This window comes from Microlunatus kandeliicorticis, from assembly GCF_014137855.1.
GTDB classification, from domain to species: Bacteria; Actinomycetota; Actinomycetes; order Propionibacteriales; family Propionibacteriaceae; genus Microlunatus; species Microlunatus kandeliicorticis.
In genome coordinates this window covers 230,687-288,357 of the sequence record NZ_JACGWT010000004.1, presented here as the reverse complement: position 1 = coordinate 288,357, position 57,671 = coordinate 230,687, and the positions used below count along the sequence as shown (strand labels likewise).

Sequence of the window (57,671 nt, the reverse complement as noted above, 5' to 3'; positions counted from 1 at the left end):
CTTCGTCCGCCAGGGTCACGTCGAGGTGCCCAGCGCCTCGCTGGTCTCCCACGACCCCAACCTGCTCTTCGTGGTCGCCGGCATGGTGCCGATGGTGCCCTACTTCACCGGCGTCGAGCCGGTGCCGTGGAAGCGCGCGGTCAGCTGCCAGAAGGTCATCCGCACCCTCGACATCGAGGAGGTCGGCAAGACCACCCGGCACGGCACCTTCTTCCAGATGCTCGGCAACTTCTCCTTCGGCGACTACTTCAAGGCCGAGGTCATCCCGTGGACGTGGGAGTTCCTCACCGGGCCGGTCGAGCAGGGCAACCTCGGCTTCGACCCCGAGCGGATCTCGGTGTCGGTGCTCGGCGCCGGCTTCCACCCGGCCTACCCCGACGGTGACCTCGAGGCGCGGGAGATCTGGCGTTCGATCGGGCTGCCCGAGGACCGGATCCACGGCCGCGACCTCACCGAGAACTACTGGCACATGGGCGTGCCCGGTCCCGGCGGCCCGGACTCCGAGGTGTTCTACGACCGCGGCCCGGAGTTCGGCCCGGCCGGCGGACCGGACGTCAACGAGGAGCGCTACCTCGAGATCTGGAACAACGTGTTCCAGCAGGAGGAGCTCTCCGCGGTCCGCAGCAAGTCCGACTTCGACGTGGCCAGGCCGCTGCCGACGAAGAACATCGACACCGGTGCCGGTCTCGAGCGGATCGCCACCCTGCTGCAGGGCGTCGACAACCTCTACGAGATCGACGAGGTCCGTCCCGTCCTCGACCGGGCGGCGGCGGTGGCCGGCAAGACCTACGGCCGCGGCGCGACCGACCCGTCGGCGCGCGACGACGACGTCCGGCTGCGGGTGGTGGCCGACCACGTCCGCTCCGGTCTGATGCTGATCAGCGACGGCGTCACCCCCGGCAACGAGGGCGGCGGCTACGTGCTCCGCCGGCTGCTCCGTCGGGTGGTCCGCTCGATGCGCCTGCTGGGGGTCGACGAGCCGACCTTCGGCGAGCTGTTCCCGGTCAGCCGGGACGCGATGAAGCAGTCCTACCCCGAGCTCGAGACCGACTGGGACCGGATCAGCGAGGTCGCCTACGGCGAGGAGGAGGCGTTCCTGCGCACCCTCACCGCCGGCACCCAGATCTTCGACCTGGCGGTCCGGGACGCGAAGCGCGCGCAGCAGGCCAGCCTGTCCGGCGACCGCGCCTTCCAGCTGCACGACACCTACGGCTTCCCGATCGACCTCACCCTCGAGATGGCGGGCGAGCAGGGGCTGGCCGTCGACGAGGCCGGCTTCCGGTCGCTGATGGCCGAGCAGCGCGCCCGGGCCAAGGCCGACGCCAAGGCGAAGAAGAGCACCGCGGGCGCGAGCGAGGTCTACCGCCAGCTCCGCGAGGTGGGGGAGACCCCGTTCACCGGCTTCCGCACCCTCAGCGGGCAGAGCGCGGTCCGCGGGATCATCTCCGGCGGGCAGCTGGTCGAGTCGGCCCAGCCCGGCGAGAGCATCGAGCTGGTGCTCGAGGAGACCCCGTTCTATCCCGAGTCCGGTGGTCAGTCCGGCGACCACGGACGGATCACCGCGGACGGGCTGGTGCTCGACGTCACCGACGTCCAGCGTCCGGTCAAGGGCCTGGTGGTGCACCACGCGACCGTGGTCGACGGCGAGATCCGGCCCCGGCAGGTGGTCGACACCCACGTCGACACCGACTGGCGGCTCGGCGCCTGCCAGGCGCACTCGGCGACCCACGTCATCCACGAGGCGCTGCACGAGATCCTCGGCCCGACCGCGCTCCAGCGGGGCTCGTTCAACCGGCCCGGCTACCTGCGGCTCGACTTCGCCTGGGGCCACCAGGTGAACGAGAAGCAGAAGGAGCAGATCGAGCAGCTCTGCAACACCGCGATCCGCGACGACCTCGGCGTCACCGCGACCGAGATGCCGCTGGCCGAGGCCAAGGCGCTCGGCGCGACCGCGTTATTCGGCGAGGTCTACGGCGACGTCGTCCGGGTGGTCGACATGGGCGAGGGCTGGTCGCGCGAGCTGTGCGCCGGCACCCACGTCCAGCAGTCCGCCCAGGTGGGTCTGCTGGCCCTCAACGCGGAGAGCTCGGTCGGCTCCGGGATCCGTCGGGTCGAGGCGTTCGTCGGGCTCGAGGCGTTCGCCCAGCTGGCCCGCGAGCGCGCCCTGGTGCACGGCCTGACCGAGACGCTGCGGGTCCAGCCGGACCAGCTGACCGAGCGGATCGCCCGGATGGTCCAGCAGCTCAAGGACGCCGAGCGCGAGATCGCCACCCTGCGCTCGCAGAACCTGCTCACCACCGTCGAGCCGATCCTGGCCAAGCGGCACGAGATGTGGGGCGTGGACCTGTACGCCCACGCGCTCGACCTCCGCGCCGGCGGCGTCAACGGCAACGACCTGCGGACGCTCGCCCAGGAGCTCCGCGGCCGGGTGCAGCAGTCGGCCGCGGTGATCGCGCTGGTCGGCGGGACGACCGAGAAGCCGACGGTGATCGTCGCCACCACCGAGGGCGCGCGGCACCGCGGGCTCAAGGCCGGTGACCTGGTGACGGTGGCCAGCCAGGCGCTGGGCGGTCGCGGCGGTGGCCGGGACGATCTCGCGCAGGGTGGCGGCAGCGACGGCAGCCAGGCTCAGGCGGCGCTGACCGCGGTCGAGCACCGGATGGGGCACGTGCTCCAGTCGTCCGGTTGGTGACCCGCGGGTGCTGAACCGCGGGCGGCGCAGGAGCTGACGTGCGGCAGGGACGACGGCTGGCCGTCGACCTCGGCGACGCCCGGATCGGGGTGGCGGCCTCGGACCCGGGCGGCGCGCTGGCCGTCCCGGTGACCACGGTCACGGCCGGCCCGGGCGAGCTCGATGCGCTGGTCGCGCTGGTGGCCGAGTACGAGCCGATCGAGGTGGTGGTCGGTCTGCCCCGGACGCTGGCCGGCGACGAGGGCATCGCCGCGACCAAGATCCGGCGCCGGGCGGAGGCGCTGGCGTCCCGCCTGGCGACGGACCCGCAGCTTTCCAGCGCGGGAATCCCGGTCCCGTCGGTGCGCCTCGTCGACGAACGGCTCTCGACCGCCCAAGCTGTCAAGCAGTTCCACCAGCAGGGCATCCGGTCCCGCGACTTCCGGCGGGTGATCGACCAGGCCGCTGCGCAGGCGATCCTCGAGCAGGCGCTCGACGCCGAACGTGCGCAGGGCGTCCCGCCCGGGGAAGTAGTATCCCCGGGTTGACCGGCGGGCCGGGGCCGTGCAACGCGACGGCACGTCGGGTCTCGACGTGCTGCCGAACAGCGTCCGTGCTGGTCGGACGGGGTTTCGTGCCTTCCCGGCACCCTCGGCCGGTCGCGGGCGGCCGACCTGCGAGGGAGACTGACCGAGCGTGACGCAGCAGCTGCTCGATCCGGAGCGCAAGCCCCACCCGGGCAAGGAGATCGCCGCCCGCGGCAAGGGCTGCCTGGCCGTGCTGGTCGCCCTGCTCGTACTGGGTGGCGGGGCCTTCCTGGTCTACGACAAGGCCAGCGGCTACCTGTCGTCGTTCGGCGAGGTGCCCGACTACACCGACGTCAAGGGCACCGCGAACATCACCGTGACCATCCCTGACGGGTCGACGCTGACCGAGATCGGCACCATCCTCAAGGACAAGGACGTCGTCCGCTCGACCAAGGCATTCGACCGCGCCGTCAAGGCCAGCACCGAGGCCAGCTCGGTGCAGGCCGGCAGCTACCTGATGCGGACCCAGATCCCGGCGGCCCGGGCGCTGGCCATCCTGCTCGACCCGGCCGAGTACCGGGTGCGCAACGAGGTCACCGTCCCCGAGGGGCTGCGGCTGTCGTCCCAGGTCGCGGTGCTGGCCAAGGAGACCAAGATCAGCGCGGCCCAGTACCAGGCTGCACTGAAGAAGCCGCAACAGCTCGGGCTGCCGAGCTACGCCCGCAACAACCCCGAGGGCTTCCTGTTCCCCGACACCTACGAGCTGCCGCAGGACGTCACCGCCGGCTCGGTGCTCCGGTTGATGACCGCCCGCTACGACCAGGTGGCCGACGAGGTCGGGCTCGACGCCGGCGCGAAGCGGCTGGGCCGCAGCCCCTACCAGGTGCTCATCGTGGCCAGCATCATCGAGAAGGAGGTCCGCCGGCCCGAGGACCGGCCCAAGGTGGCCCGGGTGCTCTACAACCGGCTGGACAAGGGCATCGACCTGCAGCTCGACTCGACGCTGATCTACGGCCTCAAGCTGAACGCCAACACCACCACGCCGCAGAACCGCGAGAGCAACAGCCCCTACAACACCTACAAGCGCAAGGGCCTGCCGCCGACGCCGATCTCGGCCCCGGGCCAAGCGGCGATCGAGGCCGCGCTCGACCCGACCCCGGGCAACTGGCTGTTCTTCACCACCGTCAACTTCGACACCGGCGAGACCCGGTTCGCCGACGACGAGGCCGGCCACCAGGCCAACGTGAAGCTGTTCCAGCAGTGGTGCCAGAGCCACCAGGGCCGCTGCACCACCGCGGGCTGACCGACCGAGCCGACCCCGGAGCAGGAAGCCACCTGTGACCACCCGATGCGCGGTGCTCGGTTCCCCGATCGCCCACTCGCTCTCCCCGGCGCTGCACCGGGCCGCCTACGCCCACCTCGGGCTGACCGACTGGGTCTACGAGCGCCACCGGGTCGACGAGGCGGGGCTGGCCGGCTTCGTCGACTCGCTGGGCCCGGACTGGCGCGGACTGAGCATGACCAAACCGCTCAAGGCGGTCGCGCTGGGCCTCGGCGAGCCGGACGAGCAGGTCCGGCTGACCGGCGCGGCCAACACCCTGCTGTTCGAGCAGGGGCGCCGGCGGCTGTTCAACACCGACATCGGCGGGCTGACCGCGGCCCTCCGGGCGGCCGGCACCGACCGCCTCGGCGCGGTGACTGTGCTCGGCGCGGGCGGCACCACCCGGGCTGCGCTGGTCTCGGTGGCCGCACTGGGCGCCGACCGGGTCGCCGTGGTGGCCCGGCGGCCCGAGCAGGCCGCCGCGCTCGGCGGGCTGGCCGAGCAGCTTGGGCTGCGGTTGGGCGTGGTCCCGTGGGGCGACCGACCGTCCGGGTCCGATCTGCTGGTCAGCACCGTCGTCCCGGACGCCGCCGGTGACTGGGTCGGCCGGGCGCGGACGGCCGGGGCGACGTTCGCCACGGTGTTCGACGCGGTCTACGACCCGTGGCCGACCCCGCTGGCCTCGGCGGCGTCGGACGCCGGCTGGACGGTGGTCAACGGGCTCGACCTGCTGGTGCACCAGGCGGTCGAGCAGGTGGCGCTGATGACCGGCCGGTCGGTGCCGGCCGCGATGCTGATGTCTGCGGGTCGAAAGGCGCTCAGCGCGCGCGAACCCGCGTGACAGACTGGCCGGCGTGTTGCGCTGGATGACGGCAGGGGAGTCGCACGGCCGAGGGCTGGTGGCCGTGGTCGAAGGCATCCCGGCCGGGGTGGCGATCAGCACCGACGACGTCCAGGACGCCCTGGCCCGGCGCCGTCTCGGCTTCGGCCGCGGCGCGCGGATGAAGTTCGAAGGCGACCAGGTGACCCTGATCGGCGGCGTCCGGCACGGCCGCACCCTCGGGTCGCCGCTGGCCATCGAGGTCGCCAACACCGAGTGGCCCAAGTGGGAGACCGTGATGTCGCCGGACCCGGTGGACGCCGAGGTGCTCGCCGGTCAGGCCCGCAACGCCCCGCTGACCCGGCCGCGGCCCGGGCACGCCGACCTCGCCGGGATGCAGAAGTACGGCTTCGACGAGGCCCGCCCGGTGCTCGAGCGGGCCAGCGCCCGCGAGACCGCGGCGCGGGTGGCGATCGGCCGGGTGGCCAGCGCCTTCCTGGCCCAGACCTTCGGCATCACCGTGCTGTCGCACGTGGTCGAGCTCGGCACGGTGCGGGCGCCCTACGGCGTGGTGCCCGGCATCGACGACCTCCATGCGATCGACGACAACCCGGTCCGCTGCTTCGACCCGGCGGCGGCCGAGGCGATGATCGAGGAGGTCAAGGCGGCGCAGAAGGACGGCGACACGCTGGGCGGCGTGGTCGAGGTGGTGGCCGACGGGCTGCCGCCGGGGCTCGGCAGCCACGTCAGCGGCGACCGCCGGCTCGACGCCCGGCTGGCCGGGGCGCTGATGGGCATCCAGGCGATCAAGGGCGTCGAGGTCGGCGACGGCTTCGAGCTGGCCCGGATGCGCGGCAGCGCGGCGCACGACGAGATCGTCCTCGGACCCGACGGGATCGGCCGCGCCTCGCACCGCTCCGGCGGCACCGAGGGCGGGATGAGCGTCGGCGGTCGGCTCCGGGTGCGCGCCGCGATGAAGCCGATCTCCACCGTGCCGCGGGCGCTGCGGACCGTCGACGTGGCCACCGGTGAGGAGGCGGTCGCGCACAACCAGCGTTCGGACGTCTGTGCGGTGCCGGCCGCCGGGGTGGTCGCCGAGGCGATGGTCGCGCTGGTGCTGGCCGAGGCCGCACTGGAGAAGTTCGGCGGCGACTCGGTCGACGAGACCCGCCGCAACTGCGCGGGCTATCTGGAGGACGTGCGCCGGCGCGGGCTCCAGGTCCAGTCGTGAGCGGCCACCGTCCCCTGAGCCGGTCGACGGGCGCCCTGAGCCGGTCGACGGGTGCCCTGAGCCGGACGACGCGTGCCCTGAGCCTGCCGACGGGCCTCGGGTGAGCGCCTCGGTGGTGCTGGTCGGGGCACCGGGCTCGGGCAAGTCGACGGTGGGCGCGCTGCTCGCGGAGCGGCTGGACGAGCCGTTCGTCGACGTCGACGCGGTGATCGCCGAGCGGGCCGGCAAGAGCATCGCCGACCTGTTCACCACCGACGGCGAGGCGGTGTTCCGGGCCCTCGAACGCGCGGTCACCGTCGAGCTGCTGGAGCAGCCGGGCGTGCTCTCGCTGGGCGGCGGGGCGGTGACCTCGGAGGAGATCCGGACTGCGCTCCGCGGGCACCGGGTGGTCTGGCTGCAGGTCAGCGCGGCGAGCGCCACCCAGCGGATCGGGCTCAACGAGGCCCGGCCGCTGCTGCTGGGCAACGTCCGGGGTCAGCTGATCCGGCTGCTGGCCGAGCGGGCCGCGCTCTACGCCGCCGTGGCCACCCTCACCGTCGACACCGACGGGCAGCAGCCGGAGGCCGTCGTCGCGACGATCGTCGACGCGCTGTCGGCCGCTCCGGCGCCGGTGGAGCCGACGTGACCGCGACCGTCGAGGTGTCCGCCGAGCGCCCCTACCCGGTGCGGATCGGGCACGGCCTGACCGACGAGGTCGTCGCCGCGGTGGCCGGGGCCGAGCGGGCCGCGATCATCCACCCCGAGGTCTGCGCCGGGGCCGCGGCCGAGCTCGGCGAGCGGCTCCGCGCCACCGGCGTCGAGCCGCTGCTGATCATGGTCCCGGACGCCGAGCGGGCCAAGACCGCCGCGGTGCTCGCCGACTGCTGGACCGCCCTGGGCCGGGCCGGGTTCACCCGCTCCGACCTCGTGGTCGGGCTCGGCGGCGGTGCCACCACCGACCTCGCCGGGTTCGTCGCGGCGAGCTGGCTGCGCGGGGTCGGACTGGTCACCGTCTCCACCACCCTGCTCGGGATGGTCGACGCCGCGGTCGGCGGCAAGACCGGGATCAACACCGCCGAGGGCAAGAACCTGGTGGGGGCGTTCTGGGAGCCGCGGGCGGTGTTCTGCGACCTCGACCGGCTCACCACCCTGCCCGTCGCCGACCTGCGGTCGGGGCTGGCCGAGGTGGTGAAGTGCGGCTTCATCGCCGACCCGGAGATCCTCGACCTGATCGAGGCCGACCCGGACGCCGCGCTCGACCCGACCGCACCGGTGGTCGCCGAGCTCGTCCGGCGCAGCGTGGCGGTCAAGGCGGCCGTGGTCTCGGCCGACCTCCGTGAAGCCACCTCGACCGGGTCGGCGGTCGGCCGCGAGCTGCTCAACTACGGCCACACGCTGGGGCACGCGATCGAGCGGCGTGAGGGCTACCGGTGGCGGCACGGTGAGGCGGTCAGTGTCGGGATGGTGTTCGTGGCCGAGCTGGCCCGGCGGGCCGGACGACTCGACGACGCGACGGCCGACCGGCACCGCGCGGTGCTCGACCGGGTCGGTCTGCCCACCGGGTACGCGGCGGACGCCTTCGACGACCTGCTCGCGACGATGGCGCTGGACAAGAAGACCCGCGGTTCGACGCTGCGGTTCGTGGTGCTCGAGGGCCTGGCCCGCGGTGCGATCCTCTCGGGACCGTCGGAGGACCTGCTCCGCAGCAGTTACGCCGCCGTCGCGCGCTGAGACCGCCGTCCGGCTTGGCGGGGTGTCATCCTGAGGCGATGGCGCGCTACGAGGTGAACCCGGAGGCGGTCGAGCGGATCGGGGCCCTGATCGAGGCCCGGCAGTACGTGCTGACCAGCGACTGGGGACGCACCCAGCCCGACGCCGAGGCGCAGAACCGCTACCTCGACCGGCACGGCTGGGACGCCTACGCTGGCTGGCACCTCGGGCTGACCGTGGGCGCGGCCGAGCAGACCAAGGCCCGCTACGCGTTCGTGGTCGGCGACTTCCGCCGCGTCCACCGCAGCGGGCTGATCGCCTGCGTCTACCGGGCCGCCGAGTGGCGGCACAAGGCGGTCGAGCGGGCCGCCTACGACCTGCTTCAGCAGCTCGACGCCGCCTCCGGGCTGACCACCTGACCACCTGACCACCTGACCGCCGGCGTCCGACCCGCACCGACGTCGCACCCCCTGCGGCGACGTCGCACCGCCTATATCCGGTGCGACGTGGGCGCGGGCGGTGCGACGTGGGCCCGGGCGGCGCGAGGTACGGCCCGGGCGGTGCGAGGTACGGCCGAGGCGCTGCTCGTCCGGCGGGGCGATTGCGGTCAGCGGTCGGTCGTCAGCGGCTGGTCCCGACGACCACGCCGGCCTTGACGACCACCCGGGGGTCGCGGAGCGCGCCGGGGTCGGCCAGGTCGTGGTCGAGCACCAGCAGGTCGGCGGGCGCACCCGGGCGCAGCCGGCCGGACTCGAGGCCGAGCAGGTCAGCCGCGTCGGCGGTGGCCGCCCGCAGCGCCGCCTCGGGACCGAACCCGAGCAGGCTCTGCAGCAGGTCGAGCTCGTGGTCGAACCGGTGGTGCGGGTTGTACGGCGTCCCGGCGTCGGACCCGGCGACCACCCGGACGCCGGCGTCGACGGCGGCCTGCAGGTTGTCCCGGGCCGTCTCGGCGATGGCCCGGGCCTTGCCGAGCACCGAGGCGGGCATCCCGCCCTCCTCGCCGGCCTCGACGATGTTCCACAGCGCGGCCAGCGTCGGGACCAGCGCGGTGCCGTGCTCGAGCATCAGCCCGATCCCGGTGGCGTCGATCAGGTGGCCGTGTTCGATCGAGTCGATCCCTGCCCGGACGGCGTTGTGGATCCCGGTGGTGCCGATGGCGTGCGCCGCGGCCCGGAGCCCGTGCCGGTGCGCCTCGTCGACCCCCGCGGTCAGCTCCTCGGCGGTCAGCTGGTCCCGGCCGGGGATCGCCCCGGGGGTCAGCACCCCGCCGGTGGCGATGAACTTGATGCACCCGGCGCCGTCGGCCAGCTGCTCGCGGACCGCAGTCCGGACGTCCCACGGTCCGTTCGCCTGCCGCCCGATGAACCAGCCGTGACCGCCGGTCATGCAGATCGCCCGGCCCGCCGCGACCACCGTGGGGCCGCTGACCACCCCGTCGGCGATCGCCCGGCCGACCTCGACGGCGATCCGCTCGCTCGAGCCGAGGTCGCGGACCGCGGTGACGCCGGCCCGCAGCGAGGCCTCGGCGCGGGCGGCGGCCGCTACCGCGCGTCGCGGCACGCTGGTCCCGGCCACCGCGGCGACCGCGTCCGGTCCGGCATCGCTCTCCAGGTGGACGTGGGCGTTGATCAGCCCCGGCACGACGGTCCGGCCCGCGACCACCCGGACGCCGTCGGGGACGGTGGCGTCCCGGCCGACGACGTCGACGACCCGTCCGCCACCGACCAGCAACCGCCCGGCCTCGCGGGCCGGGCCGTCGCCGGGGTGCAGCCGGTCGAAGTCGATCACCAGGTCGAGCGGTTCGGTCACGAGCGGGTTCCTCCGGGGACGGGTTCGGTGGTCGCGGCGGCGGTGTCGATGTCAGGGGCGGGGGTGGCGGTGCCGCCGACCGCCGAGTCGACCGCGGAGTCGGCCGGGGAGTCGACCAGGTCGGAGGCGAGCACCGCCATCAGGTGGGCGTCGTAGCGGCGGCCCTCCCAGCAGAGCGCCTCGCGGAGCACGCCCTCGGGCCGGAAGCCGAGCTTGCGATAGCTGGCCATCGCCCGCTCGTTGAACGAGAACACCTCGAGCGAGATCCGGTGCAGCCCGAGCACCGCGAGCCCGAAGTTGACGACCGCCCGGCCGGCCTCGGTGCCGTAGCCCTGGCCGCAGATCTTCGTCTCGCGCAGCGAGATCCGGTAGTTCATCGACCCGTTGGGCTCGTCCAGCTCGTCGAGCACCACCTCGCCGAGGAAGCTGTTGTCCTCCTTGCGGACGATCGCCCAGTCGGCGCGGGTCCGGTCGGTACCGACCCGGGCCAGGTGGTCGCGGACCTGCTGCTCGGTGAACCGGTGGTGGGTCCCGGTCAGCCGGGCCAGCTCGGGGTCGGCCAGCACCCGCCAGACCTGCGGGAAGTACTGCGGTCCCATCGGGCGCAGCAGCAGCCGGGGGCTCCGCAGGGTGGGGACCGCCGCCAGCAGTTCGGTGCGGATCACCCGGCAAGGCTAGACTCGGGGGTCGCCCGGACGTGGCCGCGGTCCCGCGTGCCGTCCCGGGCATCTTCCGACCGATGATTGGGTGAGGTAGTAGGCGTGGTCTCGACGAACGACCTGAAGAACGGCATGGTGCTCGACCTGGACGGCCAGCTCTGGTCGGTGGTGTGGTTCCAGCACCACAAGCCGGGCAAGGGCAACACGGTGGTGCGCACCAAGCTCAAGCACGTGCTCAGCGGCAAGGTCGTGGACAAGACCTTCAACTCCGACACCAAGGTCGACACCGCCAGCGTCGACCGGCGCGAGATGCAGTACCTGTACCACGACGGCTCGGGCTTCGTGTTCATGGACACCGGCAACTACGAGCAGATGACCATCCCCGACGCGGTGGTAGGCGACGCGAAGAACTACCTGCTCGAGGAGCAGACCGCCACCGTGGCCATCCACGAGGACAACCCGCTCTACATCGACCTGCCGGCCTCGGTCGAGCTGGTCATCACCTACACCGAGCCGGGGCTGCAGGGCGACCGCAGCACCGGCGGCACCAAGCCGGCCACCGTGGAGACCGGGCTGCAGATCCAGGTCCCGCTGTTCCTGACCACCGGCGAGAAGGTCAAGGTCGACACCCGCACCGGCGAGTACCTCGGCCGGATCGGCAGTTGAGCGCCCCCGATCCCGGGCGCGGCACCTTCGAGCGGACCATCCAGCCCGAGCCCGTGCACCGCTCGACCCAGGGCAAGGCACGCAAGCGGGCCCTGGACATCCTGTTCGAGTCCGAGCTCCGCGGCGTCGACCCGCTCACCACGCTGTCGGACCGGACCGCCGACGCCGACCCGCCGGTGCGGGACTACACCGTCCGGCTGGTCGAGGCGGTCGGGGCGAACCGGAACGCGATCGACGCCCGGATCTCCGCGGCGCTGGCCCGCGGCTGGACGCTGGCGCGGCTGCCGCGGGTGGACCGTGCTGCCCTGCGGATCGCGGTCTGCGAGGTCGACTTCCTCGACGTCGCTCCCGGCGTGGCGGTCTCCGAAGCCGTCTCGCTGGTGGGGGAGCTGTCCACCGACGACTCGCCCTCCTTCGTCAACGGCGTGCTCGGCGCGGTGGTCCGGGAGAGCTCGACCGCCTAGGCGAGCCTCGGCCCGAACGCGCGACGTCCCGGACCCGACCCCTCGGTCGGATCCGGGACGTCTGTCGTTCCCGGCACCTGTTTCCCAGCTACTCGTTCCGAGCCTGGTTCAGGCCTCGAGCCGGGCCTTGACCTTCTCGCTCAGCTCGGCCTCGGTACGCCGGAGCAGCTCGATCCGGTGTTCGAGGTCGGCCCGCTGCTGCTCGGCGTCGGCCAGGATCCGCTCCGCCTCGAGCCGGGCGATCCGGTTGAGCCGGTCGGCCGTCTGCTGGCTGCTGAGCAGCAGGCCGTACTCGTAGCGTCGCAGGTCGGTGCCGCCGCTGCCGTCCTGGATCACCGGGGCGCCCTCGGGCGTCTCGGCGCGCAGCCGGGCCTGGATCTGGTCGAGCTCGGCGTGGAACCGGGCCAGAGCCGCGTCGGCGTCGCGACCGACCTGCTCGATCCGCTCGGCCACGTCGGCGTGGCTGTCGCGGGCCGCGACCAGCTGCTGACGGGCCTGTTCCTGCGCCGCCCGCAGCACGTCCATCGCCGCGACGGCCTGTCGTTCGGCCGGGTCGTCGAGCGCGTCGCGGTCGAAGCCGTCGACGGATTCGAGCTCGGCGGAGGGCCCGTCCGCGGTCTCGACCCGGCTCGGCTGGAGGGTCGCCGTGGGGACCGCCCCGGCGGCCTCGGTGGCTCCGGAGACCGGCTGCTGCGCGTCGGTTCCGGCCGACGGCTTGAGCTCGATGGTGGTCCGCAGCGGGACCTCCCGGACCGCGATCACGGTGACCAGGGTGAGGATCGCGATCGCGCCGGCAATCCCGAACAGCAGCCCGAAGCTGTCGCCGTAGGCGGTGTGGATCACCGTCTGGACGGCGGCCGGCAGGTCCTTGATGTCCAGGGTGCCGGCCCCGGCGCCGGCGCTGGCCTGCGGTCCGAGCGCGCCGGTGATCTTGGACTCGACCCGGTCGGCCAGCACCGCGCCGAGCACGGTCACGCCGACCGCCCCGCCCAGCGACCGGAAGAAGCTGATGATCGCCGAGCTCGAGCCGATGTCCTTGACGTCGACGGTGTTCTGCACCGCGAGCACGATGTTCTGCACCAGGGTGCCGACGCCGACGCCCATCACCGCCATGAAGATCGCGACCTGCCAGTACGGCGTGCCGTGGTCGATGGTGGCCATCCCGCCCAGGCCGGCGAGCAGCAGCACGGAGCCGAAGACCATGATCGGCTTCCACCGACCGGTCCGGCTGACGATCTGCCCGCCGATGGTGGAGGACAGCATCTGCGCGATGATCAGCGGGATCGTCATCAGACCCGCCCGGGTCGGCGAGTTGCCGCCGGCCAGCTGGAAGTACTGGGTGAGGAAGGTGCCGCTGCCGAACATGGTGACGCCGACACCGAGGCTGGCCACGATCATCAGCGCGGTGGTGCTGTTGCTCATCACCCGGATCGGGACCATCGGGTGGCGGGCCTTGAGCTCGACCAGGACGGCGAGCCCGGCGGCGGCCAGGAAGCCGAGCAGGAACAACCCGGACTGCCAGGAGATCCAGTCGTAGTCCTGGCCGGCGAAGGTCACCCAGAGCATCGGTAGCGCGGCGGCGATCGCGATCAGGATCGCCCCGAGGTAGTCGAAGTGCACCTTGCGGCGGACGGTCGGCAGCCGCAGCGTCTTCTGCAGCACGATCAGCGAGATCACCGCCAGCGGGACGCAGACGAAGAAACACCAGCGCCAGTCGATGTGCTGGGTGATCACGCCACCGAGCAGCGGGCCGGAGACCGTGCTGACCGCCATCACGGCGCCCATGTAGCCGCTGTAACGACCGCGCTCACGCGGCGGGATGATCGAGCCGATGATCGACTGCGTCAGCGCGGTCAGGCCGCCCATCGCCAGCCCCTGCAGGGCGCGGAAGGCCATCATCGGCGGGACCGACTGCGAGAGCCCGGCGCCGACCGACCCGGCCACGAACATCACGATCGAGATCTGGATCAGCAGCTTCTTGTTGAACAGGTCGGAGAGCTTGCCCCAGATCGGGGTGGAGATGGTCATGGCCAGCAGCGAGGCGGTGATCACCCAGGTGTACTGGCGCTGGGTGCCGTGCAGGTCGGCCATGATCGTCGGCAGCGCGGTGGACACGATGGTGGAGGAGAGCAGCGCGGTGAACAGGCCGGCCAGCAGGCCGGTCATCACCTCGAGGATCTCCTTGTGGCTGAGCTGCCGCTGCGGCGCGGGCGCGGCGGCGGACTCGGTGCGGGTCACGGTGGCGGTGGTCATGCGGGTTGGTGCTCCATCTGGGGAAGTCCGGCGGTCGAGGTCGGGGTGAGCGCGGCGTCGGTGCCGCCGGGGTCGTCGGGCCGGCCGACCACGGGCTGACCGGCCAGGCGGCTGACGAACTCGCCGACGCCGCCCTCGAGCCGGCGGAAGAGCGCCACCGCCAGAGCTGCCTCGTCGTCGTCCCAGTCCGCGAGCACCTCACGCAGCTGGGTCAGCGAGAAGCTGTGCCGCTCGCGCAGCCGCTGGCGGCCGAGGTCGGTCAGCCCGATCAGGCAGGCCCGGGCGTCGGCCGGGTCGGGGTGCCGCTGGACCAGACCCTCCGTCTCGAGCGCGGAGACCGCCCGGGAGGCGACCGACGGGGCCACCATCAGGGCGGTGGCGATGTCGCCGAGCCGGATGGCCTGCTCGGAGACCAGCTTGAGGACGCCGAACTGCGTCCCGCTGGCGCTGGTGCCGTGCGATCGCTGCGAGACGACCCGGCCGGTGCGGATCAGCGAGGAGAGCGCGCCCAGCAGCTCGGCGGCGCGGGGTTCGGTCAGCATGTCGGTCACTCCTTTGGTTGCTGAACACAACGATAACCAGAACCGTTGTATTCCGCAACTATCAGAATAAGTGGGTGCCTCGCGCGGGAAAGAGTGACGTCAGTCCAGGTCGTCGTTGAGGCGACCCAGCAGCCGGGCCAACGCCACCAGGTCCTGCTGGGTCCAGCCGTCGAGCTTGGAGGTCAGCTCGGCGCGGCGTCCGGTCCGGGCCCGGGTCAGCGCGTCGCGGCCGGCGGGCGTGAGGTCGACCAGCCGCGCGCGGCCGTCGTCGGGGTCCGGGTGCTGCCGGATCAGCCCGAGCGCCTCGAGCCCGGCGAGCGACCGGCTGACCTGCGACTTGTGCAACCCGAGGACCGTGGCCACCTCGCCCGAGCGGACCGGGTCGATCCGGGACTCCTCCTCGACCACCACCAGCACGGCGTACCCGGCGGCGTCGAGCTCGGGGTGGACCTGCCCGGCCAGACCGCGCGAGGCCCGACGCGCGCGTCGGAGGAAACGGGTCAGCTCGCGCTCGACCTCCTCGACGCCCGCCACGCGCGAGAGGGTAGTCGCTCAGTCTGGGACCGCGCCGATGGACGATGCGGGCGACCCGGCGGCCGGCTGCTAGCCTGGCGGGCGATCCACACGCCACCCTTTAAGACCTGTCCCGTGAGGCAGGAAAGGACGGTTGATGTCTGCGTCGGTCCCTGTTCGCGCGCCCGGAAGTTCGCCGATCCCCGACCGGAGGCGGCATCGACCACCGGCGTTGCTGGTCCTGGAGGACGGACGCGCGTTCCGCGGCACCTCCTTCGGCGCCACCGGTGAGACCTTCGGCGAGGCGGTCTTCGCCACCGCCATGTCGGGCTACCAGGAGACCCTGACCGACCCGAGCTACCGCCGGCAGGTGGTGGTGGCCACCGCCCCGCACATCGGCAACACCGGCTGGAACGACGAGGACGACGAGTCCCGGCAGATCTGGGTGGCCGGCTACGTGCTCCGCGACCTGGCCCGGGTGCCCTCGAACTGGCGCTCGCGCCGCCCGCTGGAGGCGGCGCTGGCCGAGCAGGGGGTGATCGGCATCGCCGACGTCGACACCCGCGCCCTGACCCGGCACCTCCGCGACCGCGGGGCGATGCGGGTGGGCATCTCCACCGAGACGCTCGACCCCGAGGCCCTGCTGGCCCGGGTGCTCGACACCCCGCCGATGGCCGGGGCCAACCTGATCCGCGAGGTCACCGTGGACCAGGGCTACCGGATCCCGGCCCAGGGCGGTGTGGACGGCGCGGAGCGCCCGCTCCGGGTGGCCGCGATCGACCTGGGCATCAAGTCGATGACCCCGCACCGGATGGCCGAGCGGGGCATCGAGGTCCACGTGCTGCCCGCCACCACCGATCTCGAGACGATCACCGCGCTCGACGTCGACGGCGTCTTCTTCTCCAACGGTCCCGGCGACCCGGCCGCCTCGCCCGAGCCGGTCGCCCTGCTCCAGCAGGTGCTCGAGACCCGGGTGCCGTTCTTCGGCATCTGCTTCGGCAACCAGCTGTTCGGCCGCGCCCTGGGCTTCGGCACCTACAAGCTGCCCTACGGTCACCGCGGCATCAACCAGCCGGTGATGGACCTCGGCACCCGCAAGGTCGAGATCACCGCGCACAACCACGGTTTCGCCGTCGACGCCCCGATCGGCGTCGACGTCGAGACGCCGTACGGCTCGGCGCGGGTCAGCCACGTCGGCCTCAACGACGACGTGGTCGAGGGCCTCGAGCTCCGCGACCCCGATGGCGAGCTCGCCGCCTTCACCGTGCAGTACCACCCCGAGGCCGCGGCCGGTCCGCACGACGCCAGCTACCTGTTCGACCGGTTCGTGGACCTGATGCGGTCCCGGCGCGGCCGCACCGAGGGAGGGAGGGCCTGATGCCCAAGCGGACCGACATCTCCTCGATCCTGGTGATCGGCTCCGGGCCGATCGTCATCGGCCAGGCCTGCGAGTTCGACTACTCCGGCACCCAGGCCTGCCGGGTGCTCGCCGAGGAGGGCTACCGGGTCATCCTGGTCAACTCCAACCCGGCGACGATCATGACCGACCCGGAGTTCGCCGACGCCACCTACATCGAGCCGATCACCCCCGACTTCGTCGAGAAGGTGATCGCCAAGGAACGCCCGGACGCCCTGCTGGCCACCCTGGGTGGGCAGACCGCGCTCAACACCGCGATGGCCCTGCACGACAAGGGCGTGCTGGCCAAGTACGACGTGGAACTCATCGGCGCCTCGATCGACGCGATCCGCCGGGGCGAGAACCGTCAGAGCTTCAAGCAGGTGGTCGAGAATCTCACCGGCATCGCCGGCGGTCCCGCCGAGGTGGCCCGCAGCGTGATCTGCCACAGCATCGAGGACGTCCTCGGCGCCGCTGACCAGCTCGGCTACCCGCTGGTCGTCCGCCCCAGCTTCACCATGGGCGGGGTCGGGTCCGGCTTCGCCCACGACGAGCAGGACCTGCGCCGGATCGCCGGCGCCGGACTGGCCGCCAGCCCCACCACCGAGGTGCTGATCGAGGAGTCGATCCTGGGCTGGAAGGAGTACGAGCTCGAGGTCATGCGCGACCGCGCGGACAACGTGGTGATCGTCTGCTCGATCGAAAACCTCGACCCGATGGGCGTCCACACCGGCGACTCGATCACGGTCGCGCCGGCCATGACGCTGACCGACCGCGAGTACCAGCGGATGCGCGACGTCGCCATCGCGATCATCCGCTCGGTCGGGGTCGACACCGGCGGGTGCAACATCCAGTTCGCGATCAACCCCGCCGACGGCCGGATGATCGTGATCGAGATGAACCCGCGGGTGTCGCGGTCGAGCGCGCTGGCCTCCAAGGCCACCGGCTTCCCGATCGCCAAGATCGCGGCCAAGGTGGCCGTCGGCTACACCCTCGACGAGATCCCCAACGACATCACGACGCGTGAGACCGAGGACGGCACCACCGTCGGGACGCCGGCGAGCTTCGAGCCGACCCTGGACTACGTGGTGGTCAAGGTTCCGCGGTTCGCCTTCGAGAAGTTCCCCACCGCCGACAGCACGCTGACCACGCACATGAAGAGCGTCGGCGAGGCGATGGCCATCGGCCGCAACTTCACCCAGGCGCTGGGCAAGGCGCTGCGCAGCCTCGAGGACCCGCGGGCGCCGTTCGACCTGGCCGGCGAGATCACCGAGAGCGCCGAGGAGCTGTTGGCCCGCGCCGCGCGTCCGCACGACGGCCGGCTGGCGCTCACCGTCCAGGCCATCCGCGCCGGGGCGACTCCCGAGCAGGTGCACGAGGCGACCAGGATCGACCCCTGGTTCGTCGACCAGCTGTTCCTGATCACCGAGGTGGCGGCCGAGGTGCGCGACGCGCCCGAGCTGACCGCCGAGCTGCTCACCGAGGCCAAGCGGCACGGACTGTCCGACGCCCAGATCGCCCGGCTCCGTCACCTCGACGAGGACGTCGTCCGCGGGGTCCGCTGGGCGCTCGGGGTCCGCCCGGTCTACAAGACCGTGGACACCTGCGCGGCCGAGTTCGCGGCCCGGACGCCCTACCACTACAGCTCCTACGACGAGGAGACCGAGATCCGCCCGCGCGAGCGCGCCGCGGTGATCATCCTGGGCAGCGGGCCGAACCGGATCGGGCAGGGGATCGAGTTCGACTACTCCTGTGTGCACGCCTCGATGGCGCTCGGAGCGGCGCCGGCGAACGGCGGCCAGGGGTACGAGACGATCATGATCAACTGCAACCCGGAGACCGTCTCCACCGACTACGACACCTCCGACCGGCTCTACTTCGAGCCGCTCACCCTGGAGGACGTGCTCGAGGTGGTGCACACCGAGCAGCAGGCCGGCCCGGTGGCCGGGGTGATCGTCCAGCTCGGCGGGCAGACCCCGCTCCGGCTGGCCCAGGCCCTCAAGGACGCCGGGGTGCCGATCGTCGGGACCAGCCCGGAGGCCATCCACCTGGCCGAGGAGCGGGGCGCGTTCGGCGAGGTGCTGGCCGCGGCCGACCTGCCGGCGCCCAAGCACGGGATGGCCCGCAGCTTCGACGAGGCCCGCCGGATCGCCACCGCGATCGGCTATCCGGTGCTGGTCCGGCCCTCCTACGTGCTCGGCGGCCGCGGGATGGAGATCGTCTACGACGAGTCGAGCCTGGCCGCCTACATCGACCGGGCCACCGAGGTCAGCCCGCAGCACCCGGTGCTGGTCGACCGGTTCCTCGACGACGCGATCGAGATCGACGTCGACGCGCTCTACGACGGCCGGGAGCTCTACCTGGGCGGCGTGATGGAGCACATCGAGGAGGCCGGCGTGCACTCGGGCGACTCGGCCTGCGCGCTGCCGCCGATCACGCTGGGCGCGGAGGTGATCGACCGGATCCGGGTGTCCACCGAGCTGATCGCCCGCGGCGTCGGCGTCCGCGGCCTGATCAACATCCAGTACGCCCTGCACGGCGACACGCTCTACGTGCTCGAGGCCAACCCGCGCGCCTCGCGCACGGTCCCGTTCGTCTCCAAGGCGACCTGGGCCCCGCTGGCCAAGGCGGCCGCCCGGATCATGCTCGGCGCGAGCGTGGCCGAGCTGCGGGCCGAGGGGATGCTCAAGGCCGAGGGCGACGGCAGCACCGAGTGGCACGGCGCACCGATCGCGGTCAAGGAGGCGGTGATGCCGTTCAACCGGTTCCGCACCGTCGACGGCACCAGCGTCGACACCATCCTCGGCCCGGAGATGAAGTCGACCGGCGAGGTGATGGGGCTCGACGTCAACTTCGGCACCGCGTTCGCCAAGAGCCAGGCCGGCGCGTTCGGCCCGCTGCCGACCACCGGCGCGGTGTTCATCTCGGTGGCCAACCGGGACAAGAAGCACGTCATCCTGCCGGTCAAGCGGCTGGCCGACCTCGGCTTCGAGATCCTGGCCACCGCCGGCACCGCCTCGGTGCTCCGCCGGCACGGGATCGCGGTCACCACGGTCCGCAAGCACAGCCAGGGCCCGGGCCCGCACGGCGAGCCGACCATCGTCCAGGCGATCCTCGACGACGCGGTCGACCTGATCTTCAACACCCCGCACGGGCTCAGCCCGGACGGCCGGCCGCGCTTCGACGGCTACGAGATCCGCACCGCCGCGGTGGCCCGCAACGTGCCGTGCGTGACCACGGTGCAGGGGCTCGCGGCCGCCGTGCAGGGGATCGAGGCGCTGATCGGCGCGGCGCAGGGTGTCGGGCCGGAGATCGGCGTCCGGTCGCTGCAGGACTGGCGGGTCGCGGTCACCGCGGCCGAACCTGACGCGGCGGTGCTCTCCTGAACCGGTCACCGGCGTGACGCGGGCGCGGCGATGAGCCTGGTCGGGGCCGGGTACACCCGGCTGGCCCGCCCGGTGCTGTTCCGCCGGCACGGCGGCGACGCCGAGCGGGTGCACGAGGAGACCCTGCGGCTGCTCGAGCTGGTCGCGAGCACCCCGCCCGGACGCAAGCTGCTGCGGGTGGTCGGCGGAGCACCCGCCGGTCCGGTCACGGTGGCCGGGATCGCCTTCCCGGGCCGGGTCGGGGTGGCCGCGGGGCTGGACAAGAACGGGCGGGCGGCCCGGGCCTGGGGCCCGCTCGGGTTCGGGTTCGCCGAGCTCGGCACGGTCACCGCGCAGGCCCAGCCCGGCAACGACCGGCCGCGGCTGTTCCGTCTGCCCGCGAGCCGGGGGATCGTCAACCGGATGGGCTTCAACAACGACGGCGCGGCCGCGCTGGCCGGCCGGCTCGACCGGCTCGGCGTCCGCCGCGGCAACGCCGCGCTCGGGCTCCCGCTGGGCATCTCGATCGGCAAGACCAAGGTCGTCCCGGTCGAGGACGCGGTGCCCGACTACCTGGCCGCGCTCGACCTGGTCGCGCCCTACGCGGACTATTTGGCGGTCAACGTCTCTAGCCCGAACACCCCCGGACTGCGCGGGCTGCAGGACCGCGCGGCGCTCGCCGGCCTGCTCACCGCGCTGCACACCGCCCCCGCGGCGGCCGGGCTGCCGATCTTCGTCAAGATCGCCCCGGACCTGACCGACGCCGCGCTCGACGAGGTGCTGGCCGTCTGCACCGACACCGGGGTGGCCGGGCTGGTGGCCACCAACACCACGCTGGCCCGCGAGCACGTCCGCTACGCCGAGCTCGCGCTGGCCCGCGAGGCCGGCGGGCTGTCCGGCGCCCCGCTGACCCGCCGGGCCCGGGAGGTCGTCGGGTACCTCACCGCGCACACCGACCTGCCGGTGATGGGTGTCGGCGGCGTGCTCACCGCGGCGGACGCGGCCGCGCTGTTCGACGCCGGCGCCGCGCTGGTCCAGCTCTACACCGGGTTCATCTACGCCGGACCGGGTCTGGTCCGCGCGATCAACCAGCACGCCAGGAGGCGACCGTGACCCAGACCCCGGACCCGTCCGCGGAGGCGGTCGAGCGACCGATCGCCTACGGTGCCCGGCTGGCCCGGGCGGTCGCCGAGCACGGCCCGCTCTGCGTGGGGATCGACCCGCACCCCTCGCTGCTGACCGCCTGGGGGCTGTCGCTGGACGCCGACGGGCTCGAGCGCTGCGGCCGCGCGATGGTCGAGGCGGCGGCCGGCCGGGTCGCCCTGGTGAAGCCCCAGTCGGCGTTCTTCGAGGCCTTCGGCTCGGCCGGGATCCGCGCCCTCGAGCGGGTGCTCGCCGACTGCCGGCAGGCCGGGCTGCTCAGCCTGCTCGACGTCAAGCGCGGCGACATCGGCTCGACCATGGACGCCTACGCGGCCGCCTACCTGACCGACGGCTCGGCGCTGGCCGCCGACGCGGTCACCCTGAGCCCGTACCTCGGGATCGGCTCGCTCGACGGCGCGATCGCCACCGCCCTCGGCTCGGGTCGTGGGGTCTACGTGCTCGCCGCCACCTCGAACCCGGAGGCCGCCGACGTCCAACGGGCCCGGCACCTCGACGGCGTCGCGGTGGCCCAGGCGGTGGTCGCTGCGGTCAGCCGCGCCAACGCCGAGGAGCTGGCGACGGGGGAGCCCGGCGCCTGGGGTTCGCTCGGGTTGGTGATCGGCGCGACCATCCCTGCCGAGACGGTGGCCGCCCTCGACCTCGGGGTGGTCAGCGGGCCGGTGCTCGCCCCCGGCATCGGGGCGCAGGGCGCCGGACCCGACGACCTGCCGCGGGTCTTCGGCGCGGCCGCGCGGTTCGTGCTGCCGTCCTCGAGCCGGGCGGTGATGGCGACCGGCCCGGACCCCGCCACGCTGGCGGCGGCGGTCGAGCGGACCGCTGCGGAGTACCGGCCGCGGACCTGACGCCCACCCGTCCCGGCGGCGGGAGACCGGGCCCGGCGGCAGGTCGTGCGGCAGGTCGTGCGGCGGGTCGTGCGGCCGCGTCCTCGGGACACGCGTCTCCGGAGCCGAAGCAAAGCTGTGGGATTTATTCGGATACGGTACTTTTCCCCTGACACCCCGTGCTCGTCGTCGTGGACCTGCAGACGTGGTGTCGAACCACCGTCAAGACACCGGCGGAAACCCCCTGAACGCCTCAGAGGAGCATGGCGTGAGCATCCCGGCCCTGACCGACGCGCAGCGAGAACTGGCGCGTACCGCAGCGACCCAGGCCCGCCGACGACGGGCCGAGATCAAGAACGGGCTCCGCGACGGCAGCCTGAGCCTCGCCGAGGCGCTCGACCTGGCCGAGCGCGACGACATCGTCGCGCACACCAAGGTGGTCGACGCCCTGAAGTCGCTGCCACGGGTGGGTGAGGTCCGCGCCCGCCGGGTGATGGCCGAGCTGCAGATCGCCCCGAACCGGCGGCTGCGCGGATTGGGCAAGCACCAGGTCGCGGGGCTAATCTCCGAGTTCTCATGAACTCGACCCCGCCGCCGGACCCGTGCCCGACGCCGACCGGCTGAGCGCAGCCGAGGGCCGCGACCGGCGGTTGACGGTGGTCTCCGGCCCCGCGGGGGTCGGCAAGGGGACGGTGGTGGCGCGGCTCGCCGCGCGGCGCCCGGAGGTGTGGGTCTCGGTCTCGGCGACCACCCGGCCGCCCCGGCCGGGTGAGGTGGACGGCGTCCACTACCTCTTCGTCAGCGACGCCGAGTTCGACGCGATGGCCGCGAACGGTGAGCTGCTCGAGTGGGCGGTCGTGCACGGGGCGGCGAAGTACGGCACCCCGCGCGAGCCGGTGCTCCGCGCGCTGGCCGCAGGTCGCCGGGCCGTGCTCGAGATCGAGACCCAGGGCGCCCGGCAGGTCCGGTCGAGCTGGCCGGAGGCGTTCTTCGTCTTCCTGGTGCCGCCGAGCTGGGACGAGCTGGTGCGGCGGCTCGCCGGTCGTGGCACCGAGACCGACGCCCAGCAGCAGCGCCGGCTGCAGACCGCCCGCGAGGAGCTGGCCCAGGTCGACGACTTCGACGCGACGGTGGTCAACGACGACGTGGACTCGGCCGTCGCCCGGCTTGTAAGCTTGATGGGCTTGACGCCCGACGAGGGCGCCGGGCTGACCGAAGACCCGATCCCGGACGTCCGTCCGGCCCCGGGCGAACCACTGCGCGAAGGTAATTTGTGACGAACGCATCCCCGGAGGGCATCACCAACCCGCCGATCGACGAGCTGCTCACCAAGTCGGACTCGAAGTACCGGCTGGTGCTGTTCGCGGCCAAGCGGGCCCGGCAGATCAACGCCTACTACTCCCAGCTCGGCGAGGGTCTGCTCGACCACGTCGGCCCGCTGGTCGAGACCGGCGTCCAGGAGAAGCCGCTGTCGATCGCGCTCCGCGAGGTGAACGCCGGCGTGCTGACCTGCACCGACATCGACCCGGAGGCCGAGGCGGAGGAGACCCCGACCGCGACCGTCACCGCGGTCCCGGAGTTCACCGACCCCGACACCCCGGCCTGACCCGCCCCTCCCAGCGGCGTCGGTCCGGAGGGGACACCCGATGAGCCGGATCCTGCTCGGCGTCAGCGGCGGGATCGCCGCCTACAAGGCGTGCACTCTGCTGCGCGCCCTCAGTGAGGCCGGGCACGACGTCACCGTCGTGCCCACCGAGAACGCCCTGCGGTTCGTCGGCGCAGCCACCTGGGAGGCGCTCAGCGGCAAGCCGGTGACCGCCTCGACCTACGACGACGTCGACCGGGTGCCGCACGTCCGGCTCGGCCGCGCCGCCGAGCTGGTGGTGGTCGCGCCGGCCACCGCCGACCTGCTGGCCCGGGCCGCCCAGGGCCGGGCCGACGACCTGCTCACCAACTGCCTGCTCACCGCGACCTGCCCGGTGCTCTTCGCACCGGCGATGCACACCGAGATGTGGCGGCACCCGGCCACGGTGGCCAACGTCGCCACCCTGCGCTCGCGCGGCGCGGTCGTCCTCGACCCCGACGACGGCCGCCTCACCGGAGCCGACAGCGGACCGGGCCGGCTGCCCGAGCCCGCCGAGATCGCCGCGGTGGCCGCCACCCTGCTCGAACGCCCAGGGCTCGCCGAGCGGGCCGCGGCCCGGGACCTGGCCGGGCTGCGGGTCGCGGTGTCGGCCGGCGGCACCCGGGAGCACCTCGACCCGGTGCGCTTCCTCGGCAACGCGTCGTCGGGGCTGATGGGCTGGGCCCTCGCCCGGGCCGCCCTGCTCCGCGGCGCCGAGGTCGAGCTGGTCGCCGCCAACGTCGAGCGCCCGGCGCCCGGCACGGCGCGGCTGACCACCGTCACCTCGACCCGCGACCTCGAGCAGGCGATGCGCACCGTTGCCGCCGACGCCGACGTGGTGGTGATGGCCGCCGCGCCGGCCGACTTCGCCCCCCGCGAGTACGCCGCGGCGAAGATCAAGAAGGAGTCACCCCAGCAGGGGCTCGAGCTGTCGCTGGTGCAGAACCCGGACGTGCTGGCCGGACTGGTCGCCGAGCGGGACCGGCGCGAGGTGACCCGGCAGGTGCTGGTGGGGTTCGCCGCCGAGACCGCCGACGACCCGGCCGCGCTCCGCGCGCTCGGCGTGGCCAAGCTGGCCCGCAAGGGCTGCGACCTGCTGGTGCTCAACGCGGTCGGCCGCGGCAAGGTGTTCGGGAAGGCCGACAGCGAGATCACGCTGCTGAGCCGTCCCGACGGTCCGGAGGGGGAGACGGCCGCCGACGGACCGCACGCGGGCACCAAGGACGCGCTGGCCCACCTCATCTGGGATGCCGCCCTGGCGGTGCGGTCCGGCCGCTAGTCTGGGCCGCTGCACACCACGCACGGCTCGACGGAAGGCACCATGGCCGGACGACTGTTCACCTCCGAGTCGGTGACCGAGGGCCACCCCGACAAGATCGCCGACCAGATCAGCGACTCGATCCTCGATGCGCTGCTCGAGGCCGATCCCCGCAGCCGCGTCGCGGTCGAGACGCTGGTCACCACCGGACTGGTGGTGGTGGCTGGCGAGGTGACCACCGAGGCCTACGTCGAGATCCCCAAAATCGTCCGCAACCGGATCGTGGAGATCGGCTACGACTCCTCGACCAAGGGCTTCGACGGCAACTCCTGCGGCGTCAGCGTGGCGATCGGTGCGCAATCTCCCGACATCGCCCAGGGCATCGACCGGGCCTGGGAGGAGCGGACGGGCGCGAGCCACGAGCAGTACGACAGCCAGGGCGCCGGCGACCAGGGCCTGATGTTCGGCTACGCCTGCACCGAGACCCCGACGCTGATGCCGCTGCCGATCGACCTCGCGCACCGGCTGGCCGAGGAGCTGGCCGTGGCCCGCAAGGACCAGGTGGTGCCGTACCTGCGTCCGGACGGCAAGGTCCAGGTGACCATCGAGTACGCGCCGGACCCGGTGTCCGGGCTCGACCGGCCGGTCCGGCTGGACACCGTGGTGGTCTCCAGCCAGCACGCGGCCAACGTCGACCTCGAAGCGCTGCTGGTGCCCGACGTCCGCAAGCACGTGGTCGAGCCGGTGCTCGAGCGCTACCAGCTCGACGCCAGCGACTACCGGCTGCTGGTCAACCCGACCGGCCGGTTCGAGGTTGGCGGCCCGATGGGCGACGCCGGGCTGACCGGACGCAAGATCATCGTCGACACCTACGGCGGGATGGCCCGGCACGGCGGGGGTGCGTTCTCCGGCAAGGACCCGTCGAAGGTCGACCGCTCCGCCGCCTACGCGATGCGCTGGGTGGCCAAGAACGTCGTCGCCGCCGGGCTGGCCGACCGCTGCGAGGTCCAGGTCGCCTACGCGATCGGCGCCGCGCACCCGGTCGGCTTCTACGTCGAGTGCTTCGGCACCGAGAAGGTGCCGGTCGGGCAGATCCAGCAGGCGGCCCTCGAGGTGTTCGACCTGCGCCCGGCGGCGATCATCGCCCAGCTCGACCTGCTCCGGCCGATCTACGCCGACACCGCCCGGTACGGCCACTTCGGCCGCGAGCTCGACAGCTTCAGCTGGGAGCGGACCGACCGCGCCGACGCCCTCGCCGACGCCGTCGGCGGCTGACCCCGCTGGTCGCTGGTCACGGTCCGTCGAACGGACGACGGCGCGCTGACCGAAGATGGCTGTCTCACCGCGAACGCAGGGTCTCGGTATGTTCCTTCCGTGACTACGGCGTCCCCGGTGGCCGGTGCGGCCCCACCCCGGCCGTCCGAGCGCGCAGGCCGCGGCCGGCGACGCGAGGAGCTGGCGGCCTTCGTCTACCTGGTCCCGGCGCTCGTCGTCTTCATCTGCTTCTTCTTCGTCCCGCTCGGGCGCTCGGTCTACCTGTCCTTCCAGCGCAGTGACATCTTCGGCCGGCCGAACGGGTTCGTCGGGGCCCGCCACTACGTCGAGCTGCTGACCGACCCCGACTTCGGCCGGACCCTCCTGGTCACCCTCGGCTTCGTCCTGCTGACGGTGATCCCGAGCCTGCTGATCGGTCTGGTGCTGGCGCTGCTCCTGGCAGGACGGATCCGGCTGGTCCGGTTCTTCCGGACCGCGTTCGCCCTGCCGTTCGCCTTCTCGGTGGCCACCGCCGCGGTGTTGTTCGGGGTGATGATGGACCCGGCCACCGGGGTGATCAACAGCCTGCTCTCCCTGGTCGGCATCGACGCGGTCGGCTGGCTCACCGATCCCGGCGTGGCGCTGGTGTCGGTGGCGATCACCTCGGTGTGGATGCAGCTCGGCTACACCATGCTGGTGCTCTCGGCCGGGCTCGGTGCGGTGCCCGACGACGTGATCGAGGCGGCCCGGCTCGACGGAGCAAGCGGCCTCCAGCTGCAGACCCGGGTGATGCTGCCGCTGATCACCCCGCAGCTGTTCTTCCTCGTCGTCACCGGGACCATCCAGGCCCTGCAGAGCTTCGGTCAGATCAACATCCTCACCACCGGGGGACCGGACCGGTCGACGACCACGCTGGTCTACTCGATCTACGAGGTCGCCTTCGCCAACAACAACTCCAACTTCGGAGCCGGGTCGGCGCAGGCGATCGTGCTGCTGATCGTGGTGCTGGCGATCACCGCCGTCCAGTTCGGGGTGCTCGAGCGGAAGGTCTACTACAACTGATGGCCACCGCGACCCTGCCCCGGTCGGGCCCCGCGACCGGGCGCCGACCCTCCGGCTCGACCCGGATCCGCGGCAGCCGACACATCGGCACCTACGTGGGCCTCGGGGTCCTGTTCGTCGTGCTGCTCTTCCCGGTCTACTACGTGCTGGTCGGCAGCTTCATGTCACCGGCCGACATCAACACCTTCCCGGCCCACCTGTGGCCGCTGCACGGCTTCGTGGCCGGCAACTACGCCACGGCACTCCAGGTGATCCCGCTGGCCCGCCAGTACCTCAACTCGGCGGCGGTGGCGGTGCTGGTCGTGCTCGGCCAGCTGATCACCAGCGTGCTGGCCGCCTATGCCCTGGTGTTCCTGCGGCTCCGGGCCCGACGGTTCTGGTTCTTCCTGCTGCTCAGCACGATGATGATCCCCTGGGAGTCGATCATCATCCCGAACTACCTGGCGATGGCCGAGCTCGGGCTGGTCAACGGGATCTTCGCGCTGGCGCTGCCGTATCTGGCCGCCGGGTTCGGCGTGTTCCTGGTGCGGCAGGCGTTCCTCGCCTTTCCGATGGAGCTCCGCGACGCGGCCCGGGTCGACGGCGTCTCGACCTTCGGCTTCCTCTGGCGGGTGGTGATCCCGTTGACCCGACCGACCCTGGCCGCCCTCGGGGTGTGGTCGTTCCTGTCGGCCTGGAACATGTACTTCTGGCCGCTGCTGATCAGCCAGACGCCGGAGAACCAGACGATCCAGATCGGCATCACCCAGCTGCAGTCCGCCGACGCCAACGATCCCGGGATGGTGCTCGCCGGGGTGGTGCTGGCCCTGGTACCGACGCTGCTGCTGGTGCTGTTCGGGCAGCGCTTCATCGTCCGCGGTCTGACGGCGGGGTCGGGCAAGTGAGCACCGACGTGCGGCTCGCCGCACCGCGGTCCGGCGGCCGATCGTGCCGGCTGCTGGCTGCGCTGACCGCCTTCCTGCTCGCCGTCCTCGCGGTGCTGCTCGCCGGGTGTGCGGGGAACCGGCCGAAGGGGAGTCTCGACGTCCCGGCAGCCGACGCGGCGTCCCGTGCCCCGGGTTTGACCACGATCACCTTCTGGCACTCGATGGACTCGACCAACGGGATCGCCCTGCAGGCGCTGATCGACCAGTTCAACGCCGCCCACGCAGGACGGATCAAGGTCGTCGGGGTCTACCAGGGCGAGTACGACGACGCGATCACCAAGTACAAGGCGTCGGTGCAGTCGAACAGCACCCCGTCGATGATGCAGATCTACGACATCGGCACCCAGTTCATGATCGATTCGCACCAGGTGGTGCCGATCCAGGGTTTCGTCGACCGGGACCGCTACGACCTCAGCGCGCTGCAGCGCAACATCGCCGGCTACTACACCGTGGCCGGCAAGCTCTGGTCGATGCCGCTCAACAGCTCGGTGCCGCTGCTCTACTACAACAAGGACGCCTTCCGGAAGGCCGGGCTCGACCCGGACGACCCGCCGCAGAACTTGGCCGAGATCCGCGCCGACGCCGAGAAGCTGAGCAAGATCAACGGGGGACCGGTCTCCTACGGCTTCGGTGCCGCGGTGTACGGCTGGTTCCTCGAGCAGCTGATGGCCACCGACGGCCAGCTCTACTGCGACCCGGCCAACGGGCGCACCGGGCAGCGGGTCACCCGGGTCGCGCTCGACTCGCCGCAGCTGGTGCAGACCCTCGGCTGGTGGCAGGCCATGGTCAAGGACGGGCTCGCGGTCAACACCGGCCGGCAGACCAAGGCCGCGCAGAACGCCTTCACCGCCCAGCAGACCGCGATGACCCTCGAGTCCACCGGCACGCTCAAGGCGTTCAGCGCAGCCGCCCAGGGGCACTTCGAGCTCGGCGCGGCGCCGTTCCCGACGGTGAGCGGCAGCCTGGCGGACGGCCGCGGACCGTCGATCGGCGGCGCCAGCCTGTGGATCTCCGGGCTCGGGCACACCGACGCCGAGAAGGAGGCCTCCTGGGAGTTCGTGAAGTTCCTGGTCTCGCCGGAGTCGCAGGCCTACTGGCACACCCACACCGGCTACTTCCCGGTCAACAACCGGGCCCTCGACCTGCCGGTGGAGAAGCAGTACCTGAAGGCCAACCCGCTGTTCGGGGTGGCGATCCGCTCGCTCGACGCCACCGAGCTCGGCCCGAGCACCACCGGCTGCGTAGCCGGGTCGATGCCGCAGATCCGCAAGGCCAGTGAGGACGGCCTGGAGAAGGCGCTGATCGGCCAGGACCCGCAGACCGCGATGCAGACCGAGACGCGCGACATCGCCGGGGTGATCGAGAACTACAACGACTCGGTCAGCTGACCGCCTCGATGATCACGGTCCGCTGAGCGCTCCCACACCCGACGCGCCCTGAGCGCTCCCACCCCCACGCCCTGAGCCTGTCGACGGGCGCTCCCACCCCCGCGCGCCCTGAGCCTGTCGAAGGGCGTCCCTCAGAGGTCGGCGACGGCTTCGACCAGAGCGGCGACCACCCCGGGGGTGAGCGGGTCGGTGAGGAACTCGGTCAGCCGGGCGTCGCAGAGCTCGACCGGGTGGAGCGCGGTCGGGGCGAGCCGCCGGTCGACCCACATCTCGGCGATGTGGCCCAGCACGGCCGCGGGCATGGTGAAGTCGCCGGGCGCCGTGATCCGTCCGAGACCGCCGGCCTCGCGGTAGGCCGCCACCAGCCGTCGCGCGCGACGCACGTCCCCGCGCGCGAACTCCGCCACGCAGAAGGCGAGCTCCTGGTCGGGGTCGCCCGGGCCTGCGTTGTCCCAGTCGATCACGCAGAGGTCGCCGTCCGCCGTCCCCAGCACGTTGTCCGCCCACAGGTCCCGGTGACAGAGCTGGACGGCCCGCGAGGGCTGGTAGCTGCGTTCGAGGTCGACCAGCCCGTCGCGGTAGGCGGCGAACCCGGCGGCCGCCGGCGCCCCCGCCCGGGCCAGCCCGGACACCAGCTCGTCCCAGCGGGCCGCGCCGAGCGGCTCGGTGAACCACGGCTCGACCGGACCGTCGGCCGGGAGCACCGCCCGGTGGACCGAGGCCACCAACCGCCCGACCCGGCCGGGATCGATGCCGGGATCGGGGGCGTCGAGTTCGACCCAGCCGTACACCCGGACCGGCAGGCCGTCGAACCGTGCCGACGCCGCCCCGTCGGTGGTCCGGTGCACCGACGGGGTCGGGACGCCGCGCCGGGCCGCCTCCTGCTGGAACCTCACGACCACCTCGGCCCGCTCCTCGGTCAGCCCCACGGCCCAGGCGGACCGGCTGCGCTTGACCGCGAAGTCGCGTCCGCCCGCGGCGAGCCGCCAGACCTCGCCGGTCTCGCCGGCGGCGACCGGCCCGGCGAAGGACCGCACCCGGCCCAGCCCGAACCGTCGCGCCACCGCGGCGCCGTCGAGCGCGGGAGTGACGGGGGACGCCGGGCTCACCGGCCGGACCGCCGTTCGGTCGTGGCCGCGTGCCGGGCCACCACCCGGCGTGCGTGCCCGGGACCCCGGCGGGCGACCAGCCGGGCCAGCGCCTGCGCGAGGGCGGCGCCGACCACGAGTCCGAGCGCGATGCCGGTGATCACCCCGACGGCCTGCGAGGCGGTGGCCAGCGAGTTGGTCGGGTCGAGGCCGATCTGGCTGACCCCGAGCACCCCGAGACTGCCGGGCACCAGCAGCCAGAACGACGGCAGGAACACCACCAGCCGGGGCAGCGTCGGCCGGATCAGCTCGGCCGTACGAGCGCCCAGGGTGGCCACCACCGCGCCGAGGAACGGGCCGACCGCGAGCCCGCCGAGGTCCTGACCGAGTGACTGGGCGGCGAAGGTGAGCAGCAGCAGACCGACGATCCAGGGCAGCAGCCGGAAGGAGGCGCTCTCGAGCAGGCAGACGCCGACCGCGAGCACCAGCACGCCGGCGACCGGGGCCCACGGCGCCAGGTCGCGGACCGCGATGTTGCCGAGCATCGGTGCGGGCACGCCGACGATCCGGGCGGCCACGATCACCCCGAGCGCGAACAGCAGCACCTGGACGGTCCCGAAGGCCAGCCGCGAGCTCCCGGCGACCATCGCCCCCGCGGCCAGCTCGGCGATCCCGGTGGTCAGCAGAGCCCCGGGGAGCAGCACGGCCAGCGGCGGGAGCAGCGTGCGGAGCGGCCCGATCACCCAGCCGGCCTCGGCCGCGCCGAAGATCACCAGCCCGGCGACCAGCGCGGCCAGGGTGGGCAGCAGGGTGGTCAGCAGCGGCCGGCCGGCGGCCACCCGGACCAGGGCGGCGACCAGCAGCCCGGCGACCGCGGCCAACCCGATGTTGGCCCAGCCGGGCTGGAGGACCGCGGTGATGCCCACCGAGACCAGCAGCCAGCCCGGGAACAGCACCCAGCCGGGATACCGTGGCACCTTGGCCCGGATCTCGGCGATCCGGTCGAGCGCCGCCGCCGGGGTGAGCAGTCCGGCCGAGACCTGGTAGCGGACCACCACCAGGTCGGCGGTCTGGTCGAGCCGGAGCGGGCCGCCGGTGGCCGCCACGCTGGCCGGCTCGCCGCGGCCCAGGGCCAGCGTGACCAGGGTCGGCGCCACCGCCACCTGCGCGTCCGGACGTCCGAGCCCGGCCGCCAGCCCGACGACCTCGGTCTCCACCTCGTGGGTCGGCTGGCCGGCCGCGGTCATCGCTGCGCCGAGCGAGGTCAGCAGCCGCCGCAGCCGGACGTCCTCGTCGGCGCCGCCGTCGGTGCGGGTGGCCGGGGGTGACTGCTCCACCCGCGTCATGCTGCCACTCGTCCGGGTTCGGCACCGGCACCCCGACGGTTGCGTGCGACGGCCGCTGTGGGTGGCGTTCCCTACCATGCAGCAGTGACCGGGACCCGTGCGACGACCGAGGCGCTGCCCGGGGTGGTCGCCGACGCGTCCGGCCCGAAGCAGCCTGCGCGCCGCGTCGCGCCCGGGGAGCAGACCGAGCAGCCGGCCCCCGCCGTGGCCGCCGAACGCCCGGTGGCCGAGGTCGCGGTCGACGTCTCGCTGAGCCACCTCGACCGGCCGTTCGACTACCTGGTGCCCGCCGATCTCGCCGCCCAGGCGGTGCCGGGGGCCCGGGTGCGGGTCCGCTTCGCCGGCCGGCTCCGCGACGGCTTCGTGCTCGCCCGCAAGGACGCGCCCGAGGGCGAGCGCTCGCTGGCGCTGCTGCACAAGGTCGTCTCGCCCGAACCGGTGCTCACGCCGGAGGTCGCCCGGCTGGTCCGCAGCGTCGCCGACCACTACGCCGGGTGCTTCGCCGACGTCGTCCGGCTGGCGGTCCCGCCGCGGCACGCCGCCACCGAGAAGGCGGCCCGCCGCGCACCGATGCCGGGGGAGCCGGCGGCCGAGGATCCGGACCGCGACGCGTCGGCGGCAGCGGTTCCGGGCGAGCCGTCCCGTCCGGCGCCCGGACCGTTCGCGCACTACCCGACCGGTGCGGCGCTGCTCGACGCCCTGGCCCGTGGCGACCGGCCCCGGGCGGCCTGGCAACCGGTCCCGGCGGCCGGCGAGCCCGGCGACTGGGCTCTCGGCTTCGCGACCGCCGCCGCGGCGACGGCAGCCGGCGGCCGCGGAAGCGTCCTCGTCGTCCCCGACCAGCGGGACCTGCACCGGCTGGCGGAGGCCTGCACCGCGGTCCTCGGGGCCGACCGGTTCGTCACCCTGACCGCGGACCTCGGTCCCGCCGCGCGCTACCGGGCGTTCCTGGCCGCGTTGCGCGGCGACGTCGCGGTGGTGATCGGCACCCGGGCGGCCGCGTTCGCGCCGGTCCGCGACCTCGGCCTGGTCGCGGTCTGGGACGACGGTGACGACCTGCTGGCCGAACCGCGGGCGCCCTATCCGCACGTCCGTGAGGTGCTCGCGCTGCGGGCCGCCCAGCAGCACGCCGCGGCGATCTTCGCCGGGTACGCGCGCAGTTGCGAGGTCGAGCGGCTGGTCGCCACCGGCTGGTGCCGTCCGCTGGTGGCCGACCGTGCCGACGCCCGCCGCGGCGGTCCGCGGATGCGGATCGCCGCCGACGCCGAGCACGCGCCGGCCCGCGACCCGGCCGCCCGGGTCGCCCGGCTGCCCCACGACGTCTTCACGGTCATCCGGGACGGGCTGGCGGCCGGGCCGGTGCTCGTCCAGGTGCCGCGCACCGGCTACCTGCTCGCGCTGGCCTGCCAGGACTGCCGCTCACCGGTCCGCTGCCCGCACTGCCACGGCCCGACGCGCGCGGACCGCTCGTCGGCCGACCCGGCCGGGGGAGCCCTGCTCAGCTGCCGGTGGTGCGGGCGGCTGCTGCCCGACTGGACCTGCGAGGTCTGCGGCTCCCAGCGCTGGCGCGCCCCGGTGGTCGGGTCGACCCGGACCGCCGAGGAGCTCGGACGCGCCTTCCCGTCGGTCCCGGTCCGGCAGTCGGCCGGCGGACGCGTGCTCGACGCCGTCGACGACCGCCCGGCGCTGGTCATCGCCACCCCGGGTGCCGAACCCGCCGCCACCACCGGGTACGCCGCGGCGGTCCTGCTCGACGCCGCGCTGCCGCTGCTGCGGACCGACCTACGCGCCGCCGAGGAGGCCGTCCGCCGCTGGCTCAACGCCACCGCGCTAGTCCGGCCGGGCGCCGCCGGCGGCACGGTGATCGCCGTCGGGGCCCCCGAGGCCCGCGCCCTGCAGGCCCTGCTCCGGCTCGACCCGGCCGGGTTCGCCGCCCGCGAGCTCGCCGACCGCGCCGAGGCCCGGTTCCCGCCGGCGGTCAAGCTGGTCGCCGTCGACGGCGCGCGGGCCGCCCTGCAGAGCGTCGTCGACGACCTCACCGGCGGCCAGACCCTCGACCCCGGTGGTCCGAGCGGGCTGCCCGCCACCACCGAGCTGCTCGGACCGACCGAGCTGGGCCCCTCCGACCCGGTTCCCGCGGTCCCCGGTGCGCCCGGTCCTGCCGAGGGCGTCCACCGGCTCACCCTCCGCGCCCCGCTGGGCGACGGCGCGCGCCTGGTCGCCGCGGTCAAGGCGGTGGCGGCCACCCGGAGCGCCAAGAAGGCGGAGGGCGCGCTGCGGGTCCAGGTCGACCCGGCCGCCTTCGGCTGACCGGCCGGCGTGACCGTTCGACGGGGGCGGGCTCCTCCTAGACTCCTCGCCGTGGACGTGGTCTTCGCCGGAACGCCCGAGACCGCGCTGCCGTCGCTGGAGGCGCTGCTCGCCTCGCGACACCGGGTGCTCGCCGTGGTCACCCGCCCCGACGCGCCGGTCGGACGGGGCCGCACCCTGCGTCCGAGCCCGGTCGCCGAGGCGGCGCTGGCCGCCGGTCTCGAGGTGCTACGCCCGGCCCGGGTGCGTGAGCCGGACTTCGCCGACCGCCTGACGGCACTGGCGCCCGACTGCGTCCCGATCGTCGCCTACGGTGCCCTCATCCCGGCCTCGCTGATCGCGGTCCCGCGGCACGGCTGGGTCAACCTGCACTTCTCCCGGTTGCCGGCCTGGCGCGGCGCCGCCCCGGTGCAGCGGGCGGTCTGGGCCGGGGACCCGGTGACCGGCGCGACGACGTTCGCGCTGGTCCCCGAGCTCGACGCCGGCCCGGTGTATGCGGAGCTGACCGAGGCGATCGGACCCGAGGACAGTGCCGGCGCCCTGCTCGACCGGCTGGCCGTCCGCGGTGCCGAGCTGCTGGTCGCCACCCTCGACGGCATCGAGGACGGGACGCTGACCGCGCGTCCGCAGCCCGCCGAGGGGATCAGCCTGGCGCCCAAGCTGATCCCCGAGGACGGCCGGCTCGACTGGCAGCGTTCGGCGGCCGAGCTCGACCGGCAGATCCGGGCCTGCACCCCCGCGCCCGGGGCGTGGACGACGCTGCGCGGCCAGCGGTTCAAGATCGGCGCGGCCCGGCCGATCAGCCAGAACGGCGGGCTGACCCCCGGGGCGCTGGCGGTCACCCGGAAGAGCGTCCGGGTCGGCACCGGCGACGGCAGTCTCGAGCTGGTCACCGTCCAGCCGCCCGGCAAGCGGGCGATGCCGGCCGTCGACTGGGCCCGCGGCGTCCAGACCGAGCAGCTCGTCCTCGGCGCGTGAGCCCGGACCGCCGCCGGCGACGTCCGGACCCGGCCCGGCGCGCGGCGTTCGACACGCTCCGCGCTGTGCACGCCGACGACGCCTACGCCAACCTCGCGCTGGCCCAGCAGCTCGGCCGGCACCGGCTGACCGGGCGTGACGCCGCCTTCGCCACCGAGCTGCTGGCCGGCACCTGCCGGGCCGAGGGCACCTACGACGCAGTGATCACCGCGGCCGCCGGTCGGCCCACCGGGAGCCTGCAACCGGCGGTGCTCGACCTGCTCCGGCTCGGCACCCACCAGCTGCTGGCCATGCGGGTGCCCAGCCACGCCGCGGTGGCCGCCACCGTCGACCTGGCCGCAGGCACCGTCGGGCCGCGGGTCACCGGGCTGGTCAACGCGGTGCTGCGCAAGGTGGCCGCCCGCGACCTCGACGGCTGGCTGGACGTCGTCACCACCGGCCTCGACCCGGCGGACGCCCGGGCGCTGCGGACCGCGCACCCGCGGTGGATCGTCGAGGCGCTGGGTGACCGGCTGACCGGGCAGGGACGGACCGACGAGCTCGACGCGCTGCTGGCGGCCGACAACGTCGCGCCCCGGGTCGCCCTGGCCGTCCGCCCCGGGCTCGCCGAGGTCGCCGAGCTGACCGCGGCCGGCGCGAGCCCCGGCCGGTGGTCGCCGTACGCCGCCGGCTGGGACGGCCGACCCGACGATCTGGCCGCGGTCCGCGAGGGTCGGGCCGGCGTCCAGGACGAGGGGTCACAGCTGGCCGCGCTGGCGCTGGCCCGGGTCGACGCCCCGGCCGGGCCGTGGCTCGACGCCTGCGCGGGCCCGGGCGGCAAGAGCGCGCTGCTGGCCGGGCTGTCCGCCGGGGCCGACGAGCGGCTGGTCGCCGCCGAGATCTCACCGCACCGGGCGGCGCTGGTGGCCCGTGCCCTGGCGGGCTACCGCACCGACACCACACGGGCGGCGGTCCGGCCGGCAGTGCTGATCGCCGACGGCACCGCCCCGGCCTGGCGGCCCCGGTCGTTCGCCCGGGTGCTGGCCGACGTCCCCTGCACCGGGCTGGGGGCGCTGCGACGTCGCCCCGAGTCGCGCTGGCGCCGTCGTCCGGACGACCTCGAGACGCTGGTCCCGCTCCAGCACGCGCTGTTCGACGCCGCGGTCGAGGCGCTCGCCCCGGGCGGGGTGCTCGCCTACGTCACCTGTTCGCCGCACCGCGCCGAGACCGTCGAGGTGGTCGCGGCCGGGCTGACCCGGCACTCCGACCTGACGGCGATCGAGGTCGCCCCGCTGCTGCCCGAGCTCGACGGCACCCGCGCCGAGGACGGCGACCAGCTCCAGCTCTGGCCGCACCGGCACGGCACCGACGCGATGTTCGTCGCCCTGCTCCGCCGGGCCTGACGACCGAGCGTCCCGGCCGGCGGCAGGACGCGGCCCACTAGATTGGCGCCGTGCCGAACCGGATCATGCCGAGCATCCTGTCCGCCGACTTCGCCAACCTGCAGCGCGACATCGAGGCGATCCCCGGCGCGGACGCGGTGCACGTCGACGTGATGGACAACCACTTCGTGCCCAACCTGACCCTCGGGCTGCCGGTGGTGCAGTCGATCCGCCGGGCCACTGACAAGTTCCTCGACATCCACCTGATGATCGAGGACCCCGACGTCTGGGCGCCGGGGTTCGCCGAGGCCGGGGCCGAGTCGGTCACCTTCCACGCCGAGGCGGCCAAGGCCCCGGTGCGGCTGGCGCGCGAGCTCCGCGCCCGCGACGCCCGGGTCGGGCTGGCCCTCAAGCCGGCCACCCCGATCGAGCCCTACGCCGACCTGCTGCCCGAGATCGACATGGTGTTGATCATGACCGTCGAGCCCGGCTTCGGTGGCCAGAAGTTCCTCGACCTGACGCTGCCCAAGATCGAACGCACCCGCGCGCTGATCGGCCGGACCGAGGCCGACATCTGGCTCCAGGTCGACGGCGGGATCAGCACCGAGACCATCGAGCGGGCCGCCGGGGCCGGGGCCGACTCGTTCGTCGCCGGCTCCTCGGTGTTCAGCGCCGACGACCCGGACGCGATGGTCACCGCGCTGCGCACCGCCGCCGACGGGGTCCGTCGCTGATCCGGTCCGGGCGATCCCACGGGGGATCAGGCCGCTCGGTCAAGCCGGGCGGCTGGTGATCACCACCCCGACCAGCCCGGGCGAGCTCAGCGGCAGGTAGAGCCGCGGACCGCCGACCGCGTCGGTGCCGCCGAGGAAGCCGTAGGCCTCGCCGGGCTCGTAGAAGACCCCCTCGGTCCCGCGGCCGGACCGGACCGCCGGACCGGCCGCGATGATCTCGACCGTCGTGGCGCCCCGGGTGTAGGTCACCGGACCCGTGCCGATCCGCCACCGGTCCTCGTCGAGCTGCTCGGCCCCGTCGACCCGGCCGCCGGGGGAGAAGCCGAACTCGACGCACTGCGCGACCGCGGGACCGTCGAACACGGCGCCGAGCCAGACCCGAGCGGACGCGGCCCCCACGGTCAGCGTGGTGCGGAAGCCCAGCCGGTCCGTCTCCCGCTCGGCAAAGGACATCGACGCCGAGAACCGGCCGTCGAAACCGAGGTCGTAGCGACCCGAGTCACGACGCCGGTCGGCGGACAGTGGTTGGTAGTAGGCCGCGGTCAGCTCCTCGGTCAGCCGCCAGCGGTGCTCCCCGGCGCTCGTTCCCGGCTCGGCCCGGCCGGACCCGTCGGGGTCCCCGGGGCCGAAGCCGTCACCGAGGTCCTCGAGCAGGTCGGCGCGGAACGGCCCGAACCCGAAGGCGTCCCGCGAGATCCGCACCGAGTTGAGGCAGACGTCACCGGTCCGCCAGCGCAGCAGGGTCGGGTTGGCCGCGAGCCCGGAGCCGATCCGCCCCGCCCGGGCGACGTCCGACCCGGCGTTGACGGTGAGCTGGCTGTCGACGGTCCGGGCCACCGCGAGGCCGGTCCCGCCGAAGGTCCGGGCGGTCAGCGTGGTCCCCGCCGGGGTCGACGAGCGCTGCGTCGGGTCCTCCGGCAGGGTGCCCTCGAGCTGGTCGAGCAGCAGCGTGGTGGGGTCGAGGGTGCTGCCCCCGGTCCGCAGCTCGTGGCCCACCAGCCGGTCGACAGAGCGGGCGCAGTCGTGGCAGCCGGCGAGCGCGAACCGGTGGTACTGCGGCAGGAACGGGCCACCGGCGAACCCGTCGTGGTCGTGGCGGTGGTCGAGCATCTTCTGGTCCTGCCGCCGCGAGAACACCGTCTCCACCAGCCCGGTGTGGTCGGTCAGGTCGGCCTGGGCGTGCAGGTTGCGGTGCACCAGCTCGGCCAGTCGCGGCCGGTCCAGCAGGTCGGCGAGCACCAGCAGCGAGGGGTTGCTGACGTACGCGGCGTAGTTGGCGCTGCGCTCGGAGTAGATGCCGTCGCCGTCGATGTCGACGCCCTCGGCCAGCCACTGCTCGATCCGCGCCCGGACGGCCGGGTCGGGGCGGAGCGCGTCGATCCGGGCCAGCGCCGCCGAGATCTCCCAGCGGTGGTTGGGGGTGTGGACACCACCGGTCACCAGGGCAGGCGTGGCGCGGTCGAGCACCGCGCCGAGCGCCGCGGCCACCGGGGCCAGCTGTCCGCGCCGGACCAGCAGCAGCGCCACCTGCCCGGCGTCGTTGAGGCTGAACGCCGAGTCCGGCGGCGAGGACACGTTGCCGCTGCTGGTGAACAGCCCGTCGTCGTCCTGCAGTCCGGCCAGCACCGGCAGCCGGCGGACCGCGGCGTCCTCGGCCGCGGGATCGTCGCGGAACCGCGACCGCGGGTCGACGAAGCCGCAGACCGCCTCGCGGATCTCGGCCATCACCACCCGGTGGCCGCCGGTGGCGTCGGCCAGCCGGTCGATCAGCGCAGCGAGCCGGTCGTCGGCCCGCCGGACGAGCTGGTCGGCGAAGACGCCCACGCGATCAGTCCTTGAGTCCGGAGTTGATGTCCGCGTTCATGATGAACCGCTGGAAGATCAGGAACAGCACCACCATCGGGATCAGCGAGATCACCGAGGCCGACAGCAGCACCGACCAGTCGATGTTGTCGGCGCCCACGATGCTCCGCAGCGCCACCTGGAGGGTGTAGTTCTTCTGATCGTTGAGCACGATCAGCGGCCAGATGTAGTCGTTCCAGCGCCACTGGAAGCTGAAGATCGCCAGCGTGAAGACGATCGGCTTGGCCACCGGGAGCATGATCCGGAAGAAGATGCTGAACTCGCCGGCGCCGTCGATCCGGGCCGCGTCGAGCAGCTCGTCGGGGACGGTGCGGAAGTACTGCCGGAACATGAAGATCCCGGTCGCGGTGATCACCGACGGGACGATCACCCCGGCCAGCTGGTTGTAGAGGCCGAGGTCGCGGATGACCACGAACGTCGAGGGCAGGATCACCTCGGTGGGCAGCATGGTGGTGGCCAGGATGCAGAGGAAGAACGCGCTGAGCCAGCGGGCGCGGAACTTGGCCAGGGCGTAGCCGGTGGCCGCGCTGACCAGGATGGCCAGCGCGGTGGTGATCACCGCGACCAGCCCGGTGTTGAGGAAGTAGCGCCAGAAGTCGAACCGGCTCCACGCCTTCTGGTAGCCCGCGAACGACCACTCCTGCGGCAGCAGGTGCAGCGGCAGGCTGAACAGCTCGCTGCCCGGCTTGAACGAGCTGAGCACGAACCAGAGCACCGGGAAGGCGTAGACCACCACCAGCAGCCAGAGCAGCGCGCTGGTGGGGATCACCCGCGACAGTCGCGACGCCTCGGGCCGGCGCCGGCGCGGCCGCGGTGTCCGCGCGGAGCTGGTGGCGTCCCGGACCGTGGCGGTGGCGACGTCGGCGGCCGGTACCGCCGCCGCACCGGTCTCGATCGCGGTCACGACTCGGCCTTGTCGAAGCGCTTCTGCACCAGGGCGATCACCAGCAGGATGATCATCAGCACGAAGGAGGCGGCGCTGGCGTAGCCGATCTTGGCCCGCTCGAAGCCGGTCCGGTAGATGTACTGGACCAGGAGCATGTTGCTGGTCCCCGGTCCGCCGCCGTTGAGCGCCTGGATCATCGCGAACTCCTTCATCGAGCCGATGGTGGTGAGCAGCACCACCAGGAAGGTGGTCGGGGCCAGCAGCGGCCAGGTGATCCAGCGGAACCGCTGCCAGCCGGTGGCACCGTCGATCGAGGCCGCCTCGAGATAGGAGCGCGGGATGTTCCGCAGCGCGGCGATGAAGAGCAGCATGTTGAAGGCCGTCCCGCCCCAGGCGCTGGCGAACAGCACCACGGCGAGCGACAGGTTGGCGTTGGTCTCCCAGCGCTGCGGCGTCCCGTGCAGCTGGTCGATGACGAAGTTGACGAAGCCGAAGTTCTCCCCGAACAGCCAGCGCCAGACCACCCCGGTGACGATCGGCGAGATCAGCCAGGGGAAGAAGAACACCACCCGGGCGACCGTGGTGCCGCGGGCGTGCCGGTTGACCAGCAGCACCGCGACGGCCAGCGAGACCAGGTACTGCATCGGCACGGCGAGCACGGTGTAGACGACCGTGCGGCTCAGCGCCGCGTAGAAGTCGCGATCGCCGAACAGCCGGGCGTAGTTGTCCAGCCCGACCGGACGCGGCGTGCCGACGCCGGTGTAGGAGGTGAACGAGTAGTACACCCCGAGCGCACCGGGCCAGACGAAGAACAGGCAGAACAGCACCACCGCCGGGGCGATGAAGAGCAGCGGTGCCGCGATCGGCCCGCGGCGCGGGCGCCGGGCCCGGGCCGGGCCCGGCGCCGGTCGGGAACCCCGGGTCAGCCCGGCGGGTTCGACGGTCTGGGTCGCCATCGGATCCTCCGGTCAGCTGAGGGACTGGGTGAACTGGGTGCAGATGTTGCTGATCGTCTTGTCCAGGCCCTGCTCGTCGTTGAGGAACTTGACGGTCTCGTCGCGAACCGGGTCGCCGTCCGGCGCCAGTCCCTTGATCTGGTAGCCGAAACTGAGCTTGTTCTGCTCGGCCACGATCGGCGCGCTGGCCGCGATCTCCGCGTTGTACAGCGCGAAGGCGTCCTGGTTGGACCTGTAGCGGACGTCGAGGTTCGGCACGACCGGCAGGAAGCCCGAGGTCTCGGCGAGCGTGGTGTAGTTCTCCGGCTTGTACATCCAGTCGAGGAACTTGAGCGCGGCGTCGGACTGATCGCCGTCGAAGACGACCATCGAGGCCGCGTTGCCGTAGTTGGTGGTGCGCACCGGCTGCTTCGGCACGGTGGTGGACACCCAGTCGAAGTCCTTGATGTTCTCGGCGAAGTCGGCGATCTGCCAGCAGCCGGAGTAGTAGGCGACCACGTCCCCGCTCTTGAACAGGGCGTTGCCGTCCGCGTCGCTCAGCCACACCGACCGCGGCATGAAGCGGTCGTCGTTGAGGCTCTTGAAGTAGTCGAGTGCGGCGCCGGTGCGGTTGTTGGTGGTGAAGGTGCCGTTGGCGCCGGCGTTGAAGTAGTCCGAGCCGAACTCGAACAACATCGCCTTGAGCCGGTGCGAGGAACGGTCCATCACCATGCCGTAGCGGGTGGAGGTCCGCTGCTGCACCTTCTTGATGGCCGCCACGCACTCGTCCCAGGTCCAGGTCTGGTCCGCGGTGGCCGGGTAGTCGACCTTCGCCTTCGCGAAGAGCGACTTGTTGAGGAACAGCCCGACGGCGGTCAGGTCGCTGGGCAGCGAGAGCACCTTGCCGTCCTCGTCGACCGCCGAGAGCGTCTTGTCGATCTGGTAGGCGTCGCTGATCGGGGCCAGGTCGACGGTGGCGTCCTTCCAGGTCGGGTCGATGCTGCCGGCCCGGGCGAGGGCGGGCAGGTCGTTGGCCTGGGCGGCGTTGCGGAGCTTGGTGTCGAGGTCGTCGTTGGGCACCTCGACCACCTCGACCTTGACGCCGGTCTGCTGCTGGTACTTCGCAGCCATCGCGGCGTAGCCGCCGCCCTGGTTGGCGTCGCCGGACTGGAGGAACTGGAGCGGCCGGTCCGAACCACCGCCCGAACCCGAGCCGGAGCCCGACGAGCAGGCCGTCAGACCGGCGGCGGCCGCGGCGAGACCGCCGCCGGCGAACAGGAAACCTCTGCGATCCATGGCTGGAACTCGATTCTGTGACGGGGATGAGAACGATTGCGCAGACGGTAAGCGCATTCCACTGGCACGCGCAAGTAGTGTCCGGACAAATGGTCAAACGTGTCGCCGGACGGGCCGATGTCAGTGCGGGCGGAGGTCAGCGCAGGACAGAGATCAGTGCAGGACAGACGTCAGCGCAGGAGAAGGCACCGGATCGGGAGATCCGGTGGGTGCGGAAAGGCGTCAGGCGTTGGGGCCGCGGCGGCGCAGGTAGCGCTCGAACTCGGCGGCGATGGCATCGCCGCTGGCTTCGGGCAGCTCGGTCGCGTCCCGCTGGTGCTCGAGCGAGCTGACGTACTCGGCCACCTCGGCGTCCTCGGCGGCCAGCTCGTCGACGCCGCGCTCCCAGGCCCGGGCCAGCTCGGGCAGGTCACCGACGTCGAGGGTCAGGTCGAGCAGGTCCTCCACCCGGGCCAGCAGCGCCAGCGTGCCCTTCGGGCACGGCGAGTGCGACACGTAGTGCGGGATCGAGGCCCACAGGCTGACCACCTCGAGTCCGGCCCGGTCGAGGGCATCGCCCACCACGCCGACGATCCCGGTGGGACCCTCGTAGGTCGACTCGGTCAGCCCGTGCCGGCGGGCCAGGTCCGGGTTCGCGCTGGTCGCGGTGACCGGGATCGGCCGGGTGTGCGGGTGGTCGGCGAGCAGCGCGCCGAGCACCATCGCCTGCCGGGCGCCGGTCGACCGGACGGCCGAGACCAGAGCGGTGGTGAACCGGCGCCAGTGGAAGTTGGGCTCGAGCCCGCTCACCAGCACCAGGTCGCGCCCCTGCGGCAGCCGGGCGACCCGGAGCTCGGTGGTCGGCCAGACGATCTCGCGGTCGCCGTCCTCGGTGCTGCGGACCTTGGGCCGGCTGACCTGGAAGTCGTAATAGTCGTCGGGGTCGAGGCTGAACGCCGGCCGGGCGTCGTAGGTCTCGGCCAGGTGCTCGACGGCCTGGGAGGCGGAGCTGCCCGCGTCGTTCCAGCCGCCGAAGGCGACCACCACGAGCGGGTCGGTGAGGTTGCGCAGGTCGCCGCCGCTCCACTCGTCCGCCATGTCCTCCACTCTAACGGCGCTGTCGGGTGGCCACGCGGCAGTGACCTGATCGCTGCCAGCATGTGACAAATCGGGGTGGGCCGGGGGTCGGCCCCTATCCTCGAAGCCGTGATCAGCGCCCTGCGGACCGCCCTCGCCTCGCGGATCGTCGTCTCCGACGGGGCGATGGGCACCATGCTGCAGGGACACGACCTCACCCTCGACGACTTCGACCAGCTCGAGGGCTGCAACGAGATCCTCAACGTCACCCGTCCCGACGTCGTCCGGGCCATCCACGACGCCTACTTCGCGGTCGGCACCGACTGCGTCGGCACCAACACCTTCGGGGCCAACCTGTCGGCGCTGGGGGAGTACGACATCGCCGACCGGATCGCCGAGCTGGCCGAGGCGGGGGCCCGGATCGCCCGCGCGTCGGCCGACGCGCACAGCACCGCGGACCGGCCGCGCTGGGTGCTCGGCAGCGTCGGCCCCGGCACGAAGCTGCCCACCCTCGGCCACATCGGCTTCGAGCAGATCCTGGCCGGCTACCGGACCCAGGTCGAGGCGATGATCGCCGGCGGCATCGATGCCGTGCTGATCGAGACCGCGCAGGACCTGCTGCAGGCCAAGGCGGCGGTGCTGGCCGCCAAGGACGCCATCGCCGCGTCGGGCCGCGACCTGCCGGTGATCGTCAACGTGACCGTCGAGACCACCGGGACGATGCTGCTCGGCTCCGAGATCGGGGCGGCGCTGGCCGCGCTCGAGCCGCTGGGCATCGACCTGATCGGGCTCAACTGCGCCACCGGCCCGACCGAGATGAGCGAGCACCTGCGGCACCTATCTCGGCACGCGCGGATCGGGGTCGCCTGCATGCCCAACGCCGGCCTGCCCCAGCTGACCGCCGACGGCGCCTACTACCCGCTGACCCCCGAGCAGCTGGCCGACGCCCACGACCAGTTCACCGCCGAGTTCGGGGTCGGGCTGGTCGGTGGGTGCTGTGGCACCACCCCCGAGCACCTGGCCCGGGTGGTGGAGCGGGTGGCCGGGCGCGCGCTGCCCGAGCGCCGTCCCGAGCACGTCGCCGCGGCCTCCTCGCTGTACGCCGAGGTGCCGTTCCGGCAGGACACCGCTTACCTGTCGATCGGTGAGCGGACCAACGCCAACGGCTCGAAGGCGTTCCGCACCGCGATGCTCGAGGACCGCTGGGACGACTGCGTCGACATCGCCCGCGCGCAGGTCCGCGACGGCGCCCACCTGCTCGACCTCAACGTCGACTACGTCGGGCGCGACGGGCCCGCCGACATGCGCGCGCTGGCCTCCCGGCTGGCCACCGCCTGCACCCTGCCGATCGTGATCGACTCGACCGAACCCGCGGTGCTCGAGGCGGGGCTGTCCAGCCTGGCCGGGCGGTGCGTGGTCAACTCGGTCAACTACGAGGACGGCGACGGCCCCGACAGCCGGTTCGCCAGGATCGCCGCGCTGGTCCGCCGCTACGGCGCCGCGGTGGTCGCGCTGACCATCGACGAGGAGGGCCAGGCCCGCACCCGGGAGTGGAAGGTCCGGGTGGCCGAGCGGCTGATCGACGACCTCACCACGAACTGGGGGATCGCGCAGTCCGACATCATCATCGACGCGCTGACCTTCCCGATCGCCACCGGTCAGGAGGAGACCCGGCGCGACGGGATCGAGACCATCGAGGCGATCCGGGAGATCAAGCGCCGCTGGCCCGAGGTGCAGACCACCCTGGGACTGTCCAACATCAGCTTCGGTCTGAACCCGGCGGGCCGGATCGTGCTCAACTCGGTGTTCCTGCACGAGTGCGTCGAGGCCGGACTCGACTCGGCGATCGTGCACGCGGCGAAGATCGTCCCGATGAACCGGATCCCGGACGACCAGCGCCGGGTCGCGCTCGACATGGTCTACGACCGCCGTCGGCCGGCGACCGGCGACGAACCGGCCTACGACCCGCTGCAGACCTTCCTCGAGCTGTTCGCCGGCGTCACGGCCGCGGACTCGCGGGCCGAGCGGGCCGCCGAGCTGGCCGCGCTCCCGGTGGGTGAGCGGCTACAGCGTCGGATCATCGACGGCGAGGCCAAGGGGCTCGAGGCCGACCTCGACCTGGCGCTCGCCGACAAGCCCGGGCTGGAGATCATCAACACCGACCTGCTGGCCGGGATGAAGGTGGTCGGCGAGCTGTTCGGCTCGGGGGAGATGCAGCTGCCGTTCGTGCTCCAGTCGGCCGAGGTGATGAAGACCGCGGTGGCCTACCTCGAGCCGCACCTGGAGAAGACCGACAGCGCGGGCAAGGGCACGATCGTGCTGGCCACGGTCAAGGGCGACGTCCACGACATCGGCAAGAACCTGGTCGACATCATCCTGACCAACAACGGCTACACCGTGGTCAACCTGGGCATCAAGCAGCCGATCGGGACGATCATCGACGCCGCGGTCGAGCACAAGGCCGACGCGATCGGGATGTCCGGGCTGCTGGTCAAGAGCACCGTGGTGATGAAGGAGAACCTCCAGGAGCTCAACGACCGCGGGATCGCCGCCGACTTCCCGGTCTTCCTCGGCGGTGCGGCGCTGACCCGCGCCTACGTCGAGCAGGACCTGCGCGAGATCTTCGCCGGCGAGGTCCGCTACGCCCGCGACGCCTTCGAGGGGCTGCGGCTGATGGACGCGCTGATGGCGGTCAAGCGCGGCGAGGAGGGTGCCTCGCTGCCGGCCCCGCGCGAGCGGCGGGTCCGGGCCCGGCCGCGGGTCGGACAAGAGGACGCCGAAGCCGCGGAGCTCGCCGGTCCGGGTCCGGACGCCGAGCCGACCGAGCGCTCCGACGTGGCCCCGGACGTCGACGTGCCGACACCGCCGTTCTGGGGCGACCGGATCGTCAAGGGCATCGCGCTGGCCGAGGTCGCCGACTACCTCGACGAGCGGGCCACCTTCATGGGGCAGTGGGGGCTCAAGGGCACCCGCGGCGGCACCAGCTACGAGGAGCTGGTGGAGACCGAGGGCCGTCCCCGGCTGCGCAGCTGGCTGGACCGGATCCAGCGCGAGGCCATCGCCGAGTTCGCCGTCGTCTACGCCTACTGGCCGGCCTACAGCTCGGGCAACACGGTGTTCGTCCTCGACCCGGCCCGTCCGGACGTCGGCGACCCGACCGCGGTCCGCTGCTCGTTCACCTTCCCGCGGCAGCGTCGTGGGCGGCGGCTGTGCCTGGCCGACTTCTTCCGCAGCGTCGAGCAGGCCAAGGAGAAGGGCCCGGACGTGATCGCGTTCCACCTGGTCACCATGGGCGCCCGGGTCTCGGAGGTGACCGGGGAGCTGTTCGCGGCCAACGCCTACCGCGACTACCTCGAGCTGCACGGGCTGAGCGTCCAGCTGACCGAGGCGCTGGCCGAGCTGTGGCACGACCGGATCCGCACGGAGCTGGGGTTCGCCGGCGACAACGGGGCGATGGACGCGATGATCCGCGACCAGGCCTACCGCGGGTCGCGCTACAGCTTCGGCTACCCGGCCTGCCCCGACCTGGAGGACCGGGCCAAGCTGGTCGAGCTGCTCCGGCCCGGGCGGATCGGCGTCGAGCTCAGCGAGGAGCTGCAGCTGCACCCCGAGCAGTCGACCGACGCGATGATCGTCCACCACCCCGAGGCCAAGTACTTCAACGCCCGGTGAGCCCCGCCGTTCCCTGGCACCGGACCCAGCGGACCGGGCGTCGAGTCGTGGTTCCGGCGCGGGCTTTGGGAGGATGACGCACGCCATGACCACCGACTCCGCGAGCTCCGCAGCCACACCGACCACCCTGCCGACCACCACACCGACCGCGACGAGCCGACCCGCCGCCGCCCTCTGGGACTTCGACGGCACCCTGGTCGACACCGAACCGATCTGGATCGCCGCCGAGTACGACCTGATCGGCGGGCTCGGCGGTGAGTGGAACGACGAGCACGCCCACCAGCTGGTCGGCAACTCGCTGCTCGAGTCGGGGGCCTACATCGCCAACGCGATCGGCCGGCCGGACCTCGAGCCGGCCTGGATCGTCGACCAGCTGATCACCCAGGTGGTCGACCACATCCGCACCCACCCGATCCCGTGGCGTCCCGGGGCGCTCGAGCTGCTCTCCGCGCTGCGCGAGGCCGGGATCCGGTGCGCGCTGGTGTCCGCCTCCTACCGGGTGCTGCTCGACGCGGCGATCGCCCGGCTGCCCGAGGGCACCTTCGAGGTCTCGGTGGCCGGCGACGAGGTCACCGAGGGCAAGCCGCACCCCGAGCCCTACGTCACCGCGGCCCGGCTGCTCGACGTCGACCCGCGTGCCTGCGTGGTCTTCGAGGACAGCCCGCCCGGAGCGCAGTCGGGCAACGCGGCCGGCGCGATGGTGGTCGGGATCGAGCACATCGTCCCGCTGCCCCGGGCGCCGCGCCGGGTGGTGGTCGACACCCTGGCCGGGATGGACGTCCCGGCACTCCTCGGGCTGGTCGAGCGACTGGCCGCGGACACCGATGCGTGAGGCCCCGCCGGGCCGCCGGCTGCGGGCCGCGGTCGGCGCGGCGTTCGGCGCCCTGGTGCTGCTGGTGGCCGGCTGCACCGGCGACCCCGCGCCGGCCCCGTCGCCGACCCCCGGTGGCAGCGCCACGCCGCGGCCGTTCACGGTGATGACCACCGACCGGATCGTCACCGCCGACCCGGCCGCCGTCACCGACCAGGGCTCGATGATCCTGGTGCTCAACGTGTTCCAGCGGCTGCTCAGCTCCGACCCGGGCGAGGCCGAGGTGGCACCCGGTGTCTACGCGTTCAAGCCGGACCTGGCCCGCGACTGCGAGTTCAGCTCGCCGACCACCTTCACCTGCACGCTGAACGAGAACGCGAAGTTCTCCAACGGCGACCCGATCACCTCCGCGGACGTCAAGTTCAGCATCGACCGGGCGATCCGGCTCGACGTGCCGGGCTCGTCGGTCTCGGCCTTCGACTCGCTGCGCAAGATCGAGACCCCGGACGCGCTGACCGTCCGTTTCGTGCTCAGCCGCTACGACCGCCAGTTCGGCTGGGCGCTGGCCACCCCGGCCGCCTCCATCGTCGACCGGCGGATCTACAGCCCCGACGAGCTGCAGGCCAACGACGCCCCGATCGTCGGGTCCGGCCCGTTCCAGGTCGCGTCGTTCACCAAGAACCGGCTGGCCCTGACCCGCTTCGACGACTACGTCGGGCGGACCGCCGCCGCCCTCGACGGCCTCCAGGTGCTCACCGAGCCCGACTCGGCCACCATCGAGGAGGCGATGAAGCAGCGCAAGGCCGACCTGGTCTGGCGCGGGCTGTCCTCGGCGGCGCTGGCCCGGCTGGCCAGCCAGCTGCAGAGCTCGCCGAACAAGACCACCACCGCCGGCTACACCGAGCGGGTGCTGCCCGGCGCCCGGGTGCTCCAGCTGCGCTGGAACCCGACCTCGCGGTTCCGCTCCGACGCCGATCTGCGCGAGGTGATCAGCGGGGCGCTGCAGGAGGACCGGACGCTCGACTCGGTGGTCCCGCCGCAGGTGCCCGGGCACAAGGCCTCGTTCCCGCTCGGCGGCAAGAGCAAGGCCGAGGTCGGCTGGAGCAAACGGATCCCGCTCACCCTCGGCTACGACTCGGGCGTGCCGGACGGCGCCGACCTGGCCAACCAGATCCGCAACCGGCTGGAGAACACCGGCGGGATGAGCGTCCGGCTGCGGCCCGACGACCCCGACACCGACCTGCTGCTCGAGGACCGCAAGGCCTGGACCCCGACCGCGATCTCGTGGCTGCAGCCCTATCTGGACGACCCGATCAGGTCGAGCGAGTCGGTGGTCGACAAGGCCGCCGTCCAGGCGCGGGTGGCCGACACCGAGGCCGCCCGGAACGCCGCGCTGGCCACCATCCAGACCCAGGACGCGAAGGACGACGTGGTGCTGCCGCTGACCCAGAAGGACGAGGACGTCTTCGCCGGGCCGGGCGTCAAGATCGCGGCCACCTCGTTCGGGCCGGGCTGGCAGCTCGGGCTGTGGGGGATCACCAGTGCCTGACCAGGACACGAGCGGGTCGCTGCCGGTGTGGTCCGGTGTGCGGACCGGACCGCTGCAGCCGGGGGAGCGGGTCACCCTGACCGACCCCAAGGGCCGTCGGCACTCGCTGCTGCTGACCGCGGGCAAGACCTTCCACACCACCAAGGGCGGGATCGCCCACGACGACCTGATCGGCGGTCCCGAGGGGGTGGTGGTCAGCTCGGCGCAGGGCGTCCAGTACCTGGCGTTCCGGTCGCTGATGGCCGAGTTCACCACCCGGATGCCCCGCGGCGCCCAGGTCGTCTATCCCAAGGACGCCGCCCAGATCGTGATGGGCACCGACGTCTTCCCCGGCGCCCGGGTGCTCGAGGCCGGTGCCGGGTCCGGTGCGCTGAGCTGCGCGCTGCTCCGGGCGGTCGGGCCGACCGGCCGGCTCACGTCCTACGAGCGGCGCGAGGACTTCGCCGAGGTGGCAGCCCGCAACGTGGCCAACTTCTTCGGCACCGGGTCCACCGCACCGCTCGACTCCGGTCACCCGTGCTGGGACCTCCGGGTCGGCGATCTGGTGGAGGCCCTCGACGCGCCCGACGCGGCGACCGCGGTCGGTCCGGTGGACCGGGTGGTGCTCGACATGCTGGCGCCCTGGGAGTGCGTCGACGGGGTGGCACGGGTGCTCGAGCCGGGCGGGGTGTTCTGCGCCTACGTGGCCACCACCACCCAGCTCGGCCGGACCGTCGAGACGCTCCGGGCGCACACCGGGTTCACCGAGCCCGAGGCGACCGAGACGCTGGTCCGGGCCTGGCACGCCGAGGGGCTGGCCGTGCGTCCGGCGCACAACATGGTCGGCCACACCGGGTTCCTGATCACCGCCCGGCGGCTCGCCCCCGGCGTCGTCGCCCCGGTCAAGAAGCGTCGCCCCGCCCCCGGCGCGTACGGCGAGGACTACACCGGCCCGCGCCGCGAGGCCCCGCCGGCCGAGGCCCGCTGACCCCCAGGTCGCCCGCCCGAGGTGGCGGCACGCCGACCTTCGCGCGCTGACCCACGTCACACGCCCCGGCGACCGGGCCCGCTGACCCACGTCGCACGCCCCGCGGCCACCTCGCACCGCCCATACCCGGTGCGAGGTGGCCGCAGCGGGTGCGAGGTGGCGGGGTGCGAGGTGGAGGTGGCGGGGGGCGAGCCGGACACGCGCGGAGCACAGACCTCCGCGCGCTGAGCCTGTCGAAGCGCGATCCGACCACCGGTCGACGCCTTTCTCAGCGTGTCGCCGCCTCGCGAGACGCGCGTCACACGGCGTTACCGCACTGTCACAGACCGCGTACCGGCAATGCCCCTGGCTGTCCGAAGCCGCGGGTACTGTGATCGAAAAGGAGGTTCTCGATGACGGAGTCGCAGTACCGGCCGGGTGATCCCGACGCCACCGGCGAACGGATCGAACACCTGACCGCCGAGGTCAACCGCCTGCGTGAACGCGTGTCGACCCACCCCCACGACCTGGCCCTGCTCGAGCGCCGGCTGGCCGACGCCCGCGCCGACGCGCGGACCGCCGCCGCCAACAACGAGCGGCTGGCCGCCACCCTGCGCGAGGCGCGCGACCAGATCGTCTCGCTCAAGACCGAGGTGGACCGGCTGGCCCAGCCGCCGGCCAGCTTCGGGGTCTTCCTCGAGGCCGTCGACGAGCACACCGCGGACATCTTCACCGCCGGGCGCAAGCTCCGGGTCGCGGTCAGCCCCGACGTCGACCTCGACCCGCTCGAGCGCGGCCGCGAGGTCATCCTCAACGAGGCGCTCAACGTCGTCGGTGTGCTCGAGTTCGACGAGGTCGGCGAGGTCGTCACCCTCAAGGAGATGCTGGCCGACGGCGAGCGCGGGCTGATCATCGGCCACGGCGACGAGGAGAGCGTCGTCCGGGTCGCGCACAAGCTCAAGGACCTGCCGCTCCGCGCCGGGGACTCGCTGCTGATCGACCGTCGGGTGCACTTCGCCTACGAGCGGGTGCCCAAGCTCGACGTCGAGGAGCTGGTGCTCGAGGAGGTGCCGGACATCGACTACTCGGTGATCGGCGGCCTGGGCAGCCAGATCGAGGCCATCCGGGACGCGGTCGAGCTGCCGTTCCTGCACAAGGATCTGTTCGCCGAGCACGAGCTCAAGGCGCCGAAGGGCATCCTGCTCTACGGCCCGCCCGGCTGCGGCAAGACGCTGATCGCCAAGGCCGTGGCCAACAGCCTGGCCAAGAAGGTCAGCGAGCGGACCGGTCGCGAGGGACGCAGCTTCTTCCTCAACATCAAGGGCCCCGAGCTGCTCAACAAGTACGTCGGCGAGACCGAGCGGCACATCCGGCTGGTCTTCCAGCGGGCCCGCGAGAAGGCCTCCGACGGCATGCCGGTGATCGTCTTCTTCGACGAGATGGACTCGCTGTTCCGCACCCGCGGGTCGGGGGTGTCCTCCGACGTCGAGAACACCATCGTCCCGCAGCTGCTGAGCGAGATCGACGGCGTCGAGGGTCTCGACAACGTGATCATCATCGGCGCCTCGAACCGGGAGGACATGATCGACCCGGCGATCCTGCGGCCGGGCCGGCTCGACGTCAAGATCAAGATCGAGCGCCCCGACGCCGAGAGCGCGCGGGACATCTTCAGCAAGTACCTGACGCCGACGCTGCCGCTGCACGCCGACGACCTGGCCGAGTTCGGGGGCGACCCGCACCGCTGCGTGGCGGCGATGATCGAGCGCACGGTCGAGCGGATGTACGAGGACACCGAGGAGAACCAGTTCCTCGAGGTCACCTACGCCGGCGGCGACAAGGAGGTCCTCTACTTCAAAGACTTCAACTCGGGCGCGATGATCCAGAACATCGTCGACCGGGCCAAGAAGATGGCGATCAAGGACGTGCTCGACACCGGCATCAAGGGCCTGCGGATCGGGCACCTGCTGCAGGCGTGCGTCGACGAGTTCGCCGAGAACGAGGACCTGCCCAACACCACGAACCCGGACGACTGGGCCCGGATCTCGGGCAAGAAGGGCGAGCGGATCGTCTTCATCCGTACTCTGATCAGCTCGAACAAGGGCACCCAGCCCGGCCGTTCGATCGACACCGTGAGCAACACCGGGCAGTACCTGTGATCTCGGGCGCGGTGCTCGGCCTCGCTTGAGTCGCTCGTTCGTCGCGGGTTGCGTGGAACGAAAAGCGTGTTCCACGCAACCCGCTTCCTGCACTCCCGACGCGCTCGGCCTTGCGCTCCGCGCCCGACGAGTCGGCTCCCTGCCCGCGGACTTCGCGACGACGTGTACTGAGCCTGTCGCAGTGCCCCAGCACGTGCACTGAGCATGTCGACGTGCCCCACACCGTGCACTGAGCCTGTCGAAGGGCCTCAGAACGTGCACTGAGCCTGTCGAAGTGCGCCGGGAGCGTTTCGACTGGCTCAACGCGCGGGCCCACTCACGTGCACTGAGCCTGTCGAAGTGCGCCGGGAGCGTTTCGACTGGCTCAACGCGCGGGCCCACTCACGTGCACTGAGCCTGTCGAAGTGCGCCGGGAGCGTTTCGGCAGGCTCAACGCGCGGGCCCACTCACGTGCACTGAGCCTGTCGACGTGCGCGAAGCACTCCGACAGGCTCAGTGGGATCGGTCAGCGGGGCTGGGTCACCAGCGGTCGCAGCCGCCGTCCTTGTCGGGGCGGGAGTGCGGGCGGGCGATGTCCTCGGTGCCCTTGTAGGCGTAGGGGTCCTCGCCGGCGACCAGGACGATGTCGCGGTAGTCGTGCTTGCCGATGTGGGTGTCCGCCGGCAGGGCGGCCCAGGGGAGCAGCGACTCCGCGCTCATGTAGTGGTTGGTCAGGGCGCGGCGGAAGCCGTGCTTGCCGGAGTTCTGCAGCGACCGGTGCAGCAGGTAGCCGTTGAAGATGATCGCGGTGCCGGCCGGGATCTCCACCGGGACGGCGTCCTCGTCGTGGTAGGGGAAGTCGTAGGCCTCGATCGAGCAGTCGAAGCGCGGGTCGTCCTGCTTGCGGTCGGGGTAGAGCACGCCGCGCTTGTGCGAGCCGGGCAGCACCCAGAGGCAGCCGTTCTCGACGGTGGCGTCGTCGAGGGCGATCCAGGCCGCGGTCAGCGACCGGTCCCGGGTCGGGATGAAGAACTCGTCCTGGTGCCACGGCTGACCCGGCCGGCCCTCGGACTTCACGAACAACATCGACTGCATCGACTTGACGTTCGGCCCGATCACGTCGGTCATCACCGAGACGATCTTCGGGTGCCGCAGCAACCGCATCGCCACGTCCGACACCTTGTGCGGCTGGTGGATGCAGAGGAACTGGCGCAGTACGTCCTCGTCGCTCAACCCACTTGTGTCGGATCGTGCGACGTCCTCGGCGCCGATGATCTCGCCGAGCTCGCCGCGGCAGAACCGCACGGCCTCGGTGCGGATGGCCTCGAGCTCAGCGGCGTCGAGCGCGCCGTCGAGCAGAACGAAGCCGTTCTCCGCGAACGAGGCGCGGAGCTCCGGCCCCGGACCGGTGAAGGTGTGGGCGTCCAGACGGTTGCGGGCGATGGTGCTGGTCATGACCACGATCCTCGCCGTCGCGGCACGGGGAGCCAATGTCTTCCCCGCACCTCCTATTGTCTGATCGTGACCTTGTTCCCACCGGACCAGGCGCCGACGCCGTCGACCCGGCCGCTGGTCCGGTCGCGCACCGGCGTGCTGACCGCCGACTACCAGCCCGGGGCCACCTTCGGGCGCCGTCGGCTGAGCGACCACGAGTTCGTCTGGCTGACCCACGGTTCGGCCCGCTGGGAGGTCGAGACCCTCGGGGGCGAGCGACAGGTGCACGAGCTGCGACCCGGGCGGCTCAGCCTCGGGTTCCCGGGCCAGTGGGACCGGTTCTTCTGGGCCGCCGACCGGCCGACGCGGCACCGGTACGCGCACTTCCGGGTGCCCACGCCCGGCTTCGACGCCCCGCGGGGAGCCCAGGTCCGCAGCTTCGACGAGCTGCCGCTGCTCGGGGCGCTCTGCGAGCACCTCGGTGAGCTGACCATCCGCACCGGTGGCACCGACCTGCAGGAGCGGGCCGCGCTGGCTCGCCGGGTCGACGAGCTGCTGGCGGTGCTGGTGATGGTGTTCGTCGGCGAGCCCGCGCTGCACCCCGCCGGCGGGGACGACCGCACCGCCGACGACCCGCTCACCGCGGTCTGGGACGCCGTGGCCGCGGCCTGGGCGCAGGACGGCCCGTCGATCGTCGGGGTCGACCGGCTGGCCGAGGCGGCCGGCATCTCCCGCGGCCACGTCTTCCGGCTGTTCCGGCAGCGGTTCGGCGTCGGCCCGGCCGAGGCGCTCGAGCTGGTGCGGCTGTCCCGGGCCGCGACCGCGCTGCAGCGCAGCAACACGCCGCTGGCCGCGATCGCCGCGGCCACCGGCTTCGCCGACCCGTACCACTTCTCGCACCGCTTCTCGCGGGTCTACGGCTGCCCGCCGGGGGAGTACCGGCGGCGCGGCGAGGACACCGATCCGGCGTCCCCGCTGCGCGGACCCGGGTTGCTGGGAGTCGCGGCCCGGCTGGGCTGAGCCTCCGATCGCTCCTCGTCGCCGTCCCGGGCCGCGTGGGGGGCCCGGAGCGGCGGGTCGGCTCAGTGGCCGGAGCTCGAGCGGGTGCGGTCCATCCGGGTCTCGATCCGCCGGCGCGCCCGCCGGGTGGCGCGGGCCGCGACCCGCCACCCGACCAGCAGCACCCCGAGCACCACCGTGGCCACCAGGACGAACGACCACTGGGCGGTGCTGCCGGACAGCACCCGCAGCACCATCCCGAGCAGCACCGTGCTGACCCAGACGATCAGCGCCGTCCGGGTGGCCGTCGGGGCGGTCACCGACCGCCAGGTGCGCGCGACCAGCGACCCGACCAGCGTGCCGACCAGGAACGGCCAGGCGGTCACGACCACACCGACGACGTCACCCGACTCGTCGTGCGCGTGCCGCCCCACCAGCGCGAAGAACAGCACGACGATCACGTCGACCGCCGCGGCCCGCGCCGCCCTGAGTGCCATCGATTCCTCGTCCGTCTGCAGGCCGGAGCCTGCGCCCGCCGCACCGATCCGGTCGTGCGGCTCCAGATGTGTCGTCATGCGTGCGCCCCCCGACGCGCGGTCCAGACCACTCCGAACCGGTCCGACTCTAGCCAGCCACCGGGCGCGGAACCAGACGGTGGGGCCGGGCTGAGCCCCGGATCCGACCGCGACCGGCCTGCACCCACCGTCCTGGCATGCTGCGTGTCATGCAGGAGCCGCACGTCAGCGACCCGTCCCGCGGCCGGGTGCTGGGCATCGAGACCGAGTACGGGATCTCGGCGCTCGGCCAGCCGGTCGGCGAGGAACTGCACCCGATGCAGCTGTCCAACCACGTCGTCAAGGCCTACGCGGCGTACGCCTCGGGCCCGGGTGCCGGCCGGGACGCGGGCTGGGACTACGAGACGGAGTCGCCGCTGCGCGACGTCCGCGGCTACGAGGTGGCCCGCAACCAGGCCCACCCCGACCAGCTCACCGACAGCGACCTCGGGATGGCCAACGTCATCCTCACCAACGGCGCCCGGCTCTACGTCGACCACGCGCACCCCGAGTACTCCTCGCCCGAGGTGACCTCGGCCCGCGCGGTCGTCCGCTACGACCAGGCCGGCGACCGGGTGATGGCCATCGCCGCCGAGCAGGCCACCCAGCGGCTCGGCCGCCCGGTCCGGCTCTACAAGAACAACACCGACGGCAAGGGCGCCTCCTACGGCACCCACGAGAACTACCTGCTCGACCGGCAAACCCCGTTCGACCGGATCGTCAGCCAGTTCACCCCGTTCCTGGTCTCGCGCCAGGTGGTCACCGGCGCCGGCCGGGTGGGGATCGGGCAGGCCAGCGAGACGGCCGGCTTCCAGCTCAGCCAGCGGGCCGACTTCTTCGAGGCCGAGGTGGGGCTGGAGACCACCCTCAACCGGCCGATCATCAACACCCGCGACGAGCCGCACGCCGACGCCGCCCGGCACCGCCGGCTGCACGTGATCACCGGCGACGCCAACCGCAGCGAGATCTCCACCTACCTCAAGGTCGGTACCGCGGCCCTGGTGCTGCAGATGATCGAGGCCGGCACGCTGGGCGTCGGCCCGGCCGGTGCCGGGCTGCGGCTGCTCCGGGCCGTCCCGGCGATGCAGCAGGTCAGCCACGACCCGTCGTGCACCGCGCTGCTGGCCCTGGCCGACGGACGGCGGATGACCGCGGTTGACCTGCAGCAGGTCTACCTGGACGCCTGCCTGCGCTGGCTGGACGGACGCGGGGCCGACCTGCCGGACGCCCAGCGCCGGGAGAACGCCGACCTGGTGACCCGCTGGCAGGAGGTGCTGGACACCCTGCGCGACGACCCGACCCGGCTCGCCGACCGGCTCGACTGGGTGGCCAAGCTGGCCCTGCTCGAGTCCTACCGGCAGCGCGACGGACTCGGTTGGGACGCGGCCAAGCTCAGCCTGATCGACCTCCAGTACGCCGACGTCAGCCCGCAGCGGAGCCTCTACGCCGCCCTGGTGCGACGGGGGAGCCTGCAGCGGCTGCTCGACGACGCCGAGATCGAGGCGGCGCGCACCCAGCCGCCGACCGACACCCGCGCTTACTTCCGCGGCCGGGTGATGGACAAGTTCTCCGCCGACGTGGTCGCCGCCTCCTGGGACTCGGTGATCTTCGACGTGCCCGGCCGCCCGGCCCTGCAACGGGTGCCGCTGCTCGACCCGCTGCGCGGCACCCAGGAGCAGGTGGGCGAGCTGCTGGACCGCTGCGACGACGTGGCCAGCCTGTTCGACGCGCTGGGCCGATGACCCGCACGCGACCCGACCGCGCGCCGGCCGCTCCGGGTGACCTCGCCGCGGCCAAGGCCGACCCGGCCCCGCACACCTGGATGGACTATCCGCTCAGCGGGGCGCCGCCGCTGCCCACGGTGGTGTTCGGGGTGCTGTTGTTCGGCCTCGGGCTGACCGCCCTGGTCGTCCCGGCCGCCCGAGGTGACCTCGGCCGGCACGTCGGCCTCCTGACCGGCCTGTTCTTCCTGCTCGGGGTGCCCGGGCTGACCCTGGTCCGGATCGGCATGCAGCGGTTCTGGTGGCGTCGGCGGCACCCCGGGGTGGACCCGCTGCTCACCGAGCGGTACCACCCGTCGGACCCGGACCGGGCCGGCTGGCGGGTGTTCCGGGTGCTGGTCCTGGTGATCGGCGTCCCGGTCGCGACGTTCCTCGGACTGGTCGTGGTCACCCTCGCGGTCGGGTCGCGGGATCCCGGGACCTCGGTCGCGGTGCGGGTGGGCTCGACGCTGCTCGCGCTCGCCGTCACCGTCGTCGTCGTCCGCGCCCTGGTCGCCGACGTCCAGGCGATCCG

Annotated in this window: 48 protein-coding genes (2 of these 48 running past the window's edge); 34 read left to right on the top strand and 14 right to left on the bottom strand. The window is 72.9% G+C overall.

Features of this window, described 5'->3' with window-relative positions; genetic code table 11:
* The 8 genes from alaS to FHX74_RS13535 all read left to right on the top strand — a co-directional run.
* Nucleotides 1-2,692: the 3' portion of an alanine--tRNA ligase gene (alaS, locus tag FHX74_RS13570; protein WP_182560705.1), read on the top strand. 38 nt of this gene lie to the left of the window's left edge; the window shows 2,692 of its 2,730 coding nt (coding positions 39-2,730); its start codon lies beyond the left edge, outside the window; it ends in the stop codon at nucleotides 2,690-2,692.
* A gap of 38 nt (nucleotides 2,693-2,730) precedes the next feature.
* A complete protein-coding gene (ruvX, locus tag FHX74_RS13565; protein ID WP_182560704.1) occupies nucleotides 2,731-3,219 on the top strand; it encodes a Holliday junction resolvase RuvX in 489 nt (162 codons plus the stop codon).
* A 148-nt stretch (nucleotides 3,220-3,367) separates the two neighbouring features.
* A complete protein-coding gene (mltG, locus tag FHX74_RS13560; protein WP_182560703.1) occupies nucleotides 3,368-4,501 on the top strand; it encodes an endolytic transglycosylase MltG in 1,134 nt (377 codons plus the stop codon).
* 34 nt (nucleotides 4,502-4,535) lie between these two features.
* Nucleotides 4,536-5,360, top strand: a complete 825-nt coding sequence (locus FHX74_RS13555; protein WP_182560702.1) for a shikimate dehydrogenase — start codon at nucleotides 4,536-4,538, stop codon at nucleotides 5,358-5,360.
* A gap of 13 nt (nucleotides 5,361-5,373) precedes the next feature.
* Nucleotides 5,374-6,570: a chorismate synthase gene (gene aroC, locus FHX74_RS13550; RefSeq protein ID WP_182560701.1), complete on the top strand. Its 1,197-nt coding sequence runs from the start codon at nucleotides 5,374-5,376 to the stop codon at nucleotides 6,568-6,570.
* A 100-nt stretch (nucleotides 6,571-6,670) separates the two neighbouring features.
* The gene (locus tag FHX74_RS13545) at nucleotides 6,671-7,195 is read left to right on the top strand and encodes a shikimate kinase (protein ID WP_182560700.1); all 525 of its coding nucleotides are present in this window, start codon (nucleotides 6,671-6,673) and stop codon (nucleotides 7,193-7,195) included.
* A complete protein-coding gene (gene aroB, locus FHX74_RS13540; protein WP_182560699.1) occupies nucleotides 7,192-8,280 on the top strand; it encodes a 3-dehydroquinate synthase in 1,089 nt (362 codons plus the stop codon). Before FHX74_RS13545 ends, aroB begins: the two co-directional genes overlap by 4 nt.
* Before the next feature lie 38 nt (nucleotides 8,281-8,318).
* Nucleotides 8,319-8,678: a hypothetical protein gene (locus FHX74_RS13535; protein WP_182560698.1), complete on the top strand. Its 360-nt coding sequence runs from the start codon at nucleotides 8,319-8,321 to the stop codon at nucleotides 8,676-8,678.
* Nucleotides 8,679-8,880: 202 nt separating this feature from the next.
* Here the strand turns inward: FHX74_RS13535 and FHX74_RS13530 are convergent, their stop codons facing one another.
* On the bottom strand, nucleotides 8,881-10,068 hold the full coding sequence (locus tag FHX74_RS13530; protein WP_182560697.1) for a metal-dependent hydrolase family protein: 1,188 nt from the start codon (nucleotides 10,066-10,068) through the stop codon (nucleotides 8,881-8,883).
* The gene (locus FHX74_RS13525) at nucleotides 10,065-10,733 is read right to left on the bottom strand and encodes a GNAT family N-acetyltransferase (protein ID WP_220483920.1); all 669 of its coding nucleotides are present in this window, start codon (nucleotides 10,731-10,733) and stop codon (nucleotides 10,065-10,067) included. The genes FHX74_RS13530 and FHX74_RS13525 overlap by 4 nt, the downstream gene beginning before the upstream one ends.
* Nucleotides 10,734-10,829: 96 nt before the next feature.
* Here FHX74_RS13525 and efp point away from each other — a divergent pair, with 96 nt between their 5' ends.
* Nucleotides 10,830-11,393 carry an elongation factor P gene (gene efp, locus FHX74_RS13520; protein ID WP_182560696.1) on the top strand — a complete coding sequence of 188 codons (564 nt, stop codon included), beginning with the start codon at nucleotides 10,830-10,832 and terminating at the stop codon, nucleotides 11,391-11,393.
* Nucleotides 11,390-11,857, top strand: coding sequence for a transcription antitermination factor NusB (gene nusB / locus FHX74_RS13515; protein WP_220483918.1), 468 nt, complete (start codon nucleotides 11,390-11,392; stop codon nucleotides 11,855-11,857). Before efp ends, nusB begins: the two co-directional genes overlap by 4 nt.
* A gap of 108 nt (nucleotides 11,858-11,965) precedes the next feature.
* On the opposite strand, the gene FHX74_RS13510 is transcribed toward nusB, so the two are convergent.
* The 3 genes from FHX74_RS13510 to FHX74_RS13500 form a co-directional block, all read right to left on the bottom strand.
* Complete coding sequence (locus FHX74_RS13510) at nucleotides 11,966-14,110, bottom strand: MFS transporter (protein ID WP_220483917.1); 2,145 nt, start codon at nucleotides 14,108-14,110, stop codon at nucleotides 11,966-11,968.
* Nucleotides 14,107-14,652 (bottom strand): MarR family winged helix-turn-helix transcriptional regulator, encoded by a 546-nt coding sequence (locus tag FHX74_RS13505; RefSeq protein ID WP_182560695.1) that lies wholly within the window; start codon nucleotides 14,650-14,652, stop codon nucleotides 14,107-14,109. The genes FHX74_RS13510 and FHX74_RS13505 overlap by 4 nt, the downstream gene beginning before the upstream one ends.
* A 99-nt stretch (nucleotides 14,653-14,751) precedes the next feature.
* The gene (locus FHX74_RS13500) at nucleotides 14,752-15,186 is read right to left on the bottom strand and encodes a MarR family winged helix-turn-helix transcriptional regulator (RefSeq protein WP_182560694.1); all 435 of its coding nucleotides are present in this window, start codon (nucleotides 15,184-15,186) and stop codon (nucleotides 14,752-14,754) included.
* Nucleotides 15,187-15,397: 211 nt separating this feature from the next.
* On the opposite strand from FHX74_RS13500, the gene carA reads away from it, so the two are divergent.
* From carA to FHX74_RS13440, 12 genes are all read left to right on the top strand, one after another.
* Complete coding sequence (gene carA, locus FHX74_RS13495; protein ID WP_235970691.1) at nucleotides 15,398-16,543, top strand: glutamine-hydrolyzing carbamoyl-phosphate synthase small subunit; 1,146 nt, start codon at nucleotides 15,398-15,400, stop codon at nucleotides 16,541-16,543.
* Nucleotides 16,543-19,947 carry a carbamoyl-phosphate synthase large subunit gene (gene carB / locus FHX74_RS13490; protein ID WP_182560692.1) on the top strand — a complete coding sequence of 1,135 codons (3,405 nt, stop codon included), beginning with the start codon at nucleotides 16,543-16,545 and terminating at the stop codon, nucleotides 19,945-19,947. Before carA ends, carB begins: the two co-directional genes overlap by 1 nt.
* Before the next feature lie 30 nt (nucleotides 19,948-19,977).
* Nucleotides 19,978-21,039, top strand: a complete 1,062-nt coding sequence (locus FHX74_RS13485; protein ID WP_182560691.1) for a quinone-dependent dihydroorotate dehydrogenase — start codon at nucleotides 19,978-19,980, stop codon at nucleotides 21,037-21,039.
* Nucleotides 21,036-21,932, top strand: coding sequence for an orotidine-5'-phosphate decarboxylase (gene pyrF / locus FHX74_RS13480; RefSeq protein WP_328823820.1), 897 nt, complete (start codon nucleotides 21,036-21,038; stop codon nucleotides 21,930-21,932). Before FHX74_RS13485 ends, pyrF begins: the two co-directional genes overlap by 4 nt.
* A 247-nt stretch (nucleotides 21,933-22,179) precedes the next feature.
* Nucleotides 22,180-22,491 (top strand): integration host factor, actinobacterial type, encoded by a 312-nt coding sequence (mihF, locus tag FHX74_RS13475; protein ID WP_182560690.1) that lies wholly within the window; start codon nucleotides 22,180-22,182, stop codon nucleotides 22,489-22,491.
* 22 nt (nucleotides 22,492-22,513) lie between these two features.
* Nucleotides 22,514-23,188, top strand: coding sequence for a guanylate kinase (gmk, locus tag FHX74_RS13470; protein WP_328823819.1), 675 nt, complete (start codon nucleotides 22,514-22,516; stop codon nucleotides 23,186-23,188).
* Nucleotides 23,185-23,517 (top strand): DNA-directed RNA polymerase subunit omega, encoded by a 333-nt coding sequence (rpoZ, locus tag FHX74_RS13465; RefSeq protein ID WP_328823818.1) that lies wholly within the window; start codon nucleotides 23,185-23,187, stop codon nucleotides 23,515-23,517. The genes gmk and rpoZ overlap by 4 nt, the downstream gene beginning before the upstream one ends.
* Before the next feature lie 40 nt (nucleotides 23,518-23,557).
* The gene (coaBC, locus tag FHX74_RS13460; RefSeq protein ID WP_182560689.1) at nucleotides 23,558-24,814 is read left to right on the top strand and encodes a bifunctional phosphopantothenoylcysteine decarboxylase/phosphopantothenate--cysteine ligase CoaBC; all 1,257 of its coding nucleotides are present in this window, start codon (nucleotides 23,558-23,560) and stop codon (nucleotides 24,812-24,814) included.
* 42 nt (nucleotides 24,815-24,856) lie between these two features.
* Nucleotides 24,857-26,068 carry a methionine adenosyltransferase gene (gene metK / locus FHX74_RS13455; RefSeq protein ID WP_182560688.1) on the top strand — a complete coding sequence of 404 codons (1,212 nt, stop codon included), beginning with the start codon at nucleotides 24,857-24,859 and terminating at the stop codon, nucleotides 26,066-26,068.
* 99 nt (nucleotides 26,069-26,167) lie between these two features.
* Nucleotides 26,168-27,109, top strand: a complete 942-nt coding sequence (locus FHX74_RS13450) for a carbohydrate ABC transporter permease (RefSeq protein ID WP_328823817.1) — start codon at nucleotides 26,168-26,170, stop codon at nucleotides 27,107-27,109.
* A complete protein-coding gene (locus FHX74_RS13445; RefSeq protein WP_182560687.1) occupies nucleotides 27,109-27,993 on the top strand; it encodes a carbohydrate ABC transporter permease in 885 nt (294 codons plus the stop codon). Before FHX74_RS13450 ends, FHX74_RS13445 begins: the two co-directional genes overlap by 1 nt.
* On the top strand, nucleotides 27,990-29,423 hold the full coding sequence (locus tag FHX74_RS13440) for an ABC transporter substrate-binding protein (protein ID WP_328823816.1): 1,434 nt from the start codon (nucleotides 27,990-27,992) through the stop codon (nucleotides 29,421-29,423). The genes FHX74_RS13445 and FHX74_RS13440 overlap by 4 nt, the downstream gene beginning before the upstream one ends.
* Before the next feature lie 131 nt (nucleotides 29,424-29,554).
* On the opposite strand, the gene FHX74_RS13435 is transcribed toward FHX74_RS13440, so the two are convergent.
* Nucleotides 29,555-30,532, bottom strand: a complete 978-nt coding sequence (locus tag FHX74_RS13435; protein ID WP_182560686.1) for a phosphotransferase enzyme family protein — start codon at nucleotides 30,530-30,532, stop codon at nucleotides 29,555-29,557.
* Complete coding sequence (locus FHX74_RS13430; RefSeq protein WP_220483916.1) at nucleotides 30,529-31,848, bottom strand: threonine/serine exporter family protein; 1,320 nt, start codon at nucleotides 31,846-31,848, stop codon at nucleotides 30,529-30,531. The genes FHX74_RS13435 and FHX74_RS13430 overlap by 4 nt, the downstream gene beginning before the upstream one ends.
* A gap of 93 nt (nucleotides 31,849-31,941) precedes the next feature.
* Between FHX74_RS13430 and FHX74_RS13425 the strand changes: the two genes are divergently transcribed.
* Genes FHX74_RS13425 through rpe form a run of 4 tightly spaced genes read left to right on the top strand, consistent with a single transcriptional unit; the run spans nucleotide 31,942 to nucleotide 37,240 of the window.
* Nucleotides 31,942-34,167, top strand: coding sequence for a primosomal protein N' (locus FHX74_RS13425; protein WP_182560684.1), 2,226 nt, complete (start codon nucleotides 31,942-31,944; stop codon nucleotides 34,165-34,167).
* Nucleotides 34,168-34,218: 51 nt separating this feature from the next.
* On the top strand, nucleotides 34,219-35,145 hold the full coding sequence (fmt, locus tag FHX74_RS13420) for a methionyl-tRNA formyltransferase (protein WP_182560683.1): 927 nt from the start codon (nucleotides 34,219-34,221) through the stop codon (nucleotides 35,143-35,145).
* Nucleotides 35,142-36,527, top strand: coding sequence for an RsmB/NOP family class I SAM-dependent RNA methyltransferase (locus tag FHX74_RS13415; protein WP_328823815.1), 1,386 nt, complete (start codon nucleotides 35,142-35,144; stop codon nucleotides 36,525-36,527). Before fmt ends, FHX74_RS13415 begins: the two co-directional genes overlap by 4 nt.
* 50 nt (nucleotides 36,528-36,577) lie before the next feature.
* Nucleotides 36,578-37,240, top strand: a complete 663-nt coding sequence (rpe, locus tag FHX74_RS13410) for a ribulose-phosphate 3-epimerase (RefSeq protein WP_328823814.1) — start codon at nucleotides 36,578-36,580, stop codon at nucleotides 37,238-37,240.
* A gap of 39 nt (nucleotides 37,241-37,279) precedes the next feature.
* On the opposite strand, the gene FHX74_RS13405 is transcribed toward rpe, so the two are convergent.
* The 5 genes from FHX74_RS13405 to FHX74_RS13385 all read right to left on the bottom strand — a co-directional run bounded on the left by FHX74_RS13405 (nucleotide 37,280) and on the right by FHX74_RS13385 (nucleotide 43,297).
* Nucleotides 37,280-39,064: a hypothetical protein gene (locus tag FHX74_RS13405; protein WP_182560682.1), complete on the bottom strand. Its 1,785-nt coding sequence runs from the start codon at nucleotides 39,062-39,064 to the stop codon at nucleotides 37,280-37,282.
* 4 nt (nucleotides 39,065-39,068) lie between these two features.
* Entirely contained in the window at nucleotides 39,069-40,007 is a 939-nt protein-coding gene (locus tag FHX74_RS21150) for a carbohydrate ABC transporter permease (protein WP_220483915.1), read from the bottom strand.
* The gene (locus FHX74_RS13395; protein WP_182560681.1) at nucleotides 40,004-40,945 is read right to left on the bottom strand and encodes a carbohydrate ABC transporter permease; all 942 of its coding nucleotides are present in this window, start codon (nucleotides 40,943-40,945) and stop codon (nucleotides 40,004-40,006) included. The genes FHX74_RS21150 and FHX74_RS13395 overlap by 4 nt, the downstream gene beginning before the upstream one ends.
* A gap of 12 nt (nucleotides 40,946-40,957) precedes the next feature.
* A complete protein-coding gene (locus tag FHX74_RS13390) occupies nucleotides 40,958-42,220 on the bottom strand; it encodes an ABC transporter substrate-binding protein (protein ID WP_182560680.1) in 1,263 nt (420 codons plus the stop codon).
* Nucleotides 42,221-42,442: 222 nt separating this feature from the next.
* Nucleotides 42,443-43,297 carry a PAC2 family protein gene (locus FHX74_RS13385; protein WP_182560679.1) on the bottom strand — a complete coding sequence of 285 codons (855 nt, stop codon included), beginning with the start codon at nucleotides 43,295-43,297 and terminating at the stop codon, nucleotides 42,443-42,445.
* 108 nt (nucleotides 43,298-43,405) lie between these two features.
* On the opposite strand from FHX74_RS13385, the gene metH reads away from it, so the two are divergent.
* From metH to arc, 5 genes are all read left to right on the top strand, one after another.
* The gene (gene metH, locus FHX74_RS13380) at nucleotides 43,406-46,948 is read left to right on the top strand and encodes a methionine synthase (protein ID WP_182560678.1); all 3,543 of its coding nucleotides are present in this window, start codon (nucleotides 43,406-43,408) and stop codon (nucleotides 46,946-46,948) included.
* Between the two features lie 85 nt (nucleotides 46,949-47,033).
* The gene (locus tag FHX74_RS13375) at nucleotides 47,034-47,780 is read left to right on the top strand and encodes an HAD family hydrolase (protein WP_182560677.1); all 747 of its coding nucleotides are present in this window, start codon (nucleotides 47,034-47,036) and stop codon (nucleotides 47,778-47,780) included.
* A complete protein-coding gene (locus tag FHX74_RS13370) occupies nucleotides 47,773-49,308 on the top strand; it encodes an ABC transporter substrate-binding protein (protein ID WP_182560676.1) in 1,536 nt (511 codons plus the stop codon). The genes FHX74_RS13375 and FHX74_RS13370 overlap by 8 nt, the downstream gene beginning before the upstream one ends.
* On the top strand, nucleotides 49,301-50,275 hold the full coding sequence (locus FHX74_RS13365; protein ID WP_328823813.1) for a tRNA (adenine-N1)-methyltransferase: 975 nt from the start codon (nucleotides 49,301-49,303) through the stop codon (nucleotides 50,273-50,275). The genes FHX74_RS13370 and FHX74_RS13365 overlap by 8 nt, the downstream gene beginning before the upstream one ends.
* Before the next feature lie 392 nt (nucleotides 50,276-50,667).
* Nucleotides 50,668-52,410 (top strand): proteasome ATPase, encoded by a 1,743-nt coding sequence (arc, locus tag FHX74_RS13360; RefSeq protein ID WP_182560675.1) that lies wholly within the window; start codon nucleotides 50,668-50,670, stop codon nucleotides 52,408-52,410.
* A gap of 519 nt (nucleotides 52,411-52,929) precedes the next feature.
* On the opposite strand, the gene FHX74_RS13355 is transcribed toward arc, so the two are convergent.
* A complete protein-coding gene (locus FHX74_RS13355; protein WP_182560674.1) occupies nucleotides 52,930-53,844 on the bottom strand; it encodes a phytanoyl-CoA dioxygenase family protein in 915 nt (304 codons plus the stop codon).
* Nucleotides 53,845-53,910: 66 nt separating this feature from the next.
* Between FHX74_RS13355 and FHX74_RS13350 the strand changes: the two genes are divergently transcribed.
* Nucleotides 53,911-54,843: a helix-turn-helix transcriptional regulator gene (locus tag FHX74_RS13350; RefSeq protein WP_182560673.1), complete on the top strand. Its 933-nt coding sequence runs from the start codon at nucleotides 53,911-53,913 to the stop codon at nucleotides 54,841-54,843.
* A gap of 62 nt (nucleotides 54,844-54,905) precedes the next feature.
* Here FHX74_RS13350 and FHX74_RS13345 read toward each other — a convergent pair whose 3' ends face one another.
* On the bottom strand, nucleotides 54,906-55,319 hold the full coding sequence (locus FHX74_RS13345; protein WP_182560672.1) for a DUF3054 domain-containing protein: 414 nt from the start codon (nucleotides 55,317-55,319) through the stop codon (nucleotides 54,906-54,908).
* A 227-nt stretch (nucleotides 55,320-55,546) separates the two neighbouring features.
* Here FHX74_RS13345 and dop point away from each other — a divergent pair, with 227 nt between their 5' ends.
* Both dop and FHX74_RS13335 read left to right on the top strand, forming a co-directional pair.
* A complete protein-coding gene (dop, locus tag FHX74_RS13340) occupies nucleotides 55,547-57,118 on the top strand; it encodes a depupylase/deamidase Dop (RefSeq protein ID WP_182560671.1) in 1,572 nt (523 codons plus the stop codon).
* Nucleotides 57,115-57,671, top strand: partial view of a hypothetical protein gene (locus tag FHX74_RS13335; RefSeq protein ID WP_182560670.1) — the 5' portion only. 34 nt of this gene lie beyond the right edge of the window; 557 of the gene's 591 nt are visible here — the first part of the coding sequence; its start codon is at nucleotides 57,115-57,117; its stop codon lies off the right edge, out of view. The genes dop and FHX74_RS13335 overlap by 4 nt, the downstream gene beginning before the upstream one ends.

Bases quoted from the DNA above. Each gene is read 5' to 3' on its own strand.
- FHX74_RS13395 (WP_182560681.1), bottom strand. From the start codon at position 40,945: ATGGCGACCCAGACCGTCGAACCCGCCGGGCTGACCCGGGGTTCCCGA.
- FHX74_RS13445 (WP_182560687.1), top strand. From the start codon at position 27,109: ATGGCCACCGCGACCCTGCCCCGGTCGGGCCCCGCGACCGGGCGCCGA.
- FHX74_RS13535 (WP_182560698.1), top strand. From the start codon at position 8,319: ATGGCGCGCTACGAGGTGAACCCGGAGGCGGTCGAGCGGATCGGGGCC.
- FHX74_RS13505 (WP_182560695.1), bottom strand. From the start codon at position 14,652: ATGCTGACCGAACCCCGCGCCGCCGAGCTGCTGGGCGCGCTCTCCTCG.
- FHX74_RS13370 (WP_182560676.1), top strand. From the start codon at position 47,773: ATGCGTGAGGCCCCGCCGGGCCGCCGGCTGCGGGCCGCGGTCGGCGCG.
- dop (WP_182560671.1), top strand. From the start codon at position 55,547: ATGCAGGAGCCGCACGTCAGCGACCCGTCCCGCGGCCGGGTGCTGGGC.
- FHX74_RS13510 (WP_220483917.1), bottom strand. From the start codon at position 14,110: ATGACCACCGCCACCGTGACCCGCACCGAGTCCGCCGCCGCGCCCGCG.
- arc (WP_182560675.1), top strand. From the start codon at position 50,668: ATGACGGAGTCGCAGTACCGGCCGGGTGATCCCGACGCCACCGGCGAA.
- FHX74_RS13375 (WP_182560677.1), top strand. From the start codon at position 47,034: ATGACCACCGACTCCGCGAGCTCCGCAGCCACACCGACCACCCTGCCG.
- metK (WP_182560688.1), top strand. From the start codon at position 24,857: ATGGCCGGACGACTGTTCACCTCCGAGTCGGTGACCGAGGGCCACCCC.
- coaBC (WP_182560689.1), top strand. From the start codon at position 23,558: ATGAGCCGGATCCTGCTCGGCGTCAGCGGCGGGATCGCCGCCTACAAG.
- FHX74_RS13355 (WP_182560674.1), bottom strand. From the start codon at position 53,844: ATGACCAGCACCATCGCCCGCAACCGTCTGGACGCCCACACCTTCACC.
- carB (WP_182560692.1), top strand. From the start codon at position 16,543: ATGCCCAAGCGGACCGACATCTCCTCGATCCTGGTGATCGGCTCCGGG.
- FHX74_RS13345 (WP_182560672.1), bottom strand. From the start codon at position 55,319: ATGGCACTCAGGGCGGCGCGGGCCGCGGCGGTCGACGTGATCGTCGTG.
- FHX74_RS13385 (WP_182560679.1), bottom strand. From the start codon at position 43,297: ATGGCGGACGAGTGGAGCGGCGGCGACCTGCGCAACCTCACCGACCCG.
- FHX74_RS13485 (WP_182560691.1), top strand. From the start codon at position 19,978: ATGAGCCTGGTCGGGGCCGGGTACACCCGGCTGGCCCGCCCGGTGCTG.
- FHX74_RS13390 (WP_182560680.1), bottom strand. From the start codon at position 42,220: ATGGATCGCAGAGGTTTCCTGTTCGCCGGCGGCGGTCTCGCCGCGGCC.